The 55,574-nt window shown below is 66.1% G+C and carries 43 protein-coding genes and 1 pseudogene (1 of these 44 running past the window's edge); 27 read left to right on the plus strand and 17 right to left on the minus strand.

Annotated features, from left to right (window positions below; all coding sequences use genetic code 11):
- From IEW24_RS16450 to IEW24_RS16460, 3 genes are all read right to left on the minus strand, one after another.
- Positions 1 to 477, minus strand: partial view of an NAD(P)/FAD-dependent oxidoreductase gene (locus IEW24_RS16450; RefSeq protein ID WP_188580680.1) — the 5' portion only. It extends 765 nt beyond the left edge of the window; 477 of the gene's 1,242 nt are visible here — the first part of the coding sequence; its start codon is at positions 475 to 477; its stop codon lies off the left edge, out of view.
- A 41-nt stretch (positions 478 to 518) separates the two neighbouring features.
- Positions 519 to 2,015 carry an amidase gene (locus IEW24_RS16455; protein ID WP_188580534.1) on the minus strand — a complete coding sequence of 499 codons (1,497 nt, stop codon included), beginning with the start codon at positions 2,013 to 2,015 and terminating at the stop codon, positions 519 to 521.
- A gap of 144 nt (positions 2,016 to 2,159) precedes the next feature.
- Entirely contained in the window at positions 2,160 to 3,047 is an 888-nt protein-coding gene (locus IEW24_RS16460; protein WP_188580536.1) for a LysR substrate-binding domain-containing protein, read from the minus strand.
- A gap of 107 nt (positions 3,048 to 3,154) precedes the next feature.
- Between IEW24_RS16460 and IEW24_RS16465 the strand changes: the two genes are divergently transcribed.
- From IEW24_RS16465 to IEW24_RS16500, 8 genes are all read left to right on the plus strand, one after another.
- The gene (locus tag IEW24_RS16465; RefSeq protein ID WP_188580538.1) at positions 3,155 to 3,904 is read left to right on the plus strand and encodes an SDR family NAD(P)-dependent oxidoreductase; all 750 of its coding nucleotides are present in this window, start codon (positions 3,155 to 3,157) and stop codon (positions 3,902 to 3,904) included.
- Positions 3,905 to 3,991: 87 nt separating this feature from the next.
- Positions 3,992 to 4,837, plus strand: a complete 846-nt coding sequence (locus IEW24_RS16470; RefSeq protein WP_188580540.1) for a transketolase — start codon at positions 3,992 to 3,994, stop codon at positions 4,835 to 4,837.
- Entirely contained in the window at positions 4,834 to 5,856 is a 1,023-nt protein-coding gene (locus IEW24_RS16475; protein WP_188580542.1) for a transketolase family protein, read from the plus strand. Before IEW24_RS16470 ends, IEW24_RS16475 begins: the two co-directional genes overlap by 4 nt.
- Positions 5,857 to 5,978: 122 nt before the next feature.
- Complete coding sequence (locus IEW24_RS16480; protein WP_188580544.1) at positions 5,979 to 6,860, plus strand: NAD(P)-dependent oxidoreductase; 882 nt, start codon at positions 5,979 to 5,981, stop codon at positions 6,858 to 6,860.
- A gap of 72 nt (positions 6,861 to 6,932) precedes the next feature.
- A complete protein-coding gene (locus tag IEW24_RS16485; RefSeq protein WP_188580546.1) occupies positions 6,933 to 7,970 on the plus strand; it encodes a TRAP transporter substrate-binding protein in 1,038 nt (345 codons plus the stop codon).
- A 5-nt stretch (positions 7,971 to 7,975) separates the two neighbouring features.
- Entirely contained in the window at positions 7,976 to 9,853 is a 1,878-nt protein-coding gene (locus IEW24_RS16490) for a TRAP transporter large permease (RefSeq protein WP_188580548.1), read from the plus strand.
- Positions 9,854 to 9,912: 59 nt separating this feature from the next.
- The gene (tkt, locus tag IEW24_RS16495; RefSeq protein WP_188580550.1) at positions 9,913 to 11,922 is read left to right on the plus strand and encodes a transketolase; all 2,010 of its coding nucleotides are present in this window, start codon (positions 9,913 to 9,915) and stop codon (positions 11,920 to 11,922) included.
- 5 nt (positions 11,923 to 11,927) lie between these two features.
- Positions 11,928 to 12,923 carry a D-2-hydroxyacid dehydrogenase gene (locus IEW24_RS16500; RefSeq protein ID WP_188580552.1) on the plus strand — a complete coding sequence of 332 codons (996 nt, stop codon included), beginning with the start codon at positions 11,928 to 11,930 and terminating at the stop codon, positions 12,921 to 12,923.
- A gap of 73 nt (positions 12,924 to 12,996) precedes the next feature.
- On the opposite strand, the gene IEW24_RS16505 is transcribed toward IEW24_RS16500, so the two are convergent.
- A complete protein-coding gene (locus IEW24_RS16505) occupies positions 12,997 to 14,313 on the minus strand; it encodes an MFS transporter (protein ID WP_188580554.1) in 1,317 nt (438 codons plus the stop codon).
- A 187-nt stretch (positions 14,314 to 14,500) separates the two neighbouring features.
- On the opposite strand from IEW24_RS16505, the gene cyoA reads away from it, so the two are divergent.
- The 10 genes from cyoA (at position 14,501) to IEW24_RS16555 (ending at position 25,545) form a co-directional block, all read left to right on the plus strand.
- Positions 14,501 to 15,661, plus strand: coding sequence for a ubiquinol oxidase subunit II (cyoA, locus tag IEW24_RS16510; protein ID WP_188580556.1), 1,161 nt, complete (start codon positions 14,501 to 14,503; stop codon positions 15,659 to 15,661).
- A gap of 11 nt (positions 15,662 to 15,672) precedes the next feature.
- Complete coding sequence (cyoB, locus tag IEW24_RS16515) at positions 15,673 to 17,685, plus strand: cytochrome o ubiquinol oxidase subunit I (RefSeq protein ID WP_188580557.1); 2,013 nt, start codon at positions 15,673 to 15,675, stop codon at positions 17,683 to 17,685.
- Complete coding sequence (gene cyoC, locus IEW24_RS16520) at positions 17,682 to 18,308, plus strand: cytochrome o ubiquinol oxidase subunit III (protein ID WP_188580559.1); 627 nt, start codon at positions 17,682 to 17,684, stop codon at positions 18,306 to 18,308. The genes cyoB and cyoC overlap by 4 nt, the downstream gene beginning before the upstream one ends.
- Positions 18,305 to 18,694, plus strand: a complete 390-nt coding sequence (gene cyoD, locus IEW24_RS16525; RefSeq protein ID WP_188580561.1) for a cytochrome o ubiquinol oxidase subunit IV — start codon at positions 18,305 to 18,307, stop codon at positions 18,692 to 18,694. Before cyoC ends, cyoD begins: the two co-directional genes overlap by 4 nt.
- A gap of 104 nt (positions 18,695 to 18,798) precedes the next feature.
- Positions 18,799 to 19,485 carry an SURF1 family protein gene (locus IEW24_RS16530; protein ID WP_188580681.1) on the plus strand — a complete coding sequence of 229 codons (687 nt, stop codon included), beginning with the start codon at positions 18,799 to 18,801 and terminating at the stop codon, positions 19,483 to 19,485.
- A 12-nt stretch (positions 19,486 to 19,497) separates the two neighbouring features.
- Positions 19,498 to 20,778 (plus strand): ATP-binding protein, encoded by a 1,281-nt coding sequence (locus tag IEW24_RS16535; RefSeq protein WP_188580563.1) that lies wholly within the window; start codon positions 19,498 to 19,500, stop codon positions 20,776 to 20,778.
- The gene (locus tag IEW24_RS16540; protein ID WP_188580683.1) at positions 20,768 to 21,301 is read left to right on the plus strand and encodes a response regulator transcription factor; all 534 of its coding nucleotides are present in this window, start codon (positions 20,768 to 20,770) and stop codon (positions 21,299 to 21,301) included. The genes IEW24_RS16535 and IEW24_RS16540 overlap by 11 nt, the downstream gene beginning before the upstream one ends.
- A 309-nt stretch (positions 21,302 to 21,610) precedes the next feature.
- Positions 21,611 to 22,336: a gluconate 2-dehydrogenase subunit 3 family protein gene (locus IEW24_RS16545; RefSeq protein WP_188580565.1), complete on the plus strand. Its 726-nt coding sequence runs from the start codon at positions 21,611 to 21,613 to the stop codon at positions 22,334 to 22,336.
- 66 nt (positions 22,337 to 22,402) lie between these two features.
- Positions 22,403 to 24,169, plus strand: coding sequence for a GMC family oxidoreductase (locus IEW24_RS16550; protein WP_188580567.1), 1,767 nt, complete (start codon positions 22,403 to 22,405; stop codon positions 24,167 to 24,169).
- A gap of 2 nt (positions 24,170 to 24,171) precedes the next feature.
- Positions 24,172 to 25,545 (plus strand): c-type cytochrome, encoded by a 1,374-nt coding sequence (locus tag IEW24_RS16555; protein WP_188580568.1) that lies wholly within the window; start codon positions 24,172 to 24,174, stop codon positions 25,543 to 25,545.
- Between the two features lie 58 nt (positions 25,546 to 25,603).
- Here the strand turns inward: IEW24_RS16555 and IEW24_RS16560 are convergent, their stop codons facing one another.
- Positions 25,604 to 26,833, minus strand: coding sequence for an FAD-dependent oxidoreductase (locus IEW24_RS16560; RefSeq protein ID WP_188580570.1), 1,230 nt, complete (start codon positions 26,831 to 26,833; stop codon positions 25,604 to 25,606).
- Positions 26,834 to 27,050: 217 nt separating this feature from the next.
- On the opposite strand from IEW24_RS16560, the gene IEW24_RS16565 reads away from it, so the two are divergent.
- Positions 27,051 to 28,013: a hypothetical protein gene (locus IEW24_RS16565; RefSeq protein WP_188580572.1), complete on the plus strand. Its 963-nt coding sequence runs from the start codon at positions 27,051 to 27,053 to the stop codon at positions 28,011 to 28,013.
- Positions 28,014 to 28,074: 61 nt separating this feature from the next.
- Positions 28,075 to 28,863, plus strand: coding sequence for a DeoR/GlpR family DNA-binding transcription regulator (locus IEW24_RS16570; protein WP_188580574.1), 789 nt, complete (start codon positions 28,075 to 28,077; stop codon positions 28,861 to 28,863).
- A 43-nt stretch (positions 28,864 to 28,906) separates the two neighbouring features.
- Here the strand turns inward: IEW24_RS16570 and IEW24_RS16575 are convergent, their stop codons facing one another.
- The 3 genes from IEW24_RS16575 to IEW24_RS16585 all read right to left on the minus strand — a co-directional run bounded on the left by IEW24_RS16575 (position 28,907) and on the right by IEW24_RS16585 (position 32,881).
- Positions 28,907 to 29,635 (minus strand): MIP/aquaporin family protein, encoded by a 729-nt coding sequence (locus IEW24_RS16575; RefSeq protein ID WP_188580576.1) that lies wholly within the window; start codon positions 29,633 to 29,635, stop codon positions 28,907 to 28,909.
- A 205-nt stretch (positions 29,636 to 29,840) separates the two neighbouring features.
- The gene (glpK, locus tag IEW24_RS16580; protein WP_188580578.1) at positions 29,841 to 31,337 is read right to left on the minus strand and encodes a glycerol kinase GlpK; all 1,497 of its coding nucleotides are present in this window, start codon (positions 31,335 to 31,337) and stop codon (positions 29,841 to 29,843) included.
- A 53-nt stretch (positions 31,338 to 31,390) separates the two neighbouring features.
- Positions 31,391 to 32,881, minus strand: a complete 1,491-nt coding sequence (locus IEW24_RS16585) for a glycerol-3-phosphate dehydrogenase (protein ID WP_188580580.1) — start codon at positions 32,879 to 32,881, stop codon at positions 31,391 to 31,393.
- An 856-nt stretch (positions 32,882 to 33,737) separates the two neighbouring features.
- Here IEW24_RS16585 and IEW24_RS16590 point away from each other — a divergent pair.
- The 4 genes and pseudogenes from IEW24_RS16590 (at position 33,738) to IEW24_RS16605 (ending at position 36,942) form a co-directional block, all read left to right on the plus strand.
- Positions 33,738 to 34,656 (plus strand): annotated as a pseudogene (locus tag IEW24_RS16590) (LysR family transcriptional regulator).
- Positions 34,657 to 35,095: 439 nt separating this feature from the next.
- Entirely contained in the window at positions 35,096 to 35,407 is a 312-nt protein-coding gene (locus IEW24_RS16595) for a DUF1330 domain-containing protein (protein WP_188580582.1), read from the plus strand.
- A 10-nt stretch (positions 35,408 to 35,417) separates the two neighbouring features.
- Entirely contained in the window at positions 35,418 to 36,332 is a 915-nt protein-coding gene (locus IEW24_RS16600; protein WP_188580585.1) for an aldo/keto reductase, read from the plus strand.
- A 52-nt stretch (positions 36,333 to 36,384) separates the two neighbouring features.
- Entirely contained in the window at positions 36,385 to 36,942 is a 558-nt protein-coding gene (locus IEW24_RS16605) for a flavodoxin family protein (protein ID WP_188580587.1), read from the plus strand.
- A 118-nt stretch (positions 36,943 to 37,060) separates the two neighbouring features.
- On the opposite strand, the gene IEW24_RS16610 is transcribed toward IEW24_RS16605, so the two are convergent.
- The 5 genes from IEW24_RS16610 to IEW24_RS16630 all read right to left on the minus strand — a co-directional run bounded on the left by IEW24_RS16610 (position 37,061) and on the right by IEW24_RS16630 (position 44,542).
- Positions 37,061 to 39,091, minus strand: a complete 2,031-nt coding sequence (locus IEW24_RS16610) for a sensor histidine kinase (protein WP_188580589.1) — start codon at positions 39,089 to 39,091, stop codon at positions 37,061 to 37,063.
- Positions 39,084 to 40,481, minus strand: coding sequence for a sigma-54-dependent transcriptional regulator (locus IEW24_RS16615; protein ID WP_188580591.1), 1,398 nt, complete (start codon positions 40,479 to 40,481; stop codon positions 39,084 to 39,086). Before IEW24_RS16615 ends, IEW24_RS16610 begins: the two co-directional genes overlap by 8 nt.
- 119 nt (positions 40,482 to 40,600) lie before the next feature.
- Positions 40,601 to 42,259 carry an OFA family MFS transporter gene (locus tag IEW24_RS16620; protein ID WP_188580592.1) on the minus strand — a complete coding sequence of 553 codons (1,659 nt, stop codon included), beginning with the start codon at positions 42,257 to 42,259 and terminating at the stop codon, positions 40,601 to 40,603.
- A 412-nt stretch (positions 42,260 to 42,671) separates the two neighbouring features.
- Positions 42,672 to 43,658 carry a transporter substrate-binding domain-containing protein gene (locus tag IEW24_RS16625; protein ID WP_244644469.1) on the minus strand — a complete coding sequence of 329 codons (987 nt, stop codon included), beginning with the start codon at positions 43,656 to 43,658 and terminating at the stop codon, positions 42,672 to 42,674.
- A gap of 116 nt (positions 43,659 to 43,774) precedes the next feature.
- Positions 43,775 to 44,542: an SDR family oxidoreductase gene (locus tag IEW24_RS16630; protein ID WP_188580594.1), complete on the minus strand. Its 768-nt coding sequence runs from the start codon at positions 44,540 to 44,542 to the stop codon at positions 43,775 to 43,777.
- Between the two features lie 257 nt (positions 44,543 to 44,799).
- Between IEW24_RS16630 and IEW24_RS16635 the strand changes: the two genes are divergently transcribed.
- From IEW24_RS16635 to IEW24_RS16645, 3 genes are all read left to right on the plus strand, one after another.
- Positions 44,800 to 45,144 (plus strand): RidA family protein, encoded by a 345-nt coding sequence (locus IEW24_RS16635; RefSeq protein ID WP_188580596.1) that lies wholly within the window; start codon positions 44,800 to 44,802, stop codon positions 45,142 to 45,144.
- A 494-nt stretch (positions 45,145 to 45,638) separates the two neighbouring features.
- Entirely contained in the window at positions 45,639 to 47,135 is a 1,497-nt protein-coding gene (locus IEW24_RS16640; RefSeq protein ID WP_188580598.1) for a GGDEF domain-containing protein, read from the plus strand.
- 113 nt (positions 47,136 to 47,248) lie between these two features.
- Positions 47,249 to 47,755 carry a MaoC family dehydratase gene (locus tag IEW24_RS16645; RefSeq protein WP_188580601.1) on the plus strand — a complete coding sequence of 169 codons (507 nt, stop codon included), beginning with the start codon at positions 47,249 to 47,251 and terminating at the stop codon, positions 47,753 to 47,755.
- A 225-nt stretch (positions 47,756 to 47,980) separates the two neighbouring features.
- On the opposite strand, the gene IEW24_RS16650 is transcribed toward IEW24_RS16645, so the two are convergent.
- The 4 genes from IEW24_RS16650 to IEW24_RS16665 form a co-directional block, all read right to left on the minus strand.
- Complete coding sequence (locus IEW24_RS16650) at positions 47,981 to 51,727, minus strand: beta strand repeat-containing protein (RefSeq protein ID WP_188580603.1); 3,747 nt, start codon at positions 51,725 to 51,727, stop codon at positions 47,981 to 47,983.
- A 25-nt stretch (positions 51,728 to 51,752) separates the two neighbouring features.
- Positions 51,753 to 53,069, minus strand: a complete 1,317-nt coding sequence (locus IEW24_RS16655; RefSeq protein ID WP_188580604.1) for an HlyD family type I secretion periplasmic adaptor subunit — start codon at positions 53,067 to 53,069, stop codon at positions 51,753 to 51,755.
- Between the two features lie 12 nt (positions 53,070 to 53,081).
- Complete coding sequence (locus IEW24_RS16660) at positions 53,082 to 54,794, minus strand: type I secretion system permease/ATPase (protein ID WP_244644470.1); 1,713 nt, start codon at positions 54,792 to 54,794, stop codon at positions 53,082 to 53,084.
- A gap of 107 nt (positions 54,795 to 54,901) precedes the next feature.
- Positions 54,902 to 55,574: hypothetical protein (locus IEW24_RS16665; protein WP_188580606.1), on the minus strand; the 673-nt coding region annotated here is incomplete at its 5' end.

Raw genomic sequence — 55,574 nt, forward strand, 5'->3', positions numbered from 1 at the left:
GCGGTGGATGCGCTCGGCGTCCGTGAAGGCCGCATCCATGGCGGCGGCGCTGCGGAAGAAGACCCGGAAGCCTTCCTTGCGCACCAGCCCGGCCGCGTTGGTGTCATTGAGAAAATGCTGATGCGCGGCAGCGGCTTGCCCGATGATTCCAGACCATGTCCGCGCGATCTGCCGGTGACGAACGGGCGCGGAATGCCACCAGTAGCGCAAAAGCGCGGGCACATGGGCGGGCAAAGCGGACCAGTCGATGCGGATGCCGTTGGTGCGGCCCGTGACCACGCCCCACATGTCATCGAGCCCCCGCGGCATGGCATAGGGCTCCACTGCCTCGCTCTGGATGATGCCGGCATTGCCATAGCTGGTGGCGCGGCCGGGCGGCTGGCGATCCACCAGAACCACATCCCAACCCGCTTGCCGCAGGTGCAGCGCCACCCCCACGCCCGCCATGCCGGCGCCAAGGACAATCGCGCTGCTCACCGTCTCAGCTCTCATCGTATCGCTCCGCCTTAGGCCAAGCCTCACGCCCACTTCATGAAATCGGGCGCTTCGTTGATCGGCGAAGCCTTCGCCAGCCGGTCAAGATCGGGAAGGGGGCGGCTGAGCCGGGCATCGCCGGCAAAGGCAGTTTCCAGCGCCAACGCCACCTTGAGCACGATGGCATCGCCGCCGCGCGGGCCAATGATCTGTAGGCCAAAGGGCAGGCCGGCCTCGTCCAGCCCCAGCGGCAGGCTGAGGGCCGGATGGCCGGCCAGCGTCACCGCATAGGCGAGGGCGAGCCAGTGGAAGTAGGACTTGGTGGGTTCGCCATCGATCTCTGCCGCATAGGACTCGGACCATGGGCGGGGGCTGAGCGTGAGCGTCGGGCTGACGAGAACGTCGTGGGTCTCGAAAAAGCTCTGGTAAGCCCGATAGATAGCGGTCTGCGTGCTGGCCGCGCGGGCATAGTCGGCGAGGCTATACTTCAGCCCTTCCTCGATATTGGCGCGCACATGCGGCCCGAGCATATGGGGCCGCTCCCGATAATTCGTCCCATGACTGGCGAGGAAGTTGGAGGCGCGCAGCACAGCGAAGGCGTCATCGGCACCCGTGCAATCCGGGCTGCCGGTTTCGGCGCTGGCGAAGAGCGGTGCGATGGCCTCCACCCGGTCGCGGAACACCCGGCGGATGTGCTGTTCCGTGGGTGCGAAGCCGAAATCTTCCGTGAAACCAAGGCGCAAGGACTTCAGATCCGCCGGAGCCAGCTCGCTCCAGCGCTCGGGCCGGCCGCGCACAGGCTCGCCGGGCAGGGTGTAGGCGAGCGGATCGAGCTCGTCGTCGCTCGCCATCACCGACAGCATGAGCGCGGTATCGGCGACGGTGCGGGCCATGGGGCCGTCAGTGGAGAGGTTCGACCAGCCGAAGGCACGCTTGTGGCTCGCCACGAGCCCATAGGAAGGGCGCATACCGACGATGCCGCTGTAGCCGGCGGGGTTGCGCAGGCTGCCGCCCATGTCCGAGCCCGAGGCGAGCGGCGCCATGCCGCAAGCCAAAGCGACGGCCGAACCGCCGGAAGAGCCGGCGGAAGACTTGGACGGATCGAACGGATTGCCGGTGACGCCATAGACGGGATTGCGGGTATTGGCGCCCGCGGCCCATTCCGGCGTGTTGGTCTTGCCGAAGATGATGCCCCCGGCCGCCCGCAGGCGGGCGATGCAGGCGGCGTCTTCCGTCGGCACGTGGTCGGCAAAGATGGGGCTGCCGTGGGTGGTGCGCAGGCCCTTGGTCTCGTGCGTGTCCTTGACGGCTACGGGGATGCCATGCAGCGGCGGCAAGGGCTCGCCGCGCATCACCTGCGCCTCCGCTTCCTTCGCTGCCGCGCGTGCGCCCTCGATGTCGAGGGCGACCATGGCGTTGACGGCCGGGTCGATGGCGTCGATGCGGGCGAGACAGGAGTCCAGAAGCTCCACGGGCGACAGGGCTTTGGTGGCGATCAGGCGGCGCAGGTCAACGGCACTGAGGTCGCAGGGAGCGGTCATGGAGGGAGCCATCCAGAAAGGGGCCTTGGAAGGACTCAGGAGGATAAGGACATCCCGCCATCCCGCAAGTATTCAGGGCGTGAATGGAGTAGAGGTGGGTTGTTAAATCTGTGGTTGAACCGGCCTTCGCTGCTTGAAGGTCCGTCAAAGGCGCAGGCGTTCCAGTTGCAGTTCCTGCGCTAGCCAGTCGGCGAAGGTGCGCAACGCCCGGCGCGGGCGCGCCTTGGGCGGGAAGACGAAATAGTGGCCCACATAAGTGACGTCCCGCGCGATACCGGCCAGTGGCGCCACAAGGCGGCCGTCCGCCAGCTCCCGCTCGGCCAGGCGGGTGGATTCCAGCGTCACGCCCAGCCCGTCCACGGCGGCCGCGATGGCCATGAAACTGCGGTCGAAGCGGCTGCCACGTGGGCTCGGCGGTGTCATGTGGTTGGCGAGAAACCAGGCGTTCCAGCGCAGCCGCTTGTGTTCGCTCTCGATCAGATCGTGCTCATAGAGGTCGGCTGGGGTGCGGATGGTGGCCGCCAGCTCCGGCGCGCACATGGGCTGCACCACCTCCTCACCCAGCGGCAGAACGATCAGCCCCTCCTGACGGGGCGGGCCGTAACAGATGTCCGCATCGAATTCATCATTCAGGAAACGGGCGTAGTCGGTGCTCGCGGAGAGCCGTACCTCCAGGCCCGGATGTTCCTGAATGAGGCGGCGCAGGCGGGGCATCAGCCATTGGGCGGCCATGCTGGGTGCGCAATGAAGTCGCAGCAGATTGCCGGAGCGCCCGCTCACCCGTTCCAGCCCGTGACGCACCTCGTCGAAGGCGCTGGATACGCTGCGATAAAGGGCATCGCCGCCAGGGTTGAGGCGCACCGTGCGCCCCTCGCGCTCGAATAGCGAGGCACCGATCAGGTCCTCCAGCTTACGCACCGCATGACTGACCGCGCTGGGCGAAATACCCAGCTCTTCCGCAGCGCTGCGGAACGAGCCGGTGCGGGCGGCGGCTTCAAAGGCGCGTAACGCGCCAAGCGGGAGACCGATCATCCCGATAGGTGAACACGATTCACCGATTGGAGCAATTTTTGCGTTTTTCGTGCCTCCGCAGAGGAAGCAATATGCCGGCAATCAAAAAGCGTAACGGAGGACGACGCGTGCTGCTCAAGGATAAGATTGCTGTCATCTCCGGCGCGGCGGGTGCCCGCGGCATCGGCTTCGCCACCGCCAAGACCTTCGCGGCGCAGGGCGCCCGGGTGGCCATCCTCGATCTGGACGGCGCAGGCGCCCAGAAGGCGGCCGCCGAACTCGGCCCCGACCACATCGGCATCGCCTGCGACGTGACGGACAAGGCCGATTGCGCCCGCGCCATCGGCGAGGTGCTCAAGATCACCGGCCGCATCGACATTCTCATCAACAATGCCGGTATCACCCAGGCCATCAAGGTTTGGGACATCGATCCGGAGAGCTGGGACCGCATCCAGGACGTGAACCTGCGCGGCGTGCTCTATCTCTCGCAGGCGGTGATGCCGCACATGCGTGAGCGCAAGGCGGGCGCCATCGCCTGCATGTCCTCCGTCTCCGCCCAGCGCGGCGGCGGCATTCTCGGCGGTGCGCACTATTCCGCCGCCAAGGCCGGCGTGCTCGGCCTCGCCAAGGCCATGGCCCGCGAACTGGGCAATGACGGCATCCGCGTGAACTGCGTGACGCCTGGCCTGATCCAGACCGACATCAATGCCGGCAAGATCTCCGACGAGAGCCGGGTGAAGATCCTCGAGAACATCCCGCTCAATCGGCTCGGCGTACCGCAGGACGTGGCGAACATCTTCCTGTTCCTGGCCTCGGATCTGTCTGCCTACGTCACCGGCGCCGTCATCGACGTGAACGGCGGCATGCTCATTCACTGAGCGGGCGTGCACTGAGCCTATCCGTTCGGCTCAGCCCCACGGGTGCGGCGCGCGGCCTTCGCGCGCCCCTTCAAGGATGCTCAAATCATGACTTCAGCCTCGCTCGGGCATAATCGGCAGCTTGCCGAAAAGGCCCACGATATCCGCAAGACCGCGCTCCAGATGGGCAAGGTGCAGGGGCAGGGCTATATCGCCCAGGCCCTTGATGTCGCAGACATTCTGGCGGTGTCCTACTTCCACGCCATGAACCACCGTCCGGAAGATCCGGAATGGGAGGGGCGTGACCGCTTCTATCTCTCCATCGGCCATTACGCGATCGCGCTCTATGCGGTGCTGATCGAGGCCGGCGTGATCCCGCGCGAGGAACTGGAGACCTATGGCGGCGACGACAGCCGCCTGCCCATGTCCGGCATGGCGACCTATACGCCCGGCATGGAGATCACCGGCGGCTCGCTGGGGCAGGGCCTGCCCATCGCCATCGGCGCCTGCCTCGGCCTCAAGCGCAAGAAGTCGTCCTCCTTCGTCTACAACCTGCTCTCCGATGGCGAGCTGGGTGAAGGCTCCACCTGGGAAGCGGCCTTGTCCGCCGCCCACTGGAAGCTGGACAACCTCATCGCCATCGTGGACGTGAACAACCAGCAGGCGGATGGCCCTCCTGCCAACGTGCTCTCCTGCGAGCCGCTGCTGGACAAGTGGAAAGCCTTCGGCTGGTTCTCCCAGCGGGTGAATGGCAACGATCTCGATGCGCTGGTGAAGGCCTTCGATGCCGCCCGCGCCCACACCGGTCCCGAGCCGCGCGTCATCATCTGCGACACGCTGATGGGCAAGGGCGTGCCCTTCCTCGAAACCCGCGACAAGAACCATTTCATCCGGGTTGATGCCGACGAGTGGGACACGGCCATTGCCGTCCTCGATGCGGAGTTCGCGTCATGAGCACCAAGAAAGTCTTCGCAGCGCAGGACGCCAGCAAGCCGCGCCTCACCACCTCCGCGATGATCGCCTCCATCGCCGGCGAGGGCCAGCGCACCAAGGCGGCGCCCTTCGGCCACGCGCTGGTAGCGCTGGCGAACGAGCGGCCCGAAATCGTCGGCCTCACGGCGGATCTGGGCAAGTATACGGACCTGCACATCTTCGGGCAGGCGCATCCGGATCGCTATTACCAGATGGGCATGGCCGAGCAGTTGCTCATGTCCGCCGCCGCCGGCATGGCGCGTGAGGGCTGCGTGCCCTTCGCCACCACCTATGCGGTGTTCGCCGCCCGGCGCACCTATGACTTCATCTGCATGGCGATCGCGGAAGAAGATCTGCCGGTGAAGATCGTGTGCGCCCTGCCGGGCCTCACCACCGGCTATGGCCCGAGCCATCAGGCCACGGACGATCTCGCCATCTTCCGCGCCATGCCGAACCTGACCATCGTGGATCCCTGCGATGCGCTGGACATCGAGCAGGCTGTGCCGGCCATCGCCGACCATCCCGGTCCGGTCTACATGCGCCTCCTGCGCGGCAACGTTCCGCTGGTGCTGGACGAGTACAACTACCGCTTCCAGCTCGGCAAGGCGGCGCTGTTGCGCGACGGAGCGGACGTTCTGTTCGTGTCCACCGGCTTCATGACCATGCGGGCACTGGAAGCCGCCGATGCGCTGCGCAAGGACCGCATCGAGGCCGGTGTGCTCCACGTGCCCACCATCAAGCCGCTGGACGAGGAGGCCATCCTCAAGGCCGCTGCCAAGCCCGGCCGGCTGGTGGTCGTGATGGAGAACCATTCCGTCATCGGCGGACTCGGCGAGGCGGTGGCCCGCCTGCTGATGCTGAGCGGCGTGCATCCGGCCTTCCGGCACGTGGGCCTGCCGGACGCCTTCCTCGACGCCGGCGCGCTGCCGACCCTGCACGATCGCTATGGCATCTCCACGCCGGCCGTGACCGAGCGCGTGAAGGAGTGGCTCGGCAAGTAAGCCGGGTCGCGGACGCCGACGGGAAGAATACCTCCGGGCGGCTTCGCCCGGAGTGACATCGGCCAGAGCCGCCCGACAGAGGCGGCCGGCCACGGAGCCTTAAGGGCGCCTCGGGAGGACAAATGACGTCAATCGGCTTTATCGGCCTCGGCTCCATGGGCCTGCCCATGGCCACTAATCTCGTGAAACACGGCTTCGAGGTCCGCGGCAGCGATCTGCGCGCCGAGGCGGGGCAGACACTGGCGGCGGCAGGCGGCACTGCCGCGCCGGATGCGGCCAGCGCCTGCGAGGGAGCTGACAGCGCCATCCTCATGGTGGTGAACGCCGCGCAGGCCCGGCAGATCCTGTTCACCAGCGGCGCACTCGACACGCTGAAGGCAGGCGCCACCATCATCCTCATGGCCACTTGCCCGCCTGCAGCGGTAGAGGGCATCGCGCAGGAGGTCGAGGCACGCGGCTTCGCCTTCGTGGACGCTCCGGTGTCCGGCGGCGTCGTGGGCGCCGCGGCAGGCTCGCTCACCATCATGACGGCGGCCGCGCCGGACCTGTTCGCACGGGTGAAACCCGTGCTCGATGCCATGGGCGGCAAGGTGGTGCATGTGGGCACCAAGGCCGGGCAGGGCGCCACGGCGAAAGCCGTGAACCAGCTCCTGTGTGGCGCACACCTTGCGGTGGCGGCGGAAGCGCTCTCGCTGGCCGAGAAGCTGGACCTCGATCTGGAGGCCATGCTCGATATCGTCAGCGGCTCGGCCGCCTCCAGCTGGATGCTGCGGGATCGCGGCGCGCGCATGCTGGAGGATACGCCGCATGTGACCAGCGCCGTGGACATCTTCGTAAAGGATCTGGGCATCGTGCTGGAAGCCGGCGCAGGCGCGAAGACCGCGCTGCCCATGGCGGCCCTTGCCCATCAGCTCTTCCTGTCCGTCTCCGGCGCCGGCTTCGGCGCGCTGGACGACAGCCAGGTCATCCGTGCCTACCGCAGCCTGCAGGGAAGGGCCCGCTGATCCTCGTCTGAAACCGCCGATCCAAAAAGCCGACCGAAGCCGCACAAGCGGCCGCCACACTGGGAGAGAAAAATGACCAATACGCGCAAACCGTTCGGGCTCACCCGCCGGCATTTCCTCGCAGCCACCGCCGCGGCCAGCGCCGCCGTGCCGCTGGTCGGCATCATCGGCCGCGCGAATGCGGCGGAATTCTCCTACAAGCTCGCCACCGGCCAGGATCCCACCCACCCGGTGAACAAGCGCGCCCAGGAAGCCGCCGAGCGCGTCCTGAAGGCCAGCAACGGCCGGCTCGACATCAAGGTGTTCCCCGCCAATCAGCTTGGCTCCGACACCGATCTTCTGGCGCAGGTGCGCTCCGGCGGCGTGGAGCTGTTCAACCTCTCCACCTCCATCCTCGCGACGCTGGTGCCGGTGGCCGGCATCTACAACACGGGCTTCGCCTTCCCCGACTATGATCATGTCTGGAAAGCCACCGATGGCGCGCTCGGCAATTACATCCGCGACCAGATCGGCAAGGCCGGTCTCGTGGCGCCCATCAAGATCTGGGACAACGGCTTCCGTCAGATCACCTCGTCCACCCGCGAGATCAAGACGCCGGACGACCTGAAGGGGTTCAAGATCCGCGTCCCGCCCGCGCCCATGCTGACCTCGGTCTTCAAGTCGCTGGAGGCGAGCGCCACGCCCATCAACTTCAACGAGTTGTATTCCGCGCTCCAGACCAAGGTGGTCGAGGGGCAGGAGAACCCGCTCGCCATCACCGCATCGGCCCGTCTCTATGAGGTGCAGAAGTACTGCTCCATGACCGGTCATGTGTGGGACGGCTATTACATTCTCGGCAACCGCCGCGCCTGGGCCGCGCTGCCGGATGACCTGAAGGCCCTCGTGGTCAAGGAGTTCGACCAGTCCGGCATGGACGAGCGGGCCGATATCGCGGCGCTCAGCCAGTCCCTGCGGCAGGATCTGACCTCCAAGGGCATGACCTTCATCGACGTGGACCGCGAGAAGTTCCGTGCGGCGCTGAGCAAGACCCCCTTCTATGCGGACTGGAAGGGCAAGTATGGCGCGGAAGCCTGGGGGCTGCTGGAAGCCGCCGTCGGCAAGCTGGCCTGACGCCCATGGCGCACGCTGTGGTCAAAGCCGGAGATATGGGCGCCGTCACCGGCTGGCGCCGCGCGATCCTGCGCTTCGAGGCGGGTCTCATCCGCCTCGTGGAAATTCCTGCCGCCCTGCTCGTTCTGGCGGAGATCATCATCCTGTTCGTCGGGGTGGTGGCACGCTATTTCCTGCATCTGCCCATCGTCTGGTCCGATGAACTCGCGTCCGTGATGTTCATCTGGCTGGCCATGCTGGGCTCGGTCATCGCGCTTTCGCGCGGTGACCACATGCGCATGACCGCTTTCGTCGGCATGGTGCCGGCGAGCTGGCGGCCCGTGCTGGAACTGCTGGCGGTGGCAGCTCCTCTCGTCTTCCTCTGTGCGGTGCTTCATCCGGCCATCGAATATGCGGAAGACGAGATGTTCGTCACGCTGCCGGCCATGGATGTGCCGAATACCTGGAAGGCAGCCGCTTTGCCGGTGGGCATGGCGCTGATGGCCGTGGTGTGCGTGCTCAAACTGGTTCGCACCGTGCACGTGCCCCAGCTCGCGGCCGTCATCCTCGGTCTTGTCGCCCTGATCGCTCTGGGCGTGATCGCTTCGCCGATGCTGAAGACCATCGGCAACTACAATCTGGTGATCTTCTTCGTGGGGCTGGTGGCGGCGGCGGTGTTTGCCGGCGTGCCCATCGCCTTCTCCTTCGGCCTCTCGACGGTGGCCTATCTGACCTTCACCACCAATGCGCCGCTGGTGGTGGTTGTGGGCCGCATGGATGAGGGCATGAGCCATCTCATCCTGCTCTCCGTGCCGCTGTTCGTGTTCCTCGGCATGCTGATCGAGATGACCGGCATGGCGCGGGCCATGGTGGGCTTCCTCGCCAGTCTGCTCGGCCATGTGCGTGGCGGTCTGTCCTATGTGCTGATCGGGGCCATGTATCTGGTCTCGGGCATCTCCGGCTCCAAGGCGGCGGACATGGCGGCGGTGACGCCGGTGCTGTTCCCGGAGATGATCAAGCGCGGGGCCAAGCCCGGTGATCTGGTGGCGCTGCTGGCGGCCACCGGCGCCCAGACTGAAACCATTCCGCCCAGCCTCGTGCTCATCACCATCGGTTCGGTGACGGGCGTGTCCATCGCCGCACTGTTCACCGGCGGCATGATGCCGGGCATCGTGCTGGGCATCGCCCTCTGCCTCCTGGTGCGCTGGCGCTACCGGAACGAGGATCTGTCCGGGGTCAAGAAGGCGACCATGAAGGAAATCCTCGGTGCGCTGCTGATTGCGGCACCCGCCGTGGCTCTGCCCTTCGTGATCCGTGGCGCGGTGATGGAAGGCGTCGCCACCGCCACCGAGGTGTCCACCATCGGCATCATCTATTCGATCGTGGTCGGCCTCGTCATCTACCGCCAGTTCAACTGGGCGCGCATCATGCCCATGCTGACGGACACGGCGGCCTTGTCCGGCGCGATCCTGCTGATCATCGGTGCGGCCACGGGCATGGCCTGGGCGCTCACCCAGTCCGGCTTCTCGCAGGAACTGGCGCGGATCATGGCCGGTCTGCCGGGCGGGGCGGCCACCTTCATGGTGGTTTCCATCGTGGCCTTCATCATCCTCGGCAGCGTGCTGGAGGGCATCCCGGCCATCGTCCTGTTCGGTCCGCTGCTGTTCCCCATCGCGCGCAGCATGGGCATCCACGAGGTGCACTATGCCATGGTGGTCATCCTCGCCATGGGCGTCGGCCTCTTCGCCCCGCCGTTCGGCGTCGGATACTACTGCGCCACCGCCATCGGCGGCGTGAACCCTGACGAAGGCATGAAGCCCATCGTCGGCTACATGATCGCGCTGCTCATCGGCCTCGCGCTGGTTGCGGCCATTCCCTGGATCTCCATCGGCTTCCTGTCCTGAAGCCCATTCCTTGCCTTGATCAACCCCGCGCGCGAGCGCGGGGCAGGAGGACCTGTGTCATGTCCAAGCTGGATAATCCGGTGCCGGCCGCCTCCGGCGTCACCTCCCGCCGGATGGCGGATGCCATCCGCTTCCTCGCGCTGGATGCCATCGAGCGCGCCGCCGACGGCCATCCCGGCGCCCCGCTGGGCGGTGCGGAAGTCGCCACGGCGCTCTTCACCCGGCACCTGAAGTGCAACCCCGCCGATCCCCATTGGCCTGACCGTGATCGCTTCGTGCTGTCGAATGGCCACGGCTCCATGCTGATCTACGCGCTGCTCCATCTTTCCGGTTATGCCGGGATGCCCATCGAGCAGATCCGCGCCTTCCGTGAGCTGGGGTCCCACACCCACGGCCATCCCGAGCGGGACGTGGATCTCGGCATCGAGGTGACGACCGGTCCGCTGGGGCAGGGCATCGCCAATGCGGTGGGCATGGCAGTGGCCGAGGCGTGGCTCTCCGCCACCTTCGGGTCAGAGATCGTGGACCACCGCACCTATGCGCTGGTGGGCGATGGCTGCCTGATGGAGGGCGTCGCCCATGAGGTGATCTCGCTGGCCGGCCACCTGCGTCTGGGCAAGCTCTGCTTCCTGTGGGACGACAACCACATGACCGATGACGGCGTCACGGACTTCTCCATCTCGGAGGATGTCCGGGGCCGCTTCCGGGTCGCCGGCTGGCAGGTGATCGACGCTGACGGCCATGATGTGGAGGCAGTGTCCGCTGCCCTGCTGCTGGCTAATCAGGATCCGCGCCCGACCCTGATCGCCTGCCGTACCCTGATCGGCAAGGGCCTGCCGCGCCTTGAGGACAAGCGTGGCGCCCATGGTGGCCGCGTCTTCGCGGAGGATCTGACCGAGGCCCGCGCGGCGGCCGGTTGGACCGCCGGCCCGTTCGAAGTACCCGCTGACGTGGCACAGGCTTGGCGCGAGGGCGTGGATGGCCGCAACCATCCGGCCTATGTGGCCTGGAAGGCGCGCGTGGCGGCGCTGCCGGCAGACAAGCGGGCGCTGTTCGAGCGTGCCCAGCGCGGGGATTTGCCGGAAGGCGTGATCGAGGCTCTGGCGGCGCAGGCGCGTGCCATGGCCGAGGCGGCACCCAGCCAGTCCACCAATCAGTCCACTGCGGAGATCGTGGACCTGATCGCCGGTCTCATCCCGGAGCTGTTGCCCGGCGCGCCCGATCTGGAAGGCCCCACCAATTGCAAGCGCGGCCTTGCCGCCTTCACGGCCGCCGACAATTCCGGCCGCTATATCCACTATGGCATCCGCGAGCATGCCATGGGCTCCATGATGAACGGTATGGTGGCCCATGGCGGTGTGCTGCCGCTGGGCGCCACCTATCTGGTGTTCTCCGATTACATGCGCCCGCCGCTGCGCATGTCGGCGCTCATGGAACTGCCGGTGATCACCATCTACAGCCATGACAGCATCGGCATCGGCAAGAACGGCCCGACCCACCAGCCGGTAGAATATCTCGCCTCGCTCCGCGCCATGCCCAACATGGCCGTGTTCCGCCCCGCCGATGCGGTGGAGACAGCGGAGTGCTGGGAGGTGGCGCTCAGCCGGAAGCATGGGCCGTCGTCCATGATCTGCTCGCGTCAGGCGCTGCCGACGGTGCGCAGGGATGCCGGAGAGAACAAGTCCGCGCGTGGCGCCTATGTGCTGGTGGAAGGGGAGGGTGGTGCCCGCCGGGTGACACTGCTCGCCACCGGTTCCGAGGTGAGCGTGGCGCTTGCTGCCCGCGCGTTGCTGCAGGCCGAAGGGGTGTCTACCGCCGTTGTTTCCATGCCATGCTGGGAGGTGTTCGAAGATCAGCCCGAGGCCTATCAGGCCGAGGTGCTTGGGTCGGGCGTGGTGCGGATAGCGGTGGAGGCGGCTGTGAAGCTTGGCTGGGAACGCTGGATCGGGCTGGAAGGCGGCTTTGTCGGTATGAGGGGCTTTGGCGCCTCCGGGCCGGGAGACCAGCTCTTCGAGCATTTCGGTATCACGGCGGAGGCGGTGGCAGGTGCTGCCCGCGCACGACTGTGACCGCCATGACCGCGCCGCCGCTCGTGCCCGGTGAGGCGGCGCCGTTGCGCGTCGTCTTTCTGGATCGGGAGACGCTCGCCCCCGGCATCGCTCTTCGGCACCCGAACTTCCCCCACGAATGGGTTGCCCACGACCGTACCGCGACCTCCGAGGTGCAGGCACGGGCCCATGAGGCAGACATCCTCATCCTCAACAAGGTGAAGCTGACCGCCGAAGTCATCGCCCGCCTGCCGCGCCTGAAGCTGGTTGCGGTGGCGGCGACCGGCACGGACTGCGTGGACAAGGCCGCCTGCGCCGAAGCCGGCATCGCCGTGTGCAACGTGCGCGGCTATGCCAAGGCGACCGTACCCGAGCATACCTTCGCCCTCATTCTCGCATTGTCGCGGGCCCTGGTGCCCTATCGGCAGGACGTGATCGATGGGGCGTGGCAGGCGGCAGGGCAGTTCTGTTTCTTCTCACACCCCATCTCCGATCTGCATGGACGGCGGCTCGGCCTGTTCGGCTCCGGCGACCTTGGCGGACAGGTGGCGGCCCTCGGCCGGGCCTTCGGCATGGATGTGGTCTTTGCAGGCCGGAAGGGGGCAGGGGAGACGCGGGCCGGCTACCTGCCCTTCGAGGAGGTGATCGAGACCGCGGACGTACTCAGCCTGCATTGTCCACTGACGTCGGAAACGCGCGGCCTCATCGGCGATGCCGAGTTCGCGCGCATGAAGCGGAAGCCGCTGCTGGTGAACACCGCCCGTGGCGGCCTCGTGGACGAGCATGCGCTGGAGCGTGCGTTGGACAAGGGATTGATCGCGGGAGCCGGGTTCGACGTTACCCTGCCGGAGCCGCCGCCCGCCGACAGCCCGCTGATGCGCATCGCCCGGCGCCCTAACGTCATCGTCACGCCTCACACCGCCTGGGCCTCCAGCGAGGCACAGCAGGCGCTGGCTGACCAGCTCATCGCTAATATCGAGGCGTTTGCAGCAGGAAAGCCCGTCAATCTGGTGACGGGCTGAGTCGCTTGCGACGTCAGGTAAGGGGCGGGAAAAGTTGAAGGGCGGGCGCCGGAAGCGCCCGCCCTCTTTGTTTTCAGCCGCCGGCCATCTCGATGCGCTTGTTGAGGCGCAGAGCGAGCAGGGTGATGACGGCGCCCGATAGCAGGTAGGCACCGGCCGCCAGCAGGCCGAGATGGCTCGACAGGAACAGGGCGGCCAGAGGGGCGAAGCCGGCGCCCACCAGCCAGGCGAAGTCGTTGGTCAGTGCCGAGGCCGTGTAGCGATAGCGATTGGCGAATCGCGAGGCGATGGCGCCGGAGGACTGACCGAAGGACACGCCCAGCAGGATGAAGCCCAACAGCATGAACAGCGCTTCGCCGATCAGGCCGCCGTTCAGCAGTTGCGGGGCGAAGCCGCTGAACACGGCGATGGCCACGGCACTGCCGCCCAGCAGCGTGCGCCGGCCGACCCTGTCGGCGATTCGCCCGGACGCGATGATGGCGAACATGCCGACTACCGCGCCAAAGGCCTCAACCACAAGGAAACGCGTCGCTCCCTCGGCGGTGAAGAGATAGACCCAGGACAGCGGGAACACCGTCACCATGTGGAACAGGGCGAAGGTGGCCAGCGGCGCGAAGGCGCCGATGGCGATACCGGCCCCTTCTTCCCGCAGGGTCTCCTCCACGGGGGCAGGTTGCAGGTCGCCGCGCTCGAAGGCTTCCTCATATTCCGGCGTCACCGCCATGCGCAGGCGGGCGAACAGCGCCACCACGTTGATGGCGAAGGCCACGAAGAAGGGATAGCGCCAGCCCCAGGAATAGAAGTCCGCGTCCGACAGGTTGGCGGCGAAGAAGACGAACAGGACGCTGGCCACGATGAGGCCGAGGGGCGCGCCGAGCTGCGGCAGCATGGTGTACCAGCCACGGCTCTCGGCCGGCGCATTCATGGCCAGCAGCGGGGCGAGGCCGTCCCATGTGCCGCCCCAGGCCAGCCCTTGCAGGATGCGGGCGAAGGCCAGCAGCCAGACGGCATGGATGCCGATGTCGTCCCGCGACGGCAGGAAGGCGATGGCCACGGTGGAGGTGCCCAGCAGGAACAGGGCACCTGTCAGCTTGGCGGTGCGTCCTTGATTCCGGTCAATTGCGAGGAAAAGAGCTGTGCCAAATGGCCGGGCGATGAAGGCCAGGGGGAAGATGGCGAAGGAGTAGAGCGTGCCCGTGAGGGGATCGAGACTGGGGAAAAGCAGCTTGGGAAAGACGATCACCGAGGCGATCGCATAGACGAAGAAATCGAAAAATTCCGAGGTGCGACCGATGATCACGCCTATGGCGATGTCCCCGGGATCGACCCGTCCTCCCGTGCTGTGAAGGAGGACCGCATCATGCTCCATCGTCGACGCTGGCTGGGTCATGCTTCAAGCTCCCTACTTGATACTCGAACCCAGGAAAGTGCCGCCTCGTTCCGATTGTTCTGGGTAACGCGACAAGCCCTTTCCCTTACAGTAGATTACGGACGCCTTGGGCAAATTGTCCAATGTCCCTTATGCTGCACTGCGGCTAGCCAAACCGCACCATGCGAACCCCTAGGCAGGTGCTCCAGTGAGGCGCTTAAGATTTCTCGCCGTATTACCGCTGCTTGCGGTCTTGTGCGGCTGCAACCTCGTCGTTCTTCATCCGTCCGGCGATATCGCTGCGCAGCAACGCGATCTGATCGTGATCTCCACGATTCTGATGCTGCTGATCATCATTCCCGTGATGATCACGACCGTGCTGTTTGCCTGGAAGTACCGGAAGGGCAACACGGAAGCGAAGTATGAGCCGGACTGGCATCACTCCACCAAGCTGGAGCTGCTGATCTGGTCCGCTCCCCTCCTGATCATCATCTGCCTTGGCGCCCTGACCTGGATCGCCACGCATTTGCTCGATCCCTACCGTCCGCTGGACCGCATCTCCCCGACTCAGCAGGTCGCAGCCGGCACCAAGCCGCTTGAGGTGCAGGTGGTCGCGCTCGACTGGAAGTGGCTGTTCATCTACCCCGAATACGGCGTCGCGACGCTGAACGAGATGGCGGCCCCCGTGGATCGGCCCATCACCTTCAGCCTGACGGCCTCCTCGGTGATGAACTCCTTCTTCGTCCCGGCGCTGGCTGGCCAGATCTACACCATGCCCGGCATGGAGACGAAGCTGCACGCGGTCATCAACAAGGCCGGTACCTACCGCGGCTTCTCCGCCAACTACAGCGGCGCCGGCTTCACTCACATGCAGTTCGAATTCAAGGGCCTCTCCACCGCCGACTTCGACGGCTGGGTGGCTGGCGTGAAGGCGGGCAAGGACGGCGCCCTGACCCGGCAGGTCTATCTCCAGCTCGAACGCCCGAGCGAGAAGGTGCCTGTCCACTTCTATCCGACCGTTGACCCGGCCCTGTTCAAGGCGGTCGTCAACATGTGCGTCGAGCCGGGCAAGATGTGCTCCAGCGACATGATGGCCCTCGACGCCAAGGGCGGTCTCGGCCTCGACAGCGCTCGCAGCATGCTCTCGCTGACCTATGACAAGTATGCCCGTCGCGGCAGCACCGTGTTCGGCGGCCAGCAGACCTTCGTGGTCGGCCTGTGTGCGCCGGAAGACCTCAGCGCTGCCGCCTCGGCTCCGCTGTCTGTCGGCGGCGCCCGCGTCATCGGCGGCGGCCAGCCCGCCGGATTTACCCCCATCAGCGCACCGTCGGCCGTTCAGCTGCCGACCCTGCGCCCCTCCAATATCTGACGCGAGGCGTCATGGTCGCTCCAACTAACGTTCCCGTAAGCCCGATTTTCGGGCGCCTTACGCTCGAGAGCCTGCCGTTCCACGAGCCCATCCTGGTCGCCACCTTCGCGGTGGTGGCCACGGGCGGCATCGTGGTTCTCGGCCTGCTCACCTACTTCCGCCTCTGGGGCTATCTCTGGAAGGAGTGGTTCACCAGCGTGGATCACAAGAAGATCGGCATCATGTACATGGTGCTCGGCATCATCATGCTGCTGCGCGGCTTTGCCGACGCGGTCATGATGCGCCTCCAGCAGGCCATGGCCTTCAACGGCTCCGATGGTTATCTGCCGGCACACCATTACGACCAGGTCTTCACGGCGCACGGCGTGATCATGATCTTCTTCGTGGCCATGCCTCTGGTCACGGGTCTCATGAACTACGTGGTGCCGCTGCAGATCGGCGCGCGCGACGTGTCCTTCCCGTTCCTGAACAACTTCAGCTTCTGGATGACGGTCGGCGGCGCGGTCCTGATCATGATGTCGCTGTTCATTGGCGAGTTCGCCAAGACCGGCTGGCTGGCGTATCCGCCGCTGTCGGGCATCAGCTACAGTCCGGACGTGGGTGTCGATTACTATATCTGGGGCCTGCAGGTGGCAGGTGTGGGCACAACGCTCTCGGGCGTGAACCTCATCTGCACCATCGTAAAGATGCGCGCCCCGGGCATGACCATGATGAAGATGCCCGTCTTCACCTGGACCTCGCTCTGCACCAACGTGCTGATCGTTGCCACCTTCCCGGTGCTCACGGCCGTGCTCGCCCTGCTGTCGCTTGACCGCTACGTCGGCACGAACTTCTTCACCAGCGATCTGGGCGGCAGCCCGATGCTGTACGTGAACCTGATCTGGATCTGGGGCCACCCGGAGGTCTACATCCTGGTTCTGCCCGCGTTCGGCATCTTCTCGGAGGTCACTTCGACCTTCACCGGCAAGCGCCTGTTCGGCTACACTTCCATGGTTTACGCGACGGTGGTTATTACCATCCTCTCGTACCTGGTGTGGCTGCATCACTTCTTCACCATGGGCTCCGGTGCCAGCGTGAACTCGTTCTTCGGGATCACGACAATGATCATCTCCATCCCGACAGGGGCGAAGATGTTCAACTGGCTCTTCACCATGTATCGCGGGCGCATCCGGTTCGAAGTGCCCATGATGTACACGGTCGCCTTCATGCTGACCTTCGCGGTCGGCGGCATGACCGGCGTGCTGCTGGCGGTGCCCCCCGCGGACTTCGTGCTGCACAACAGCCTGTTCCTGGTGGCCCACTTCCACAACGTCATCATCGGCGGCGTGGTGTTCGGCCTGTTCGCCGGCATCTACTTCTGGTTCCCGAAGGCCTTCGGTTTCCGCCTCGATCCGTTCTGGGGCAAGATGTCCTTCTGGTTCTGGCTGGTGGGCTACTGGTTCGCCTTCACGCCGCTCTACGTGCTCGGCTTGATGGGCGTGACCCGCCGCCTGCGCGTGTTCGACGATCCGTCGCTCCAGATCTGGTTCCAGATCGCGGCGTTCGGCGCGTTCCTCGTGGCGCTGGGCATCCTGTCCTTCATCATCCAGATTGGCGTCTCGATCCTGAAGCGCGATCAGCTGCGTGACACCACGGGCGACCCGTGGGATGCGCGGACCCTGGAGTGGGCGACCTCCTCGCCTCCGCCGGACTACAACTTCGCCTTCACGCCGGTCATCCATGACAGCGATGCGTGGTGGGACATGAAGAAGCGCGGCTACAAGCGCCCGCTGACCGGCTACAAGCCGATCCACATGCCGAAGAACACCGGTACCGGCGTTCTGCTCGCTGCCTGCAGCGTGGCCATGGGCTTCGGTCTGATCTGGTACATGTGGTGGCTGGCCGCCCTGAGCTTCATCGCCCTCGTCGCCATCGCCATCGGGCATACCTTCAACTACAACCGCGACTTCGACATCCCTGCTGACGTCGTGACGCGGACCGAGGAGGAGCGGACCCGCCTCCTCGCATCGCAGGTGAACGCATGAGCACCGCTGTAACGCCGCAGTCCGGCGAGCCCGTCTTCTACGAAGTCGACGAGCATCCGCATCCCGAGGGACACTCCACGTCCCTTGGGTTCTGGATCTACCTGATGAGCGATTGTCTCATCTTCGCGATGCTGTTCGCCGCCTTCGGCGTGCTGGGCGGCAATTACGCGGCGGGTCCGGGCCCCAAGGATCTGTTCGATCTGAACCTCGTGGCGATCAACACCGCCATGCTGCTGTTCTCCTCCATCACCTATGGCTTCGCCATGCTGGAGATGGTGAAGGGCAACACCTCGAAGGTGCTCCTCTGGCTCGCGATCACCGGCCTGTTCGGTCTCGCCTTTCTCGGGATCGAGCTCTACGAGTTCCACCACATGATCCATGAAGGCGCCGGCCCCCAGCGCAGCGCCTTCCTGTCGTCCTTCTTTACCCTTGTGGGCACCCACGGCCTTCACGTGACCTTCGGCCTGATCTGGCTGGTCACGCTGATGGTCCAGGTCAGCCGCAAGGGCCTGATCCTGGCCAACCAGCGTCGCCTGATGTGCCTGTCCATGTTCTGGCATTTCCTGGACGTGATCTGGATCGGCGTCTTCACCTTCGTCTATCTGATGGGAGTGCTGCGATGAGCTCTGAAGCCCACGCACACGGCAACGCGCACGGCCATGATCATGCGCATGGGGACGGCCACAGCCATGGCTCGATGAAGAGCTATCTGATTGGCTTCTTCCTCTCGGTGGTGCTGACCGCCATCCCGTTCTGGCTGGTGATGACGGGCAAGCTGGGCAATCCCCAGCTCACCGGCTTCATCGTCATGGGGCTGGCTGCGGTCCAGATCGTGGTCCATATGGTGTACTTCCTCCATATGAACCCGCGCTCCGAGGGCGGCTGGAACATGCTGGCCCTGATCTTCACGGTGGTGATCGTGGTGATCGCGCTCTCCGGCTCGCTCTGGGTCATGCATCACCTGCATGCCAACATGATGCCCACGCACGACATGAGCAAAATGCCGTGACGACATCGGATGGAACGGGGGGTAGCCGCAACCTGACGGGCGCGGAGGCTCCCGTTCCTTCCACTGCGGACGGACGGGGCAAGCGCTCCGTCCGCGCCTATGTCCTGATTGTCTTTCTGCTGGTGTGCGCGGCCATCACCTGCGCGCTGGGCATCTGGCAGGTCGAGCGCCGGACGTGGAAGCTGGACCTGATTGCCCGTGTGGATGCTCGTATTCACGCCCCTCCGGTCGCCGCGCCGGGGCCCGCCGACTGGCCGGCCATCACAGCGGCAAACAGCGAATATCTGAAGGTGCAAGCTACCGGGCGTTTCCTGAATGACAAGGAAGTGCTGGTTCAGGCCGTGACCGATCTCGGCGGTGGCTTCTGGCTGCTGGTGCCGTTCCGCACCGATGCCGGCTTCACGCTCTTCATCAACCGGGGCTTCGTGCCGCCGGAGAAGCGCGAGGCCGCGAGCCGCGCGGCAGGGCTGATCGAAGGTGAGACGCGTGTCACCGGTCTCCTGCGCATGAGCGAGCCGCATGGCGGCTTCCTGCGAACCAACGACCCTGCAGGCGATCGCTGGTATTCCCGAGATGTGGCGGCCATGGGCGAGGCGCGCGGCGTCGGTCCGGTCGCGCCCTATTTCGTCGATGCCGATGCGACGCTGGTGGCCGGTGGCCTGCCCGTGGGCGGGCTGACCGTCGTGCGCTTTCCCAACAGCCATCTCGTGTATCTGTTGACGTGGTTCGCCATGTGCGCGATGGCCCTCGGGGGCGCGGCGCTGGTCTGGAGGCGCAGCGCCGCCCGATAGAAGGTCCGGCGCATGAACTCGCCTTTGAGCGACACCGGCAACAAGAACCTGTTCCTGCTGCTCCAGCTGCGCTGGCTGGCGGTGGCAGGGCAGGTGTTCACCATTCTGGTGGTGAACATCTGGCTGCACATCCCGCTGCCGCTGCACGAGATGGTGGCGGTGCTGCTGTTTCAGGTGGCTCTGAATCTCTTCACCCTGTGGCGGCATCGCAATTCGGAAGCCGTCAACAATATCGAGCTGTTCTGTCAGCTGCTGCTCGACGTGGCATCCCTGACGGTGCAGCTCTATCTGAGTGGTGGCGGCACCAACCCGTTCATTTCCCTCTATCTGCTGCAGGTCGGCCTCGGTGCGGCACTGCTGGAGACCTGGTCGGCCTGGGCGCTGGTCGTCATCACGGCCAGCTGTTTCGTCTGGCTGACCACGGCCTTCAGGGCGCTGATCCTGCCCGAGGCCGCGCACGGCCTCCTGTTCGAACTGCACATCGCAGGGATGTTCGTCTGCTTCATTCTGGCGGCGAGCCTGCTGGTGCAGTTCATCACCCGCATCAACGCCAATCTGCGGGCCCGGGAAGCTCATCTGGCGGACCTGCGCCAGAAGTCCGCCGAGGAAGACCATGTGGTGCGCATCGGCCTGCTGGCCTCCGGGGCAGCGCATGAGCTTGGTACGCCGCTGGCGACGCTCTCGGTGATCCTGAACGACTGGCGGCATATGCCGCGCCTGACCCGTGACCCTGAGCTGGCCGAGGAGATGGCGGAGATGCAAAGCCAGCTGGATCGCTGCAAGGCGATCGTCTCCGGCATTCTCATGTCGTCGGGCGAGGCGCGGGGGGAGGGGACGGTGCGGACCACCGCCGGTACCTTCTTCGACGAGCTTGTCGCGGACTGGCAGGGCAGCCGCTCGCCGAAGCATCTCATCTATGTGAACGGCCTTGCCCCGGATGTGCCGATCATTTCGGACACGGCTCTCAAGCAGGTGATATTCAACGTCTTCGATAATGCGCTGGAGGCTTCTCCCGACTGGGTCGAGGTGCTTCTGCACCGGCAGGGTGACGCGTTGGAGCTGACGGTTCGTGACCATGGGCCGGGCTTTGCACCGGGCATTCTGCAAGAGTTCGGCAAGCCCTATCGGTCTACAAAAAACCGGCCGGGTGGTGGCCTTGGGCTCTTTCTCGTGGTCAATGTCGTCCGCAAGTTCGGCGGCAGCGTAAATGCCTATAACGAGGCTCATGGCGCCTGCGTCTTGCTGAACCTGCCCTTGTCTGCTTTGTCGCCTGATGGATCCGATGGAGACTAGAAGTCTGCTGCTTATCGTCGAGGACGATGCATCCTTCGCCCGCGTGCTGCGGCGTTCCTTTGAGCGGCGGGGATACGATGTGCGTGTTGCTGCCGGTGTCGAGGGCGTTGTTGCGCTGCTGGAAGAGGCTGTTCCCACATACGCTGTCGTAGACCTGAAGCTGAATGGAAGCTCCGGCCTCGAATGCGTACGCATCCTGCACGAGAACAGTGCCGAAACGAAAATCGTTGTGCTGACAGGCTTTGCGAGCATCGCGACGGCGGTGGAGGCGATCAAGCTCGGCGCGTCGCATTATCTGGCCAAGCCCTCGAATACGGACGACATCGAAGCGGCCTTCGACAAGGGGGACGGGGATGCGTCCATCTCGGTGACGGCGCGTCCGACCTCGCTGAAGACGCTGGAGTGGGAGCGGATCCACGAGACGCTGGTGGAGACCGATTTCAACATTTCGGAAACCGCCCGCCGGCTTGGCATGCACCGGCGCACATTGGCCCGCAAGCTGGAGAAAAAGCGGGTCCCCTGATTGCGTTTACGCAACGTGACATGAGCGCGCACCTGCCGTGCATTGCGCTGTTGAGTCTCTTTGGTGGTTTTATTATACCTCGTATTTTGTGATGTGGCACGTTCATTTCGCATGCGCGAGATGCAGGGCTTATGTGGATGACTTTCATTAAGTAACTGAAAAATACGAGTAATTAAAAGTTTCATTGATTTTGAATACCTCCTTGAGTTGCGTTTTGCGGACGCGTTTTGCGCTGCGGCAACTTGACACTGGTCCCCGTGAGTCCGAAGAACTGGACTAACTTCAAAGAACATCACGGGAGGCCTTCAAATGGCCGTGGTCAACGGCACGTCTCGGCGTGCCTTCCTGCTTGGTTCCGTTCTGGCACTTCCCACTGCCGTGGTGAGCGCTCGCTTATTTGGTGCGGCCGAGGCGGCTCGCCTCGCTGCTCCCGTGATCGATACCTACGTGCCAGCTTTCTTCGCCGCGCCGGAATGGAAGTTCGTGATGGCGGCCTGCGACCGCCTGATTCCGGCGGATGCGGAAGGGCCGGGGGCGCTTGAGACCAACGTTCCCGTCTTCATCGATCAGGAACTGGCCGGCTCCTACGGCCGCGCCGATGACTGGTACATGGAGGGGCCGCATGATTCCAAGGCTCCCGCCGACATGGGCTTCCAGATCCCTTATGCGCCCAGCGAAATCTATCGCCGGGGCATCAAGGCTACCGATGCCTATACCGCGCAGACCCACCAGAAGTCCTTTGCAGAGCTCGACGCCCAGACGCGCGATCAGGTGCTGACCAAGCTGCAGAAGAACGAGATCAACTTCGCCGAGTTCGGCGAGCCGATCCTGAAGGCTTCCGCTTTCTTCGGATTCCTGCTGACCAATACGCAGGAAGGCTATCTGTCCGATCCGATGTACGGCGGCAACAAGGGCATGGGCTCCTGGGTGATGATCGGCTTCCCCGGTGCCCGCGCCAGCTTCCTTGAATGGATCGGCCAGCAGGGCGTGAAGTATCCGCTCGGCCCCGTCAGTCTCCTCGGCGAGCGCGCCTGATCGCCGTCCGCTTCGTCTTTCTCCATGCCGTAGCGCCTTGCGCGGGCATGCGTTTCAGGAATTCCCATGGCTATCGTGAATGACGCCGTCGACGTGGTGGTCGTCGGTCTCGGATGGACCGGCTCCATCATGAGCATCGAGCTGGCGAAGGCCGGTCTCAAGGTGCGGGCGCTGGAAAGCGGCCCGGAACGCACCAATGCCGAAGAGATCTATCCCAAGCCGGCCGACCAGCTAGGCTATTCCGTCCGTCAGAAAGTATTCGCCAAGGCGCGCCAGTCCGCGCTGACGGTGCGCCATAACCAGAGCCAGACCGCTCTTCCGACGCGCCGCTGGGGCGCGTTCAAGCCGGGCAATGGTGTTGGCGGCGCCGGCGTGCACTGGACGGCGGTGCTGATCCGTCCAACCCCCACCGACCTCAAGCTGAAGACCTGGGCCGACCAGACCTACAAGCCCGGCCAGCTTCAGGACGATATGACCATCCAGGACTTTCCCGTTACCTGGGATGAGATGGAGCCGCACTTTGACTTCTTCGAGAAAGTCTGTGGTGCATCTGGTCAGGCGGGCAACATCAAGGGCGTGATCCAGGAGGGGGGTGACCCGTTCGAGGGGCCGCGGTCCAATCCGTTCCCGCTGCCGCCGCTCAAGGACACGCTGAACAACACCATTTTCGCAAAAGCCGCGAAAAAGCTCGGATACCATCCCTTTCCGAACCCGTCGGCCGCCGCTTCCGGTGCCTGGACGAACCCCTATGGTGTGCAGATCGCGCCCTGCAATTATTGCGGCTTCTGCTCCGACTATTACTGCCTGAACTATTCCAAGGCCTCGCCGCAGACCACCATTCTGGACGCCGCCAAGCGCCTGTCGAACTTCGACTATCGCGTGAACGCCCACGTCACGCGGGTGGACCTGCACGACGACAAGAAGACGGCCAAGGGCGTCACCTACATCGACGAGAAGGGGCAGGAAGTCTTCCAGCCCGCCAATATCGTCATCCTGGCCAGCTTCCAGTTCAACAACGTGCGCCTGATGATGCTGTCCGGCATCGGCAAGCCGTACGACCCCAACACGGGTGAAGGCCAGATCGGCCGCAACTACGCCTTCTTGTCCAACGGCAACGCCACGCTGTTCTTCAAGGACAAGAATTTCAACCCATTCGTCACCGCCGGCCCCACCGGCCAGATGATCAACGACTTCTCACCCGGCACCTTCGACGCCACGCCTTACGACTTCATCGGCGGGGCCAAGCTGCACTCCTCGCAGGCCGGCGGCGCGCCCATTGGCGCCGCGCTTCCCCATGGCACGCCAAGTTGGGGCGCCGGCTGGAAGAAGGGCATGAAGGACTGGTACGGCCACTCCATGAAGGTGAGCATTACCACCACCTGCATGTCCTATCGCGGCAACTATCTGGACCTCGATCCCACCTACAAGGATCCTTACGGCCAGCCGCTGCTTCGCATGACGTTCGACTGGGCTCAGAACGAACTCAAGCTGCAGCAGTTCCTGCGCCAGCGCGTGCTGGAGATCGTCAAGGAGATCGGCCCGGACAGCTACACCGAGAGCTTCCTGAAGCCGGACGCGCATTGGAACACCACGTCCTACATCTCCACCCACAATGTGGGCGGCGCGGTGATGGGCGAGACGCCGAACGACAGTGCGATCAATAAATATATGCAGAGCTGGGACGTGCATAACGTCTTCGTTCCGGGCGGCAATGCCTTCCCGCAGAACTTCCAGGCCAACCCGACCCTGATGCTCGGCGCGCTGACCTACTTCTCGGTGAAGCAGATCACCGATCAGTACATCAAGAACCCCGGCCCGCTGGTGCAGATCTGATCATGAACACGATGCGCAACATCACGTTCCTCGCGGCCGCCGCCTGCGTCGCGCTGGCCTCCACCGCTCTGCCGGCCTCGGCTCAGCAGTCTTCTTCTGACGAGAAGGCACTGATCGCCAAGGGCGAATACATCGCCCGTGCCGGCGATTGCGTCGCCTGCCACACCGGCCCCGGTGGCAAACCCTTCGCCGGCGGCCTCGCGCTGCACAGCGCGGTGGGGACCATCGTCTCCACCAACATCACCCCGGACAAGCAGTTCGGCATCGGCAATTACACCGAGGCGCAGTTCTCGGCGGCGGTGCGCGACGGCATCCGGGGCGACGGCGCCCACCTCTATCCGGCCATGCCGTACACCGCCTATGCCAAGGTGAGCGACGCCGACATCCACGCGCTCTACACCTACTTCATGAAGGCAGTGGAGCCGGTGGCGGCGCCCACCGAGCCGACCGCGCTCATCTTCCCCTTCAACATGCGCTTCGGCCTCGGCCTGTGGAACAAGGCGTTCGCCGGTGCGGGCGCCTTCAAGCCGAACCCGCAGGCGTCCGCCGAGATCAATCGCGGCGCCTATCTGGTGGAAGGCCTTGGCCATTGCGGCAGCTGCCACACCCCGCGTGGCTTCGCCATGCAGGAAGAGGGCATGGATGCCTCCAACGCCGCCTTCCTGACCGGCGGTGAGCTGGAGGGCTGGCCGGTGCCGTCCCTGCGTGGCCCCACCAAGGCCACCAAGGGCTTTGCCAGCTGGACGCAGGCCGAGATCGTCGATTACCTCGGCACGGGCCGCAACGCCCATGCGGCGGTGGGCGGCGAGATGAAGCCGGCCGTGGAGCGCAGCCTCGCCTATCTCAACGATGCCGACCTCAACGCCATCGCGTCCTATCTGAAGTCCATCGCCCAGTCCGGCCCGACCCCGCCGGCTGTCCCAGAGAAGGTAAGGGCGACCACGGACAAGCTGACGGCAGCCAAGGATCTTACCCTCGGCGAGCGGCTCTATCTGGACAATTGCGGCGCCTGCCACTTCGCGGGCGGGCAGGGCGCGGCGCGAGTGTTCCCGGCGCTGGACGGTGCGTCCATCGTGAATGCGGACAATCCCAACGGCCTGATTGCCACCATTCTCGGCGGCGCGCAGACCCCGTCCACGGACCGCAGCCCCTCCGTGCTGCCCATGCCGGGCTTCGGCTATCGCCTGACCGACAAGGAAGTGGCGTCTCTGGCCACCTTCCTGCGCAGCGGCTGGTCCAATCAGGCCGGCCCGGTGAGCGCGGATCAGGTGGCGGCCATGCGCGCCAAGCTGCCGCCGCAGCCGGTGCCGGGCATCCAGATCGAGGACAAGCCGGCCAAGGGCCAGACCGCCGAGGCCGTCCACGCCTCGCACTGATCCTCCGGTGTTCCCCAGCCAAGACAAACGCCCGGCCGAAAGGCCGGGCGTTTTGCGTTCAGGGCCTTGTCTTCACGTGCTCCGGCCGGAAGCCGATGCCCACCAGCCGGCCCGCGAGATGGGCCAGCACCGGCCAGCGGGCGATACCGCGAATGAAGGCGGGCGGCCCTGAGCGGCCTTCCTCTGCCCCATCGCGCTTGCGCCGGTCCTTCTGCATCATCAGTTGCAGCTTCTGCGTCGCTTTGGTGGGGAAGGTGCGGCGCTTCTGCACGGCCGCCAGATGGCTGTCCTCCAGCCGGCCGGCCTTGAGCGCGGGGCCGAGGATATTGGCCGTCGCCACCGCGTCCTGAATGGCGAGATTCACCCCAACGCCGCCGATGGGCGACATGGCATGGGCCGCATCACCGATGCACAGGAGGCCGGGCTTCCACCAGCGCGTCAGGCGATCGATGCGCACTTGCAGCGGGAACACATCGTCCCAGGAGCGGACCTCCTCAAGGCGCTCCGGCGGCAACGGGCAGGCGGCGGCCACGGCGGCGCGGAAGGCGTCGAGGCCCTTGGCCTTCACGTTCGAGAAGCTGCCCTTGCGAACCACATAGCCGCATTGCCAATAGTCGCCCCGGTCGATCATCACGAACCCCTGCCGTGGCCCGGCATGGCCCATGGTGAAAGGCGGATCGTCGGCATGGCGGGAGAGCTTCAGCCACAGTACGTCGCGCGGGCTGCCGAAGCTCTCCACCTGGAGACCGGCCTTGTCGCGGACCACGGAATTGCGCCCGTCCGCGCCGATGACGAGCGTGGCATGGATGTCGCGTGTGCCCTCGGGGCCTTCTGTCCGCACGCCCGAGATTCGTCCGCCCGCTTCCAGCAGATCGGTCACGGCGTGGGCCATCAGTAGATGGAAATTCGGAAGGGAGCTGGCGGCACGGGCCACATAGTCCAGAAAATCCCACTGCGGCATGAAGGCGATGTAGCGGCAGCGGGTGGGCAGGCGGGAGAAGTCCGCGATGGTCACGTCCGCGCCGCCCATCTCGGCATGGAGGCTCGGGGCCTTGGTGTGCGGAAGGGCGAGCAAGCCGTCCAGCAGGCCGATCTCGTGCATCACCTCCAGCGTGGAGGGGTGGATGGTGTCGCCGCGAAAGTCGCGCAGGAAATCCGCATGCTTTTCGATGACGGTGACGTCGATGCCCTGCCGGGCCAGCAGAAGGCCCAGCATGAGGCCGGCAGGGCCACCGCCGACAATGGCGCAGCGGGTCTGCAACGGGGCGGGATCGAGCGCCGGAGGCATGCTTTCTGAACGGGAGGTCATAGGGTGAGGTGTACGCCCCCCGCGCAGCTTCGCAAGGGGCGGGGACAAGGGATGGAACGCCTCCAATCCCAAGGTCCCAGCGGAACCATGACAGTGCGGCGCGCATTGCCCCAGCGGGGCAAGGGGACAACGGCCTGCTTTTCCTGGCCGTTCTGCGCCTGCGCACCGCTGGATCAATGTTTTCAGGAGATTTCGGATGAGGTGGTACACGAACCTGGTGAGGTATGCGGTTGCGCTGGTTGCGGCGACAGGCCTCATGGTCGGCCCGCGCGCCTTTGCGGCCTCCGAGCCGGTGTTTCCGCCCGGTGCCAGTGTCGGGCTGGTGCCGCCGCCGGGCATGAGCCCGGCCGCCGCCTTCGCCGGCTTCCAGCATGAGGCGGGGGCCTCCATCGTGCTGGTGGAGATGCCGCCGGAAGCCTATGCGCAGATCGTCGCCAAGTTCACGCCCGAGGCCCTCAAGCCCACCGGCTTCATGGTGAAGGGCGAGGCCCAGCCGCTTGCGGTCACGGGCGGCGAGGGGCGGCTGTTCCGGGGCAGTCAGGATGCCAATGGCCTCAGCTACACCAAGTGGGTGGCGGTGGTGCGCGGACCCGCCGGCACCGCCCTCGTGACGGTGCAGGTGCCCACGGATGCGAAGGAGCAGGTGTCTGATTCCGCGGTGGAAACCGCGCTGAAGACCATCGCTTTCCGGGCCGAGCAGAGCCTTCAGGAGCAGATGGCCGCCTTGCCCTTCAAGGTGGGCGACACGGCGGGCTTCCGGCCGGTGCGGATGATCGGCGGCTCAGGGCTGATCCTCACCGAGGGGCCGAAGGATGTGGACCCGGAAGGCACGCAACCCTTTGTCATCATTGCTGCCTCCCTCGGCCGCCCGGTCGCGCCGGATGCACAGGCGGCCTATGCCAAGACGGCTCTGAACAGCCTCGCCCAGCTCAAAGACATCAAAATCGAAAACGAAACGCGCTCGGAGCAGGGCAAGGCGACCGTCTATCGTCACCATGCGGCGGCGGCGGATGCCAAGACCGGCAAGCCCGTGAAAGTCACCCAGACGGTGATTTTTCAGGACGGCAGCTATGTTCGGGTCATCGGCATGGACCCTGTCGGCAAGGGCGATGTGATCGCGCGGGCGGACAAGCTCGCCGGCTCGGTCACGGCGCGCTAGGCTTTCGGGGCGCGCTGCAACCGAACTTGCATCCGCGTCCCGCCGTGCCCAATGTGTGGGCATGGACGCTTCCGAACGCCAGCATAAGATTCTCGCCGTCGCCCGCGCCTCAGGCCGGGTGACGGTGGATGATCTTTCCGTCCGTTTTCAGGTCACGCCGCAGACCATCCGCAAGGATCTGAACGATCTGTGCGAGCAGGGGCTGCTCGCCCGCACCCATGGCGGGGCGGTTGTCACCTCCAGCGTGGAGAACGTGGCCTATACGGCCCGCCGCCTGATCGCGGACGCGGAGAAGCGGGCCATCGGGCGGGCCGCCGCGGCGCTCATCCCTGACAATTCCTCGCTCTTCATCAATATCGGCACCACCACCGAAGAGGTGGCCAAGGCGCTGATCGACCGGCGCGACCTGCTGATCATCACCAACAACCTGCATGTGGCCATGCAGCTCTATCCCAACCCGGCCATCAAGGTGATCGTGGCGGGCGGGCAGGTGCGGCACAGCGACGGCGCGGTGATCGGCGCCTCGGCCATCGACCTCATCCAGCAGTTCAAGGTGGATCTGGCGGTGATCGGTGCCTCCGCCATCGACGAGGACGGCACGCTGCTGGACTTCGACTATCAGGAAGTGCGCGTCAGCCAGGCCATCATCGCCAATGCACGGCGGGTGGTGCTGGTTTCGGACCATCTGAAGGTGGGCCGCTCGGCGCCGGTGCGCATCGCCCATATCGACCAGCTGGATGTCTTCGTCACCGACAAGATGGTGTCGAGCGATCTCATGCGCGCCTGCAAGGCTGCGGGCGTGGAGGTGATCGAGACCGGCATGGAAGTGAGACCGGACGCGGAAGACTGAAACGAAACCGCCGCCGCCCGGTGTGGGCGGCGGCGGTTCACTGTCAGATGAAGACCTTGATCAGCAGGCCGGCGATGGCCGCGCCGACCAGCGGGCCGACCACCGGGATCCAGCTGTAGCCCCAGTCGGCGCCACCCTTGCCGGCGATGGGCAGCACCGCATGGGCGATGCGGGGCCCGAGATCGCGGGCCGGGTTGATGGCATAGCCCGTGGTGCCGCCCAGCGAGAGGCCGATGGCCCACACCACCATGCCCACGATATAGGGGCCGAGGCCCGCCGGAATGCCGGCACCCGCCATCACCGACTTGGAGAAGACGGCGGCGATGATGAAGACCAGTGCCACCGTGCCGATGATCTCGCTGATGAGATTGCCGGGCACATTGCGGATGGCCGGGCCGGTGCAGAAGATGGCGAGCTTCAGGCCCTTGTCCTCGGTGGGCGCCCAGTGCGGCAGATACTGCAGCCACACCAGCACGGCGCCGAGGAAGGCGCCGATCATCTGCGCGGGTACATAGACCGGCAGCTTGGACCAGTCGCCGGTCACGACCGCCGCGCCCAGCGTCACCGCCGGGTTGAGATGGGCATCGGGGCTGCCTGTGGCGGTGGATACGAACACGCCGGCCATCACGGCGAAGGCCCAACCGGCCGTAATCACGATCCAGCCGGAATTCTGCGCCTTGGACTTGGCCAGCAGCACGCCGGCCACCACGCCGTTTCCAAGCAGGATAAGCACAAGAGTGCCGAGGAGTTCTCCGACAAAGGGGGTATGCATGGGACGTCTCCGCCGTCAGTTTTTTAATTGGCGTCAGTTGTTGATTGGCGTGCGCCCGTAACCGGGCGACCTTGAAAAACGCCCCTCCGGCCAGAGCCGGATCGGTTCAGATCAAATCAATCCGAACCGTGAATCCGTCTCTAAAACTTTGCTGGAGAACGTCTTGCGGCTCTGTGGCCGAAGGGGCGGATAAAATTCAATAAAATCAGTCACCCCAGCCGAGCGAGCGGGTCACGGCCTTGTTCCAGCGGGAATAAAGCTGCTCGCGCTTGTCGGCGTCCATCTTGGGATGCCAGCGCCGATCCACGCCCCAGTTCTGGACGATGTCGTCGGTGGAGTGCCAGTAGCCCACCGCGAGGCCGGCGGCATAGGCGGCGCCGAGCGCCGTGGTCTCGATGACGCGGGGGCGCACCACCGGCACGTTCACCATGTCGGCCTGGAACTGCATCAGCAGTTCGTTGACCACCATGCCGCCATCGGCGCGCAGCTCGCGGATCTCGACCTTCGAGTCCTTCACCATGGCTTCCAGCACCTCGCGGGTCTGGTAGGCGGTGGCCTCCAGAGCGGCGCGGGCGATGTGGCCCTTGTTGGCGTAGCGGGTGAGGCCGCAGATCACGCCACGGGCGCTGTCATCCCAACGCGGGGCGAACAGGCCGGAGAAGGCGGGCACGAAATACACGTCGCCATTGTCGGAGACGGTGCGGGCCAGGGGCTCGATATCGGCGGAATTCTTGATGATACCGATATTGTCGCGCAGCCACTGCACCAGCGCGCCGGTGATGGCGATGGAGCCTTCCAGCGCGTAGATGGCCTTCTTGTCCCCGAGCTTGTAGCCCACCGTGGTGACGAGGCCGCAGGTTGAGGGGAAAGGCTTTTCACCGGTGTTCATCAGCATGAAATTGCCGGTGCCATAGGTGTTCTTGGCCTCACCCGGATTGAGGCAGGCCTGCCCGAACAGGGCCGCCTGCTGGTCGCCCAGGATGCCGGAGAGGGTGACGCCCTCCAGCGGGCCCTTGCCGGTGCCGTAACGCTCCGAGGAGGAGACGATGCGCGGCAGGCAGGCGGCGGGAATGCTGAACAGTTTCAGGATGTCGGCATCCCACTCCAGCGTCTCCAGATCCATGAGCTGGGTGCGGGAGGCGTTGGTGACATCGGTGATGTGGATGCCGCCATCCGGGCCGCCGGTGAGGTTCCAAAGCAGCCAGGTATCGATGTTGCCGAACAGCGCATCACCGGAGGCCGCCTTCTCGCGGGCGCCGGGCACGTTGTCGAGGATCCAGTGCAGCTTGAGGCCGGAGAAATAGGTCGCCAGCGGCAGGCCGGTCTTGGCGCGCAGGCGGTCCTGGCCGCCGTCCTGCTCGTAGCGGTTCACCAGTTGGTCGGTGCGGGTGTCCTGCCAGACGATGGCGTTGTAGAGCGGCTCGCCGGTCTTGCGATCCCAGAGCAGGGCGGTCTCGCGCTGGTTGGTGACGCCCACGGCGGCGAGATCAGCGGTGGAAAGCCCCTTCTTCTCAAGGGCTTCGAAAATGACCGTGCGGGTGTTCAGCCAGATCTCGACCGGATTGTGCTCCACCCAGCCGGGACGCGGATAGATCTGCTCATGCTCGCGCTGGGCGACGCTGACGATCTGCCCCTTGCGGTCGAAGACGATGAAGCGGCTGCTGGTCGTACCCTGGTCGATGGCGCCCACGTATTTGGTCATGGTTTCCTCCCGTCGTTATGGCCGGCGTTGATTTGGCTGAGGTTTTCCGGGTGTCAGGCACCCTTCAGGAAGGCGTCGATCTCCTGCTCCGCCTCTTTCGGCAGCTTCAGGCCGAGCTTGGTGCGCCGCCACAGGACGTCCCGTCCGGTGCGCGCCCATTCCTCGATCTTCAGATAGGTCAGCTCCGCCGCCGTGAGGCCTGCGCCGAAATCGCGGCCGAGATCCTCCACCTTGGTGGCGGTGCCGACGATCATTTCGGCGCGGGTGCCGTAGGTGCGGGCGAGCCGCAAGGCCCGGTCGCGGCCGATGAAGGGCTTGTCCTTCAACAGCTTGTCCGCATAGGCCGCCACGTCGCCATCGGCGATGTCGCCGCCGGGCAGGGGGGCATCGGCGGTCCAGGCGGGGGCGAGGCGGGGCAGATGGGGCGCGAGGTCGCGCATCACATGCTCGGCGAGCTTGCGATAGGTGGTCAGCTTGCCGCCGAAAACCGAAAGCAGCGGCGCCTGACCCTTGGGGGCGTCGATGTCGAAGACATAGTCGCGGGTCACGGCCGAAGCGTTGATGGAGCCGTCGTCGAACAAAGGCCGCACGCCGGAATAGTCCCAGACGATATCGTCTTTCGAGATCTCCCGCTGGAACCAGTGGTTGATCGAGGAAATCAGATAATCCGTCTCGTCATCCGAGATGGAAACGTCCTGCGGCGCGCCGGTATAGGGCACGTCCGTGGTGCCGATCAGGGTGAGATCATCCTGATAGGGAATGGCAAAGACGATGCGTTTGTCGGGGTTTTGCAGGATATAGGCCTGCGTGCCCGGATAAAGGCGCGGCACCACGATGTGGCTGCCCTTGACGAGGCGCACGCCCTTGCTGGTGTTGAGGCTGAGGCGATGGTTCAGCACATCCGCCACCCAGGGGCCGGCGGCATTGACGAGGATGCGCGTTTTCACTTCGCGCCGCTCGCCGCCCGCATCCACCAGCGTGGCGACCCACAGATCGCCCTCGCGGCGGGCGCTTTCGAGCCGGGTGCCGACCTCGATGTCGGCGCCGCGTTCCTTGGCGTCCAGGGCGTTGAGCACCACGAGGCGGCTGTCGTCGACCGCGCAGTCGGAATATTCGAAGCCCACCTTGGTGATGGGCTTCAGGGGCGCGCCGCGCTTGTCCTTGGCCAGGTTCACCCGCTCGCAGCCGGGCAGGCGCTTGCGGGAGGCCAGGTGGTCGTAGAAGAACAGGCCGAGCCGCACCAGCCAGGCGGGGCGGACGGAGACGTCGTGCGGCAGCACGAAGCGCAGCGGGCGGATGATGTGCGGGGCCATCTCCAGCAGCCGCTCACGCTCCAGAAGTGCTTCTCGAACAAGACGAAATTCGTAATATTCGAGATAGCGCAGACCGCCGTGGATCAGCTTGGTGGACCAGGAGGATGTATGGGCGGCAAGGTCGTCCTGCTCCACCAGCAGCACCGACAGGCCACGGCCCACGGCGTCACGGGCAATGCCCGCGCCATTGATGCCGCCACCAACCACCAGAATGTCGAAAGGGCTTTGCAAGGCCTCTCCCCATTGAGCTGCTGCCCTTTTGAGCAGTCATTTGCCGGGAAGGTAATCACGTTTCGTTCGGCTTTCATAGTGCGACTAAAACGAAAATCGCAAGAAATGTTCTAAGGCGCGCCGGGGTGGTGTCCCGGTGTTGACTCCATGTCGAGCAAGGCAATGGGCGTGCCCCATGGACGCGGTATTCTGCGGTGGTGAGATCGGACATTGGCACAGGGACAGTGCCGGATGGCACGCCTTCGGCCACGGTTTGTACGGAACAGCCGCGCTGAAATGCTTGAGCTTTTCGCGACCGAAAGCGGCAAGGCACATCTGCCGTCCGGTCCATGGTGCGCAATGGCACAATGCGGGTGCGTTTCGGGCCGCTGGATCTCTCATCGACGCGGAAGGGGAGGGGGTGGATTCACCCATAGTCGTCCTCATTCCCCGCCACAGGCTGCTCGATTGACTCAAGGGTTCTGCTCAGCGTGCGTCAGGCTGAATGAACCCACGAGCCACCACGCAACGCTAGGGGGGGGGCTTGCGGCGAGCGCTCATGCCCTGAGCTTGGGAGTGTTCAGCATGGGTTGTGGCACAGGTCACGCGTTGCACGCGCGTAAGACGTTGCCGTCTCGCCTCTACGATCGAGCGTTCGGGACTCCCAGTCGCAGGTGAGGGCTGCCCAGGTCAGGATACGGCGGTGTATTCAGATCTCCTGAACGTCGTCATGCCAGCCGACAGCATCCAAGGGGCTCATTGTACATGTCGCAGTGGTTTCCATCATGTGCTTGATGGCGAGATCGAATGATTCAGAAGATGGGGCGGCCAGATTTATCGGACAATTTTGCCCCTCTGCGTATCCGAAGGATCTACAGTGAGCAAAAGCGTAAGAGACAATCTCGACGGCGTTGCGGTGTTCGTCGAAGTCGCGGAGGCGGGAAGCTTCGCGCGGGCGGCGGAACGTTTGGCGCTGACGCGGTCGGCGGTCGGTAAGACCATCGCGCGCATGGAGATGCGGCTGGGCGTCCGGCTCTTCCACCGCACGACGCGCAGGTTGAGCCTCACCGAGGACGGGTTGATTTACCATGAGCGCTGCCTGCGTGCGGTCGCCGAACTGCGGGCAGGTGCGGCTCAACTCGAGTCCGGGCGGAGCGAAGTGGCCGGGCGGTTGCGCGTCACGATGCCCACACTGTTCGGTCGTCATTGCGCGGTGCCGGTGTTGCTGGAGCTGGCCGTCCACTTTCCCAAGCTTGAGCTCGATCTGCGCTTCAGCGATCAGATGGTCGATGTGGTTGCCGAGGGCTTCGATCTCGCAATCCGCAACCATCACCCGGGCAAAATCAGAAACCCTCCAGGCGCGGAAGATCGTCAGTCAGCGCAAGATCGTTTGTGCCGCTCCGTCCTACCTGGACCAACATGGAGCGCCCAAGGCGGTCAGCGAGCTGTCAGAGTTCGATGCACTGGTCTACTGGCAAAAGAACCAGCCGTATCCTTGGACCTATAAGGAGCCGGATGGGCGCCTCTCCGAAGCGCCGCTGAGCTGGCGCTTACAGTTCGATAATCATGAGGCGATCAGGGATGCTGCGGTAAGAGGGATGGGCTTTGCTTGCCTTCCAAGCTGGCTCGTCAGGGAAGAGCTGGCCTCGCAGCGGCTGGTTCCGGTGCTTCAGGATGTCGTCTGGCCGTTGTTCGATACCTATGTGGTCTGGCCGGCGGCCGAAGCGGTACCGATGAAGCTGCGGGTCGCGATCGACGCGCTCGTCGACGGCCTCCGGTGGGTTGCCGAAATCTGAGCGCAGGCCGCCGGCCATAAGCTGAAGCCTCCTGCCGCGCCGGAGACTGCCTGCTTTTGTGTACTTCCCTTCGGCGGTCCATATCATGATCAATAGATCAGCGGTGGGCAGAGGCAGCCCGGCTGGATTCTGATCCAACAGCCAGCTTCTGAATTTCATCGAAGCATCCGAGCCAGTTCACACGGCGTGCGTTCGCATGGGTGTGGCCGGAAGGTCCCGGTGGAGGCGCAGGTCCTTTCGACCATTCTCCGAAGAGTTCGGGTGGAGAAAAGCGCGCGACAAATGGGGGACGACGTATCCGCAATGGCGGGATGCGGATCGGCTATTAGAGCGCCTGGTTCTGCAATCGCATCATCGGCAGGCGGGATGGCCGGCGGCGAGCTGTCCACCGCCCTTCCGGTCTCTCGGGTGAAGCGATGCGTTCGAAGAGAAGAGGCTCATGCCACTCACGCATCCCGGCTATCTGATAGGCAACTTCACCGTCACGGATCCCGCCCTGCTGGCTGAATACAGCAGGCAGGCCCAGCCTCTGGTCGAGCAGTACGGCGGCAGCATGATGCTGTCGGACAAGAGCTTTTCGCCCGTTGAAGGCAGGGCCGAGGCGGTGTTCGTCATCATCGCGTTTCCAACCCTGGAAAGGGCGACCTCCTTTTACAATTCGCCGGAATACGCGCCCGTGAAGGAGCTTCGGATCCAGGCGACCGAAGGCGGCTTCCTCGCACTGACAGCTGTGCCCGTGGCTCTGGCGTGAGGGGGAAGCCGTGAGCATTCTACGCGCGACGTTTTCGATCAATGCCGACACGCGGGTACCTGCCGTTGGGTTCGGCACCTACCTGATCGGCGAAGGTGATGTCTCTGAGGCGGTTCGCGCCGCAATCGGTGTGGGTTATCGCCATATCGATACGGCCGAGGTCTATCAGAATGAAGAGGGGGTCGGCGAAGGTATCCGTGTCGGCCTTCGAGACAACGGATTGTCCCGCAACGATATCTTCGTGACCACGAAGCTCTGGCCCGGCGCGTCGGAATGGGGCGAGGTTCCCAAGACCGGCGAACAGACGATGATGAGCTGCGAAGCCAGCCTGAAGCGGCTCGGCCTCGATCATGTCGATCTGTACCTGATCCATTCGCCTCATGGCGGACAGCAGCGGGTCAATCAGTGGCGTGCGCTTCTCGAATTGAAGCGGGCCGGGAAAGCGCGGGGCATCGGCGTCAGCAATTATAGCGCCAAGCATCTGGATGAGATCGACGCGGCCGGACTTCCGATGCCCGAAGCCAATCAGATCGAACTGCATCCTTGGTCGCAGAAGCCGGCGCTTGTTGCGTACATGAGGCAAAGGAGCATCGCGCCGATCGCCTACAGCAGCCTTGCGCCGCTTTCGACCTGGCGTGCTGCGCCGAGGCAGGATAGCGCCAAGCCGCAGAGCCCGGATGCGGACAGCGGCTTCCTTGCCGGAATTGCGGCCAGGTATGGCGTCACCGAGGCTCAGCTTCTGCTGAAGTGGGGGGTGCAGAACGGCTATGCCGTGCTCCCCAAAAGCCTGAATCCGGAGCGGATGCGGCAGAATATCGATCTCGATGGCTTCACGATCGAAGCCCCCGATCTGGAGGCTATCGCGCTGATGGACCGCGGTGGCGGGATCGCCTGGTCCATGGGTGATCCGACAAAAGTGAGCTGATCACTCGATCATCTTAATCCACTTACCTATACAACTTGAAGGAGTCTGCAAGATGCAGATCGCGATCGTGTATGACAGCGGCTATGGCCACACCGCCAAGCAGGCGCAGGCCGTGGCTGAAGGGGTCGAGCGCGTCGGCGGCGCAAAGGCGGTGCTGATCCCCGTGGCCGACAATCCGGCGCCATGGGAGACCCTGGAGGCCTGCGATGCCATCATCTTCGGGTCGCCGACCTACAACAGCTCCATCTCCGCACGCCTCAAAAAGTTCATGGAGGACGCGACGCGTCCTGCCTGGATCCCGATGAAGTGGCGCAACAAGATCGCAGCGGGCTTCACCAATTCCGGCGCAATGCACGGCGATAAGCTCAACTCGCTGATGACGATGGCCTTGTTTGCGGCACAGCACGGTATGCTTTGGGTCGGCCTCGATCTCTTCGCGGGCAAATCGGCCGAGGACAACAATCGCGTCGGCGGTTGGCTCGGCGCGATGGCTCAGTCGAATGATGAATCTGCCGAACTCTCGCCCATCAAGAGTGACCTCGAAACCGCTGCCCATCTTGGCCAGCGGGTTGCGGAACTCGCACAGCGATTGAGCCGCACGGCGGCGTGAGTGAAATCGTAAGGCCGGCTTTACTGCCGGCCTTACTGCTGCGGTGATGGTGCGTTCCGGGCCGCTGGACCCCTCGTCGAAGCGGAGCGGTGGGGCAAGTCGGAGCAGGTGCCCGACGTCAGGCCTGGGTGGACGCCGGCAGCCAGATCGAGAAGGTCGCTCCCATGCCTTCCTCGCTCTCCACGTCCATCTGGCCGTCATGGCGCATGACCAGAGCGTAGCTGATGGAGAGGCCGAGCCCGCTGCCCTTGCTGGCCTTGGTGGTGAAGAAGGCGTCGAAGATGCGCTCGCGATGGGCGGGCGGAATGCCGATGCCGGTATCGGTCACGGCGATGCGCACGCCGCTGCGCTCCTGATGCGCGGCATCCCGGCTGGTGATGGTCAGCGTGCCGCCGTCCGGCATGGCGTGGAGGGCGTTGACCAGAAGGTTGACGATCACCTGCTGGAGTTCGGCGCGGTTGAACTGGACCTGCGCGTTCGCGGTGTCGCTGCGCACCACAATGATGTCGGCGCGGTCCAGCAGATGGCGGACGAACAGCAGGCAGTCGGAGATCACATCAGCCGGCGCCAGCGGGCCGTCTTCCGTCATCTCGTCATAGGGGCGGGCGAACTGGAGCAGCTTGTCCACCAGCAAGGTGATGCGGTGCACTTGCTCGTCGATCAGCCGGAATTCGGTCTTCACCGGCTCGGCCTGCGCGCCCAGCACATCGCGGGCCACATCGAGATTGCCCTGGATCACAGCGATGGGATTGTTGATCTCATGCGCAACACCGGCCGTGATCTCGCCGATGGCGGCGAGCTTCTCCGACATGACCAGCTGCGCCTGCGTCTCCTCCAGCCGCTGGTTGGCGGCGGCAAGTTCGCTGGTGCGCTCGGCGACCCTGATGTCGAGTTCGTTGGCCCAGTCGCGCAGCTCCCGGTCGCGGGCCTCGATGCGGTCGAGCAGATGGTCGAGATGGTGGGCCAGCCGGCCGATCTCGTCGGCCGAGCCCACGGGGCCGGTGCGCGCGCCGAGTTCGCCGGCCTCCACCCGCGAGATGGTGCCGTCCATCTGCTCCAGCGGCCGGAAGATGCCGCCCGCCCAGCGCAGCAGGAACGGCAGAGCGGCGAGCAGCACCAGCGCGAAGGGGATGACGATGGCCGCCAGCATGCCGAGCTTGGCGTTCTGGAACGGCCGGTCGAGAAAGCCGACATAGAGCATGCCGATGCGGCGGCCATGGCTGTCGAGGATCGGCTCGTAGGCGGAGATGTACCAGTCGTCCACCACGAAGGCGCGGTCGAGCCACACCCGGCCTTCCTCCAGCACCGAATGGCGCACCGCCTCGGACACGCGCGTGCCCAGCGCCCGGTCGCCCGCGAACAGTCGCACGTTGGTGCTGATCCGCACGTCATCAAGGAACAGCGTGGCCGTGCCGGAGCTGCCCGCCGGCAGGCTGGAGGCCTGATAGACGAGGTCGTTGATGGTGTCGATGAAGGCGAGGTTGTGGTTGAGCAGCGTGCCGCCCACCAGCGCGCCCCGGCTGCCATCGGGCATGCGCACCGGGACGGCGGACTGGATGACCATGCCCCGGTCCTCGGCGCTGCGCGCGGCCGGCGCCACGCCCGGGGTCTCGATGAGGGGCACGACGGCCTGCGATGCGAGCGCGCCGGACAGATGCGCGAGTTCGGCGGCATCCAGCACGTCGATGCCGGTGTCCGATGTGCCGTCCATGGCTTTCGCGATCACCGGCCATTTCCGCCAGTCCATGGCGCCCTGCCGGGGAGGCGCCGCCGCCAGCACGTGGCCGTCGGCATCGATCACATAGAGATAATCCAGCGCGAGGCTCTCGCGGCGCCGGGCCAGAAAGGTGCCGATCTCGGCCGGGCGGTCTGCCCTGAGCAGGTCGGCGAAGGCGGCGCTGTCGCCCACCGCATGCAGCGCCTCGCCGGAGTGCTCCATCAGCCGGTTGAGATACTGGCGGGCGATGGTCAGGTCGCCGCTGACCTTGGCGGTCAGCAGCCGGTCGAACATGGCGCTCCACCAGATCACCGCGAGGATGAGGAGCGCGGGCAGGATGATGGCGGTGGGCAGCAGGGCGATGGCGAGCAGCCGGTAGCGGACCGAATGCCGCCAGCGTCGATGCGGGGCAGGGGCTGCGGCGTCAGACATTCCAGGCCGCGCACTTGCGGTCGAGGGTCTTGCGCGACACGCCGAGGCGCCGTGCGGCCTCGGCGCGGTTGCCCCCGACGCTCTCCAGCACATTGAGCATGTGCGCACGCTCCACCGCCTCCAGCGTCTGGCTGGCAGGGTCGGCGGACGCGACGGGCGCGGACGTCGAGGCGCGGGGCCTGTCGCCGAGGATGATGGTGCGCTCGATCAGGTTGCGCAGCTCGCGGATGTTGCCGGGCCATTCATAGCCCTCCAGCTCGGCGATGCGCGCGGGATCGAGGTCCATGGGCGGCACGCCGAACTGGTGCGAGATCTCGGCGATGAACTGGCGCGCCAGCGGCGCCACATCCTCCGGCCGCTCCCGCAGGGGGGGCAGGTGGATGTTCACCACGTTGAGCCGATAGAACAGGTCGCGCCGCATCTGCCCGCTGGCTGCCGCCTGTTCGAGATCCACATTGGTTGCGGCGATGATGCGCACGTCCACGGGCAGCTCCCGCTCGCTGCCCACCGGCCGCACCCTCTTGTCCTCCAGCACCCGCAGCAGCTTGGCCTGCAACGGCAGGGGCAGTTCGGCCACCTCGTCGAGGAACAGCGTGCCGCCCTGGGCGTAGAAGAACAGGCCCTCCCGCGAGGAGGCAGCCCCCGTGAAGGCGCCCTTGAGATGGCCGAACAGCTCGCTCTCGATCATCTCGGCGGGAATGGCCGCGCAATTGACCGGCACGAACGGCTTGTCCGCGCGCGGCGAGCGCTGGTGAAGGGCGCGGGCGGTGACTTCCTTGCCGGTGCCGGACTCGCCCGTGAGCAGCACGGTGGTGGGCAAGGGCGCGAGCCGCTCCACCATGTCGCGAACGACGGCGAGCGCCGGCGACTGGCCCACCAGCAGGTCCGGCACGCCGCCGTCCCGCGCCGGCAGGCTGTGGAGCTGGCGCTTCAGGAGGAAGTTCTCGCGCCGCAGGTGCGCCCGGTCGAGGCAGCGGGTGATGGCATTGAGGATCTGGTTGGCCCGGAACGGCTTCAGGATGAAGTCCGCCGCCCCCTCGCGCATGGCCTGGATGACGGTGTCGAGATCGGCGAAGGCGGAAATGAGGATGACCTCGCCGAAATAGCCGGAGGCCCGCAGATCCTGAAGCCATAAAAGGCCGTGCCGGCCTTCCATGATGTTGTCGAGCAGCAGCATGTCGAACGGCTCGGCTTCGAGCAGCCGTGCGGCGGCTTCCGCAGACTCGGCCTCGGCCACGCGCTTGCAGCGGGGCGCGAGCAGGCGGCACATGAAATTGCGCATGCCGGCCTCATCGTCCACCACGAGGATGGATGCGCTGGCGAGCAACTCACTGTCACGGCCCACATCTCCGGGCGTCGTGGCCCGGGGCGTGCCCCCCAATCCTGGCATATGGCGATCCGGCGTTTCCTGAAGGCCCGTTTGCCGGACCCAACCTTGCGCGGAACGTTAAGCCAAATCCGCGCCGGCGGGAAATCGGGGACGGGTGCGTCAACCCGTCCCCGGTGCGGTCAATGCAGCAGGATCAGCGCCTTCTGGAAGGTGATCCACATGCTCCAGGCCAGCGGCAGGCCCACGGCGGCCCAGGCGAGCAGGGCCAGAAGGCCGAAGCCGTCGGCAGTCACGGCGGGAGCGGAGACCGGCGTGTCGCCGAGCGTCGCGGCACGCGGCGCAGGGGCGGCGGCCGGTGTCGGGGCCGGCTTGTGCTTCATGTAGTGGCGTGCGGCCACCGGCTTCACCAGCAGGTTGCAGACGACCCCCAGCGCCAGCAGGCCGGCGAGGATGTACATGGTCTGGTTATAGGCCTGCGACAGCGGGATGCCGGAGGCGATCTGGTATTCCCGCAGATAGTTGATCAGCACCGGGCCGAGGATACCCGCCGCCGACCAGGCGGTGAGGATGCGGCCGTGGATGGCGCCCACCATGCGGGTGCCGAACAGGTCCGCCAGATAGGCCGGGATGGTGGCGAAGCCGCCGCCATACATGGACACGACCACGCACAGGATGAGCACGAACAGCACCGTGCCGCCCAGCGTCGCGGACCACGGCACGAGGGCATAGAGTGCAAGGCCGAGGATGAAGAAGGTGAAGAAGGTGGCCTTGCGGCCGATGCGGTCGGAGAAGGTGGCCCAGGCCAGCCGGCCGCCGATGTTGCACAGGCTCAGCAGGCCGGTGAAGCCGGCGGCGATGGCCGCGATCTGCGCCTTCTGAGCGGTGCTCAGTTCGTTGAACGGCAGGTTGAGGCCGATGAGGCGGCCGCCGAACACTTCCTGCAACATGGGCGAGGCCATGCCGAGCACGCCGATGCCCGCCGAGACGTTGAGGCACAGCGCCGCCCAGAGCAGCCAGAACTGCGGGGTGCGCCACGCGGCCTCAAGGCTCACGTCGTGCTTGCTCACCAGCTTGCGGGTGGAGATGGAGACGCCGCTCCAGCCGGCGGGCTTCCAGCCCTCGGCGGGCACGCGATAGCCCAGCGCGCCGCAGACCATGAACACGAAATAGATGGCGGCCAGTACCAGGAAGGTCTGCCAGACGCCGACCGAGGTGGGGGTCGCGAAGGTGCGCATGAGGATGTCGGCGAGAGGGGCGCCGATCATCGCGCCGCCGCCGAAGCCCATGATCGCCATGCCGGTGGCCATGCCCCGGCGATCCGGGAACCATTTGATGAGGGTGGAGACCGGGGAGATGTAGCCGAGGCCGAGCCCGATGCCGCCCAGCACGCCGGAGCCGAGCCACAGCATCCAGATCTGGTGCAGATGGATGCCGGTGGCGGAAATCACGAGGCCGCCGCACCAGCAGAAGGCCGAGACGAGGCCCGCCTTGCGCGGGCCGGCATGCTCCAGCCAGCCGCCGAAGAGGGCCGCAGAGCAGCCGAGCAGCACGAAGAACAGCGTGTAGGTCCAGCCCAGCATGCTGATCTGCCAGTCGCAGGTGGTGGCGACGACGCGGGCGAGGAAGCCCATGTCCGCCGGGCAGGCGATGGACTGATTGATGCCCACGGCGCGCGACAGCGGCAGCCAGAACACGCTGAAGCCATAGGCCATGCCGATGCACAGATGGATGGCGAGGGCGGCAGGGGGAACGAGCCAGCGATTGAAGTGCGCGCCGGCGATGGTGCGCTCCCGGCTCAGGAACGGCGCCGCTGACGGCTGGTAGGCTGCGATGGACATGATGTCTCCCTAGCAATGCTTTCTCTTTGGCCTCTGCGCACGGCGCGGGCAATTGGCCTTAAGCAAGGAGGGGGCCATGGGCCGAAGCCTTTGCGCATCAAGGTTTGCGCGGTGCCGGGGGCTGGTCCGGACAGACAAAATGTCCACTTTTCTGGGGATGGCTCCGCCGGGGCTGGACAGTTTGTCCGTGTGGCGGGGCCGGGAGGTGATGGCGCGGCCACGGGGAGAAGGCGGGCGGATCAGGCATACGGGGGGGCGCCCGCACAGCGCTCCATGCGGGATGATCATCTGGTCAATTCAGGACGATCCGACGGCGCGCGGTGGCAAGCGTGACCGGCTGCCTCTCCCGCTTGCGGGGGGAGGGGGAAGGGGGAAGGGGAAAGACGCAACCGGCGAGAGGCCAGACCGGCTTTCAGAAGGTGGTGAGCGGCGGCAGGCGGGTGTCGGTCCACTTGCGGTACATGTCTTCCAGCTCGCCGCTGGCCTTCATGGCGTAGATGGCGTTGTTGAGCCAGTGCAGGATTTCGAAGTCGCCGGCACGCACGGCCATGGAATTGGCCTGCGCATAGAGCGCGAAGCCGATGCTCAGCTGCTGCCCGCGCGTCTTCCGGGCCAGATGCTGCACCAGCGTGTCCGGCAAGGCGGCGGCGGAAATCTGCCCTGCCGCAAGCGCATCGGCCACGCTCAGATCATCCTCGAACAGCACGATCTGGAGGTTGCCGCCGAAGCGCCGCAGCGCGGCCTCCTGCGGTGTGCCCCGCGTTGTCCCCACGCGCTGGCCGGCCAGATCGTCGAGGCGTGTCACCGGCCGGCCTGTGGTGACGACCACCATGGTGAAGCCGCTGTAGGGACTGGTGAACATCACGTTGCGGGCACGCTCGGGCGTGGGGTTGAGGGTGGCGACGAGAAAGTCCACCCGCCCGCTCAGCAGGGCGGCGATGCGGGCGGGCGGGGTGAGGGGAATGTAATCCGCACGCACGCCGAGATATCTGGCCAGCCGCATGGCCACGTCGTGATCGAAGCCGATGGGATTGCCCAGCTCGTCCACCATGCCGAAGGGCGGGGCGCCGATGAGGACGCCGATGCGCACCACGCCGCGCTGGATCAGTTCGTTCAGCGTGGTGGCGCCGGCCGGCGCGATCGTGCCGGCCAGAAGGCCCGCGCCCGCGAGGCCGGCAAGCACCGCCCGGCGGCTCGGTGCATGGGCGCGCGCTGGTGGCAGCGCAGCAAAGGGGGCAGGAGGCGCGGGGCCGGGCAAGGCGTGCGAGGCGGGCAGGGCGTGTGAGGCGGGCGGGGTGTGCGAGGTGGGGCTTGGGGGAAGGAGGGAAAGACGGGGCGGGCGCAGGGCAGCCGCCATCGTCTTGGCTGCACGGATGCGCCACGGTTCCAGCTTGGACATCTTCCCCCCTCGAAGGTCCTGCGGTCTTCAGTACTGTGCGCCGTAGGGGAGGGGATGTCTACTTTGATATTTACTCAAATTTGGGTGATTTTCTTGCTATGTTTTTGCAGTGCAAATCATAGCGTGGCAAGTACGCCGCCATCCACATAGATGATCTGCCCGTTTACGAAGTCAGAGGCGCGGGAGGCCAGGAAGATGCAGGCGCCCTGCAACTCCTCCGTCTTGCCCCAGCGGCCGGCGGGCGTGCGGGCTTTCAGCCAGGCATCGAACTTCGGATCGTCGATCAGCGCCTGGTTGAGCGGGGTCTCGAAATAGCCGGGGCCGATGCCATTGATCTGCAACCCGTGCCGCGCCCAGTCGGTGCACATGCCCTTGGTGAGGTTCTTCACCGCCCCCTTGGAGGCGGCATAGGGGGCCACCGAATAGCGGGCCGCCTCGCTCTGGAGGCTGGCGATGTTGATGATCTTGCCGTGCCCGCGCGGGATCATGTGGCGGGCCACCGCCTGCCCCACATAGAAGACGCTGTCGAGATTGCAGCGCATGATCTCGTGCCAGGTCTCGACGGGGAAATCCTCCAGCGGCATGCGGCGCTGGATGCCGGCATTGTTGACCAGGATGTCCAGCGCGCCGATGTCCTGCTCGATGGCCGCCACCGCCGCCTGCACCGCCTTGGGGTCGGTGACGTCGAAAGCGGAAGCGTGGGCGCTGATGCCGTCCGCCTTCAGCGCCTCCACGGCCTCGGCCACCCGCGCGCCGTCGCGGCCGTTGAGCACCACTTCGGCGCCCGCGCGGCCAAGGCCTGTGGCCAGCGCAAGGCCGATGCCCTGGCTCGAACCCGTGACGAGTGCCCGCCGCCCCGAGAGATCGAACAGCTTGAGCGACATGGCTTTCCTCCATCCTGTGGGGATTGGCCGGCCTTGGGGCCGGCGCACGCGGGGCGGGCATCACACCCGGCGGCCGGCATCAAGTCAACGCGGGGCGGTGGACCGGCGACGGTCTGGCGGGCTGGTGGATCGGAATGGCTCCGGAATGCGCCGGGCGGGGATGCCGCGGGCGCTGTCCGTGCTATATGCGCGGTGCGGCAGCGCCGCATCGTCCCGTTTCCCGCTCGCCTGAGCGGGCCGATCACAGGAAGTCCACCATGAGCATTGTGCGTCTCGACCCGGGTGCCCGCATGAGCGAGGCCGTGATCCACGGCAACACCATCTATCTCGCCGGTCAGGTCGAGGAAGGCCCGGATGTCGGCGCCCAGACGAAGGCCGTGCTCGCCTCCATCGACGCGCTGCTGGAGCGTGCCGGTTCGAGCAAGGCCAACATCCTGTCCGCGACCATCTGGCTGTCCGACATCAACGACTTCGCCGCCATGAACAAGGAATGGGATGCCTGGGTGGACAAGTCCAACCCGCCGGCCCGCGCCACCAGCGAGGGCAAGCTGGCTGCTCCGCAGTTCAAGGTCGAGATCATCATCGTCGCCGCCAAGCCCTGAGCTTCAGGCGCCGGAGCTGACGGTGCGCGCGGCAGAGGCTGCGCGCACCCGGCACCATGCCCTTCCCCGCGCCGGGGAAGGGTCTTCGGACCACGGGGCGGTTGCGTCCGGCCCGGCCGCGTCCGTTTCCTGATCCACTGTTCAGTCTATCTGTGGGCCCCCTGAAAGCGCCCCCCGGCACGGACCTCCGTCCAGCGCCCGCGCATAGAGCGTTTCAGTGTTTCATGGAAACACAGAAACACTCCAAGTCTTTGATAGAGAATGTCTTGCGGCTTGGATTGCGGAGCAATCAAAGCCGGACATGCTCTAGCGCGGAAAACCTCTCCCCGATCCGTCTCTGCCTGTTCCGCCCCACCGCCCATCGGCTGCGTCCGGCGGCAGGCGGATCGCGCCCGGCCTCTGGTGCGATGCGGGGGCAGTGTGGTTTAGTCTGTCCGATTGCAGACGGTGGGGAAGGCTGTGTTGCACCGCATGGGATTGGGCCGGAGACCGGGATGCCGGCGATGATGCGGGAGGCGGCCAAGAGCCGGGGCTTCCTGCTGGCCGTCCTGATCGGCGTCACGCTCTCGCTGTGCGTGGAGGCCTATCTGCTCTGGCAGATCCGCGAGGAGCGCTGGGCCCGCGCGGTCAGGGCGGCGCAGAACGTGCAGCGCACGCTCGGCGCCAATATCGACCGCAATCTGCTGGTGGTGGACCTGTCCCTCTCGGGCCTGCAGGACGCGCTGGAGCATCACGATCTCTCGGGTCTCAGCCCGCAGATGCGCAACATGCTGCTGTTCGACCGGGCGGCCAATGCCGAATATCTCGGCTCCATGCTGGTGCTCTCGCCCTCGGGCGACGTGGTCTATGATTCCGGCGCCCTCCAGGCGCGTCAGGCCAATCTTTCCGACCGCGACTACTTCAAGGCCCAGATCGACCGGCAGGGCCACACCTTCCTGAGCCGGCCGTTCGCCAGCCGCCTGCGCGCCGGCGATCCCTCCATTGCCCTCAGCCGCCGCATCACCCTGCCGGACGGCGGCTTCGGCGGCGTGGCGCTGGGCGTGATCCGGCTGGCCTTCTTCCAGGACATGTTCGCCCATATCGATCTCGGGCGCGGCTCCATCATCAGCCTCATCCGCACCGATGGGCGCATGCTCATGCGTTTCCCGTCCACGGACGGCAAGGGCAATGTGGATCTCGATCTGTCCGGCAGCCCGAGCTTCAGGCGCATGATCTCCGGGCCGGTGGAGTATTTCAGCGCCACCGCCGCCGTGGATGGCGTGGAGCGCCACTATGTCTATGACCGCGTCGGCAATTTCCCACTGGTGCTGTCGGTGGGCTTCTCGGTGGATGAGGTGCTGCGGGACTGGCGGCGTCAAGCCACGCTGATGATGGCGGTGGGTGTCGCCATATCGGGCCTGCTGGTTGCGCTGGCGCTGACCCTGCAATCGGCGCTGCGCCGCGAGATCCGCATCAAGGGCGAGATGGCGACGCTGGCCGCCACCGACAGCCTCACCGGCCTGCCGAACCGGCGGCATTTCGAGGAGGCGCTCGGCAAGGAATGGCTGCGGGCGGCGCGCGGCGGCGAGCGGCTCTCGCTGCTGGTCATCGACGTGGACCACTTCAAGACGGTGAACGACCGGTTCGGCCACGGCGTGGGCGATGCGCTGCTGAAGGTCATCGGCACCGCGATCCAGGCATCGGTGCAGCGCGGGGCGGATCTGGTGGCCCGTTATGGCGGCGAGGAGTTCGCGGTGCTGCTGCCGGCTGCCGGCGAAGCGGATGCGCAGGCGGTGGCCGAGAGGATCCGCCTCGCCATCGCCGGGGCCAGTTGTCCCGATGGGGCGGGCGGGCAGGTGCGGGCGACGGTGAGCGTCGGCATCTGCTCCATGGCGGCCAATGGCCGTTCCCAGCTGAACGACCTGTTCCGGCTGGCCGATCAGGCGCTCTATCTGGCCAAGGCGGACGGCCGCAACCGCACCCGCGCGCTGGCCGCCGCGGCCACGGGCTGAGCCTCTCCCGCAGGCGTATGAGCGGCAGGCGCCTGCCCCGGCGGTGCGTTGTCGGGTGCGCATGGGCCATGTCACTGTGCCGGAAGGGGGCTGGGTCTGGCGGAGACAGTGGCATGGCGGAGAAAGCAGACACGGCGGTGCGCCATCTGGAGGATTTCGCGGTGGGGCAGCGCTTTGCCAGCGGCAGCCAGCGCCTGACTGCCGAGGAGATCAAGCGCTACGCCACCCAATATGATCCCCAGCCCTTCCACATGGACGAAGAGGCGGCGCAGGACAGCATGTTCCAGGGCCTTGCCGCCAGCGGATGGAATACGCTGGGCGTGACCATGCGCCTGCTGGTGGAAGGGCCGGTGCGTCCGGCGGGCGGGCTGATCGGGGCAGGGGCGGAGGTTGAGTGGCCGCGGCCGACGCGACCGGACGACGTGCTGAGCGTGGAAAGCGAAGTGCTGGAGGTGACGCCGTTCCGCTCGAAGCCGGATCGCGGGCTGGTGCGCCTGCGCACCGAGACCCGGAACCAGAAGGGCGAGCTGCTGCTGGTGTTCACCGCCAAGCTCATCGTGCCGCGCCGGCCGGGGGGCACGGGGGACAACGGCGCACGGGACGGTGCGGGGAGCGGCTGAATGCGTTGGGGAGCCATGGCCGAAGGCCCACGCGACGAGTAATGGCCGAAGGCCCGCTCGACGCGTCATGGCCGAACGGGATCCGGCCATGACGCGCCCCTGCGCCGGGGGGGAGCGGCGGAGGTAACTGTTGTGCCCCGCATGGGGCTGAACGATCGGGCAAGTGAGGGATGAGCGGTGGGGGCCACCCGTCAGGCCCTTGCGCCTGACGGGTGGCCGAAGGCTTCAGAAGAAGCCGTGCAGGGTGGAGCCGAAGCTGACCACGCTGGCATCGTGATGGTCCCCGCCGGACGACGTGGACGTGCCGAGGAAGCCCAGGTGCAGCGGCCCGAGATCGAGGCCGCCGGTGCTCACCGGCGTCGAGGTGATGCCGCTGTCTCCCAGCGACAGTACGCCATGGTCGCTGAACAGGTTCTCCAGCAGACCGCTCGGCTCGGCCGGGCCGCCCAGCAGGCTGGACGGCAGGGAGGCGATGGCCGCCAGCGGCGAGGAGCCGCCATCGAGTTCGAGGGGGCTGGAGCCGCCGCTCACCAGCTCCGTCAGCGTGCTGACGGTGCTGCCGAGCACGTTGGTGACGGTTTCCACCACCGGTTCGACCACGCTCACGAGGGTCTGCGGCAGATCGCAGGGGGCCTCGGTGACGGTGTGGACGAGAGACGAGGCGGTATCCGCCACCGAGGCGACTGTATCGGCGACCGCATCATGGGCACCGGCCACCACCGGAACCACGATGGCGGAGAGCGTCTGCCCGGCATCGGCGAGCGAGGTGCCTGCCGTGTGGACGAGATCGCCCGCGGTGCCCACGGCACCGGCCATGGTGTCGTGCAGGCCACCCACCACGCCGGCGAGGGTCTGCGGCAGATCGCAGGGGGCGTCGCTGACGGTCTGGATGAGCGTCGCGGTGGTGCCTTCCACGGTGCCGATCACGCTGGCGACGGTGTCATGCACGGCCTCGACCACCGGCGCGATGATGCCGGCGAGCACGCCGGGCAGATCGCAGGGCGCCTCGCTGACGGCGTGGATGATGTCGCCGGCCGTGTCCTGCACCGAGCCGGCGGCGCCGGCCAGGGTGTCGGCCACGGCGTCATGAACGCCGCTGGCCACCGGCTCGACGGTGTTCACCACGGTCTGGACGATGCCCGCGAGGGTATCGTGGGCCGTGCCGAGGGCGCCGCCGAGCGTCCCGGTGGGATCGGCCAGGGCATCGCCGGCAGTGCCGACGACACCGGCCACGGTGTCATGGACGCCTTCCACCACCGGAGCGGCGGTGGCGACGACGGTCTGGACGACATTGCCGAGCGCACAATCCGGATCGGAGGGGGCGCCGATGCCGCCGACGATACCGGCGACGGTGTCATGGACGCCGCCAATGACGCCGGCCAGAGGTCCGGTCGGATCGGACGGCGAGCCGATGCCGCCGATGATGCCACCGAGCGTATCCTGCACGCCGCTAATAACGCCGGCCAGAGGCCCGGTGGGATCGGACGGCGTACCGATGCCGCCGATGATGCCACCGACCGTGTCCTGCACGCCGCCGATGACGCCCGCCAGCGGCCCGGTGGGATCGGACGGCGAGCCGATGCCGCCGATGATGCCGCCGACCGTGTCCTGCACGCCGCCGATGACACCGGCCAGAGGTCCGGTCGGGTCAGACGGCGAGCCGATGCCGCCGATGATGCCACCGACCGTGTCCTGCACGCCGCCAATGACGCCGGCCAACGGCCCGGTCGGGTCGGACGGCGAACCGATGCCGCCGATGATGCCGCCGACCGTGTCCTGCACGCCGCCGATGACGCCGGCCAGAGGCCCGGTGGGAGCAGACGGCGAGCCGATGCCGCCGATGATGCCGCCGAGCGTGTCCTGCACGCCGCCGATGACACCGGCCAGAGGTCCGGTCGGGTCGGACGGCGAACCGATGCCACCGATGACGCCGCCGAGCGTGTCCTGCACGCCGCCGATGACACCGGCCAGAGGCCCAGTCGGGTCGCACGGCGTACCGATGCCGCCGATGATGCCACCGACCGTGTCCTGCACGCCGCCAATGACGCCGGCCAGAGGTCCGGTGGGATCGGACGGCGAACCGATGCCGCCGATGATGCCGCCGAGCGTGTCCTGCACACCGCCGACCACGCCGCCGACGATGCCTGCAAGCGCTCCGGCCGGGTCGCTCGGCAGGTTGCCGATGCCGCCGACGAGGTCGCCCACCGTGTCCTGAACCGTGCCGACCGTGCCGGTGACGACGTCGCCAAGTCCGGACGGGATGGAACCGATCACGCCGGTGAGCGCTTCCGTTGTATCGCCCACGGCATGCGTAACGGTGTTGACTGTGCCGCCAAGAATGTCGGTGACGTCTCCCAGGACGTCACCGACAGTGCCGGTCGCCGTAGTGGTGACGGTTTCGACCACATGGGTGATGGTGCCGAGCAGGTCGCCAACCGTGTTGGTCACGCCGCCGACCGTGTCGCCCACGGTGTCGGTGACATTGGTGACAACGTTGGTGACGGTGCCCAGCAGGTCGCCCACCGTATCGGTCACGCCACCCACCGTGTCGCCCACGGTGTTGGTGACGTTGGTGACGACGTTGGTCACATCGCCCAGCACATCGCCGACGGTGTGGACCACGTCTCCCACCGTATCGCCCACGGTGTTGGTGACGTTGGTGACGACATTGGTCACATCACCCAGCACATCGCCGACCGTGTGGGTCACGTCACCCACGGTGTTGGTGACGGTGTTCACCACGTTGGTCACGGTCTCCAGCACATCGCCGACCGTCGTGGTGACGTTGGTGACGGTGTCGCCCACGGTGTTGGTGATGTTGTTGACCACGTTGGTCACGTCGCCGATCACGTCGCCGACCGTGTGGGTGACGTCGCCCACGGTGTTGGTGACGTTGTTCACCACATTGGTCACATCGCCGATCACGTCGCCGACGGTGGTGATCGTGTCACCAAGGACGTTGGTGACGTTGTTGACCACATTGGTCACGTCGCCGATCACATCGCCCACGGAACCGGTGACGTTGTTGACCGTGTTGTTGACGATATTGGTCACATCCCCGATCACATCGCCCACGGCACCCGTGACGTTGTTGACCGTGTTGTTGACGATGTTGGTCACATCCCCAACCACGTCCCCGACCGAGCCCGTGACATTGTTGATGATGGTCGTCACGTCGCCGATCACATCGCCGACCGAGCCGGTGATGTTGTTGACGATGGTGGTCACGTCCCCGATCACGTCGCCCACGGTGTCGCCGAGCACGTTGGTGATGTTGGTGACGGTATTCGTCACCGTCTCCGTGATGTTGGTCACGGTGTTGGTGACGTTGTTGACCGTGTTGTTGATGATGGTGATCGTGTCGCCATGATCGATGATGTTGGTCACGTTGGTGACGTTGTGGGTCACGTTGGTGATGGTGTCGCCGACGCTGGTGCTGCTGATGACCGTGGAGCCGGGAGGGGCGACCACCTGCGGGTTCACCAGCGTGCTGCTGCCGCCGCCGCCCGAGGTGGTGCTCATCATGAAGAAGCTGCCCGGTCCGCCGCCACCGCCCGCGGAGACGGGGATGACCGCGCCCTCGCGCTCGATGGCCATGTCATAGGCGGCGGGCTGGATGTAGTCGCCGATGCGGCTGGCATCGCCCACCGCGCCCGTGCCCTGGAACAGGCCGTCCGGGCCGCCGTCGCTCAGTGAGCCGGCGGTCATCTCGTCGGAGAGGGCGCGTACGCCTGTGCCGCCGGTATCATCCGCGAGCTGGGCGCTCTGGAGCCCGCCATCGCTCTCGCCCATATCGCCGGCGAACTTGAGCGCGCCCGCCTGCGCTGCCGAGGTGGGCGTGAGCGCCGTCGCCAGCAGAAGGGCGCTGGCGATGGTGGATAGCGCCGCGGCCTCCGCCGCCATGCGCTCCTTGCTGCTGCGCTGGGCCTCTTCCCCAGGGACTACGACTGGTTTCTTCTTCGGCGCTTTCATGACACGTACTCCCTCCGTCCCATCATCACCGTTCCCGGAACGCGCCCGACACCTCGTCCACCAGCGGGCTGACGAGATAATCGGCCATGGTCCGGGGCCGCGTTTCCATCACCACCTGCGCCGGCATGCCGGAGTGCAGGCGGACCTTGGCCTTGCTCACATCGTTGGCGTTGAGCTTGACCTGGATCGAGTAGTAGCCGCCGCCCGAGCGCTCATCCTGAAGGCTGTCGGCGGAGACGGTCATCACCTGGCCGGTGATCTGCGGGCGCTCGGCGCGGGTGAAGCCGGTGAGGCGCACGTCGGCGGTCTGGCCGGGCTTCACCTCGCCCACGTCAGCCAGATGCAGGCGGGCTTCCACGATGAGCGGGCTGCCATCGGGCACGATGTCCAGCAGCTTCGCGCCGGGCTGGATCACGCCGCCCTCGGTATAGACCGCCAGGCTCACCACCGAGCCGCTCGCCGGGGCGGTGACGCGGGTGCGGGCCAGAACATCGGACGCCGCATCGAGCTTGGGCTGGATCTCGGCGATCCGCGACTGGGCGGTGCGCAACTGGTCAGTGATCTCGGTGATGCGCGTGCGCTCCTGCCGGGTGATCTCCAGCTCAGTCTCGCCGATCTGCTCCTGGATGCGGGCGAGATCGGCCACCTTGGCGCCCTTGTCGGCCTGGGTGCGGGCGAGGTCGCGCTCCAGGGTGAGCATGCGGGTGCGCGGGGCGAGGCCGTTGTCCAGCAGCTTGCGGATGCTGTCCATCTCGTCCTTCAGCAGCGCCGCCTGCCGGTCGAGGCCCTCGATCTGCGAATTGGTGCCGCGGATCTGCTCGGAGAGCTGGGCGCGCTTCTGCTTCAGCATGCCCAGCGAGGTCTCGTGCTGGCGCGAGCGCGCCTTCATGATGGCCATCTCGTTGGAAATGGCCTGCGCACCCGCCGGGCCGCTGATGGCGGGGTCGAAGTCCGGCGAGCCGCCGTCGCGCTCGGAGATGAGGCGGGCTTCCTCCGCCTTGCGGGCACTCCATTCGGCCTTGAGCACGTCGAGCTTGGCGCGCGGATCGGTGTCGGAGAGGGTCAGGAGCACCTGGCCCTCGGTGACGCGATCGCCCTCGCGCACCTCCAGTTTCTGCACCACCCCGCCATAGGGATGCTGCACGGTGCGGCGACGGCCTTCCGCCTGCAGGCTGCCGTCGGCGACGGCGGCGCCGGAGAGCGGGGCGAGCACGCCCCAGGCGACGAAGGCGCCCACGAAGCCGCCCACCACCAGCAGGCCGACGCGGGCCGGCCCGAACGGATTGTCATAGCGCGAGACGCTCTTCAGCGCGGCGGCTTTGGAATGGGAAAAGGCACGCATCTGGCGCTCCCCTCACGCTGCCCGCACAGGGGCGAGTGCATTCGCCGTCTGGCGGATGTGTTCGTAGACCACCTGCGGCGGGGCGAACTTTTCGAGCTTGCCGGCCCGCACGAACATCAGCATGTCCACCACCTCCAGCAGATTGGTGCGGTGGGTGATGACCACGATGGTGGTGCCGCGCGCCTTCATGTCCTTCAGCGCGTCACGCAGGCCGATCTCGCCGGCCACGTCGAGGTTGGCGTTGGGCTCGTCCAGCACCAGCAGCGAGGGCTTGCCGAGCAGCGCGCGGGCGAGGCCCAGGCGCTGGCGCTGGCCACCGGAGAGGCCGACGCCCCCCGGTCCCAGCACGGTGTCATACTGGCGGGGCAGGGCCAGGATCATGTCGTGGATGCCAGCGATGCGGGAGGCGTCCACGATCTCCTCGATCGAGGCCTCGCCGAAGCGGGCGATGTTCTCCTTCACGGTGCCGGCGAACAGGCCCACGTCCTGCGGCAGGTAGCCGATGCGGCGGCCGAAGGCGTCCGGCTCCCAGTGGCTGTATTCCAGCTCGCCCAGCTTGAGGTGGCCCTCATCCGGCGGGATGGCGCCGACCATGAGGCGGGCCAGCGTGCTCTTGCCCGAGCCCGAGGGGCCGACGATGCCCACCGCCTGGCCTTCCTCGATGCGGAAGTCCACGTCCTTGATGATCGGGTCGCGGCGCTCGGTGACGCGATAGGTGAGGTGATCCGCCGTCAGCGCGGTGCGCACCTCGGGCAGCACGGTGTGCTCGGGCTTGGCCGGCACCTCGATCAGCAGCTGGCGCACGTGCCGGAAGGCTTCGCGGGCAACGGTGAACTGCTTCCAGGTCGCCACCGCCTGCTCCACCGGCACCAGCGCGCGGCCCATGACGATGGAGGCGGCGAAGATGGTGGCGGGCTGGATGGCATGGTCGATGGCCAGCCACGCGCCGGCACCCAGCATCAGCGACTGCAGCAGCAGGCGGGCGAAGCGGATGGCGGAGGACACCACCGAGTTGCGGTCCGAGGCATAGGCCTGCCCGGCCAGCATGCCGGCGCGGTTGGTGCGCCAGTGGCGCTCCACGGCCCCGTGCATGCCCATGGCCAGCACCACGTCCGAATGGCGCAGGATGTTCTCGGCGAAGACGAAGGACTTGGTGCCCTGTTCCTCGGCGGCGCGCAGGGCGCGGCGGGTCATCACCTCGTTGAGGAAGGCCAGGCCCAGCAGCAGCACCGCGCCGAAGGTGGCCACCCCGCCCAGCACCGGGTGGATGAAGAACAGCAGGATCAGATAAAGCGGGATCCAGGGCAGATCGAAGGCGAAATAGATGCCCGGGCCGGTGGCGAAGGTGCGGAATTCATCGAATTCGCGCAGGGTGTGGGCGCTCTTGGAGAAGCCCTGCCGGGATGAGCGGACGATCAGCGCCTCGAACACGCGGGGCGCGATGATCTGGTCCAGCCGCACGCCGCAGCGGATCAGCACCTGCGCGCGGATCGTGTCCAGCACCGCCATGGTGAGCAAGGCGGCGGCGAGGATCAGGGTCAGCAACAGCAGGGTGGAGACGTTCTCGCTCAGCAGCACCCGGTTGTAGACCTGCATGAGGTAGAGCGGGGAGGCCAGATAGAGCAGGTTGATGGCACTTGAGAACAGCCCCGCCATGGTGAAGTGCGGCCACAGCCGCTGAAGGGCGGAGGTGAGTTCGTCGCGGTCCTGGTTCGGGGCGCCCATGGTCGTTCTCGTCGCAAGGAGGTGTAGCAGGGACTGGGCGGGTCTCCCCCCGCCGGGACGCGTCTTCGGTGGTGGCGGGCGGGGATGTCTCCCCGCCCGCTCCGGTGTCAGCCGATGCCGTGCAGCAGGCTGGTGAGGCCGCAGCTGTTGCCGCCGCCGTCATCAGTCTCCGGCTGCCCCACGGTGCCGATGGCGATGGGCAGGGAGAGCGTCAGGCTGTTCGCCTGGTCGCTCCCGCTGCCGTCCTCGCCCCCCAGGCCGGCGAGAAGTTCAGGGACGCCAACGGTGAGCGTCGGGGTGATGTGGAGCAGGCCGTCTTCCCCGGCGACCGTCGTCGGGGCGGTGAGGCTGACGCCGAGGCCGTCCAGCAGGCTGGAGCCGGTCCCGGTGCCCGTGCCGCCGGTGTGGCTGGCGAGCAGGTCATCCACCTGCAGGCCGACCGCGGGGGCGGTGGAGATCAGGGCATCCTCGCCGCCCACGGTGGTGGGGGCGGCAACGCCGAGGTCGAGATTGCCGAGGACGCTGGAGCTGGCCGCATCGGCACCCGTGCCGGTGTGGCTGGCCAGCACATCCTCGACGCTGAGGCCCACGGCCGGGGCCGTGGTGATCAGGCCATGGTCGCCGCCCACGGTGGTGGGAGCGGCCACGCCCAGATCCAGATCGCCGATGACGCTGGAGCCGCTGGCGTCGGTGCCCGTGCCGGAATGGCTGGCGAGCACGTCCTCGACGCTGAGGCCAACAGTGGGGGCGGTGCTGATCAGGCCATCATCACCACCGACC

Source organism: Azorhizobium oxalatiphilum, from assembly GCF_014635325.1.
GTDB classification, from domain to species: domain Bacteria; phylum Pseudomonadota; class Alphaproteobacteria; order Rhizobiales; family Xanthobacteraceae; genus Azorhizobium; species Azorhizobium oxalatiphilum.

Bases quoted from the DNA above. Each gene is read 5' to 3' on its own strand.
- IEW24_RS16550 (WP_188580567.1), top strand. From the start codon at position 22,403: ATGGCTATCGTGAATGACGCCGTCGACGTGGTGGTCGTCGGTCTCGGA.
- IEW24_RS16565 (WP_188580572.1), top strand. From the start codon at position 27,051: ATGAGGTGGTACACGAACCTGGTGAGGTATGCGGTTGCGCTGGTTGCG.
- IEW24_RS16625 (WP_244644469.1), bottom strand. From the start codon at position 43,658: ATGTCCAAGCTGGAACCGTGGCGCATCCGTGCAGCCAAGACGATGGCG.
- IEW24_RS16635 (WP_188580596.1), top strand. From the start codon at position 44,800: ATGAGCATTGTGCGTCTCGACCCGGGTGCCCGCATGAGCGAGGCCGTG.
- IEW24_RS16645 (WP_188580601.1), top strand. From the start codon at position 47,249: ATGGCGGAGAAAGCAGACACGGCGGTGCGCCATCTGGAGGATTTCGCG.
- IEW24_RS16595 (WP_188580582.1), top strand. From the start codon at position 35,096: ATGCCACTCACGCATCCCGGCTATCTGATAGGCAACTTCACCGTCACG.
- IEW24_RS16560 (WP_188580570.1), bottom strand. From the start codon at position 26,833: ATGCCTCCGGCGCTCGATCCCGCCCCGTTGCAGACCCGCTGCGCCATT.
- IEW24_RS16480 (WP_188580544.1), top strand. From the start codon at position 5,979: ATGACGTCAATCGGCTTTATCGGCCTCGGCTCCATGGGCCTGCCCATG.
- IEW24_RS16555 (WP_188580568.1), top strand. From the start codon at position 24,172: ATGAACACGATGCGCAACATCACGTTCCTCGCGGCCGCCGCCTGCGTC.
- IEW24_RS16575 (WP_188580576.1), bottom strand. From the start codon at position 29,635: ATGCATACCCCCTTTGTCGGAGAACTCCTCGGCACTCTTGTGCTTATC.
- cyoD (WP_188580561.1), top strand. From the start codon at position 18,305: ATGAGCTCTGAAGCCCACGCACACGGCAACGCGCACGGCCATGATCAT.
- IEW24_RS16490 (WP_188580548.1), top strand. From the start codon at position 7,976: ATGGCGCACGCTGTGGTCAAAGCCGGAGATATGGGCGCCGTCACCGGC.
- IEW24_RS16620 (WP_188580592.1), bottom strand. From the start codon at position 42,259: ATGTCCATCGCAGCCTACCAGCCGTCAGCGGCGCCGTTCCTGAGCCGG.
- IEW24_RS16545 (WP_188580565.1), top strand. From the start codon at position 21,611: ATGGCCGTGGTCAACGGCACGTCTCGGCGTGCCTTCCTGCTTGGTTCC.
- IEW24_RS16610 (WP_188580589.1), bottom strand. From the start codon at position 39,091: ATGTCTGACGCCGCAGCCCCTGCCCCGCATCGACGCTGGCGGCATTCG.
- IEW24_RS16535 (WP_188580563.1), top strand. From the start codon at position 19,498: ATGAACTCGCCTTTGAGCGACACCGGCAACAAGAACCTGTTCCTGCTG.
- tkt (WP_188580550.1), top strand. From the start codon at position 9,913: ATGTCCAAGCTGGATAATCCGGTGCCGGCCGCCTCCGGCGTCACCTCC.
- cyoB (WP_188580557.1), top strand. From the start codon at position 15,673: ATGGTCGCTCCAACTAACGTTCCCGTAAGCCCGATTTTCGGGCGCCTT.
- IEW24_RS16630 (WP_188580594.1), bottom strand. From the start codon at position 44,542: ATGTCGCTCAAGCTGTTCGATCTCTCGGGGCGGCGGGCACTCGTCACG.
- IEW24_RS16655 (WP_188580604.1), bottom strand. From the start codon at position 53,069: ATGCGTGCCTTTTCCCATTCCAAAGCCGCCGCGCTGAAGAGCGTCTCG.
- IEW24_RS16475 (WP_188580542.1), top strand. From the start codon at position 4,834: ATGAGCACCAAGAAAGTCTTCGCAGCGCAGGACGCCAGCAAGCCGCGC.
- glpK (WP_188580578.1), bottom strand. From the start codon at position 31,337: ATGACCAAATACGTGGGCGCCATCGACCAGGGTACGACCAGCAGCCGC.
- IEW24_RS16485 (WP_188580546.1), top strand. From the start codon at position 6,933: ATGACCAATACGCGCAAACCGTTCGGGCTCACCCGCCGGCATTTCCTC.
- IEW24_RS16650 (WP_188580603.1), bottom strand. From the start codon at position 51,727: ATGAAAGCGCCGAAGAAGAAACCAGTCGTAGTCCCTGGGGAAGAGGCC.
- cyoC (WP_188580559.1), top strand. From the start codon at position 17,682: ATGAGCACCGCTGTAACGCCGCAGTCCGGCGAGCCCGTCTTCTACGAA.
- IEW24_RS16460 (WP_188580536.1), bottom strand. From the start codon at position 3,047: ATGATCGGTCTCCCGCTTGGCGCGTTACGCGCCTTTGAAGCCGCCGCC.
- IEW24_RS16455 (WP_188580534.1), bottom strand. From the start codon at position 2,015: ATGACCGCTCCCTGCGACCTCAGTGCCGTTGACCTGCGCCGCCTGATC.
- IEW24_RS16570 (WP_188580574.1), top strand. From the start codon at position 28,075: ATGGACGCTTCCGAACGCCAGCATAAGATTCTCGCCGTCGCCCGCGCC.
- IEW24_RS16500 (WP_188580552.1), top strand. From the start codon at position 11,928: ATGACCGCGCCGCCGCTCGTGCCCGGTGAGGCGGCGCCGTTGCGCGTC.
- IEW24_RS16660 (WP_244644470.1), bottom strand. From the start codon at position 54,794: ATGGGCGCCCCGAACCAGGACCGCGACGAACTCACCTCCGCCCTTCAG.
- IEW24_RS16640 (WP_188580598.1), top strand. From the start codon at position 45,639: ATGCCGGCGATGATGCGGGAGGCGGCCAAGAGCCGGGGCTTCCTGCTG.
- IEW24_RS16470 (WP_188580540.1), top strand. From the start codon at position 3,992: ATGACTTCAGCCTCGCTCGGGCATAATCGGCAGCTTGCCGAAAAGGCC.
- IEW24_RS16540 (WP_188580683.1), top strand. From the start codon at position 20,768: ATGGAGACTAGAAGTCTGCTGCTTATCGTCGAGGACGATGCATCCTTC.
- IEW24_RS16605 (WP_188580587.1), top strand. From the start codon at position 36,385: ATGCAGATCGCGATCGTGTATGACAGCGGCTATGGCCACACCGCCAAG.
- IEW24_RS16505 (WP_188580554.1), bottom strand. From the start codon at position 14,313: ATGACCCAGCCAGCGTCGACGATGGAGCATGATGCGGTCCTCCTTCAC.
- IEW24_RS16615 (WP_188580591.1), bottom strand. From the start codon at position 40,481: ATGCCAGGATTGGGGGGCACGCCCCGGGCCACGACGCCCGGAGATGTG.